This window comes from Salipaludibacillus neizhouensis (assembly GCF_002886185.1).
Lineage (GTDB): Bacteria > Bacillota > Bacilli > Bacillales > Salisediminibacteriaceae > Salipaludibacillus > Salipaludibacillus neizhouensis.
This window is the reverse complement of record NZ_KZ614147.1, coordinates 580,201-637,871: the sequence shown is the minus strand read 5'-3', so window position 1 is coordinate 637,871 and position 57,671 is coordinate 580,201. Positions and strand designations below refer to the sequence as shown.

The window sequence follows — 57,671 nt, the reverse complement described above, 5'->3', positions numbered from 1 at the left end:
TTGTTTTATAATGAGGATTATAATTCTAAGAAAGTTGTGCATATTTACGAGGCGTAAAACAGATAATTATGATGTAACCTCTTCGGAGAGTCCTCTCAAAACAGTTTGCTCTTCGTAATTTTACATTTATTGAGATGCCCATTTGTTCGGTAATAATAATTTGGAGGGACTTTTTATGATTGGCTTAATTATTAAGATATTTGTTTGCCCGATAACTGTAATGATAGCTTGGTTAATATTCCCCAATGTCGAATACTCTACGATATATCAACCAATTATTGTAGGTCTGATTTTAGCGTTTTCCGCTCATGTGATGGAAGTATTTATTCTTAAAAAAGGTACCTTTTGGTTAAGTGCAATCCTCGATTTCATTGCAGCAACGGTTATTGTTTATGTAGTGTCGTTTTTCCAAGTTGCCCAAGTAACATTTTTCGGGGCAATATTAACAGCAGTTTTGCTTTCTGTGACTGAACTCGTTCAACACAATTGGTTAATCAAATCCGGTAGAACCGAAAAATCCCCTAATCCAACATAGGAAAAACGCAAATCATATCTTATAAATTTTGTTGCTTTATTAGTATGGAGCGTTGTTTGGAAAAATTACTGCTCCCTTGGATCATTCTTGAGGGCCGTGAAAAAGTCGATTTACACTTTTTCACGGCCCTCGTATTCTTCCACAATGAAATACAAAAAGTTATGAAATATTGCCTTTGTTAAACATAGGGAAATGATGTTACAAACTTCGATCTATTTTTACATAAAATGGAACAATAAAAACAAAAGTGAAGGAGAAGAAGCGCAATCGTATTTTAACCCGGTGAGTGCATCACCCTAAATGTGAAAAGAAGGTGTTCCAAAAGATCTTTTTGACCTTTTGAAACACCTTCTGTTTACTTTTTCTTTGCAATGACCTCAACTTCAACCAAGGCATTTTTAGGCATACGAGCAACTTCCACAGCACTTCTAGCTGGATATGGCTCCTCTAAATAAGAGGCGTAAATTTCATTCACCTTCGCAAAGTCGTCCATATTTTGCATGAAGATCATCACTTTCACAATATCAGTCATATCGCAATCTGCTGCAGCTAAAACTGCTTTGACGTTATCCATTACTCGATGAGCCTGTGTTTCCAATCCTTCTACCATTTCTCCTGTTTTAGGGTCTAAACCAATTTGTCCGGAAGTGTAAATGAAGTCTCCAATTTGAATTGCTTGTGAATATGGGCCGATTGCTCCCGGTGCTTCGTTTGTTTGAATTGGTTGTTTATTCATAGTTATCCTCGCCTTTCGAATATTATTAATTTGTGCTTTGTTCATTTAAAAATTGTTTTTAAAATACGGATTTAAAGCTACTTGTTTCCTCGTTTAGTTTCCGCTAAATACTTCTGATAATACCTGTTTGATACTAAGCTGTTACCTTTGTTTTATCGCCATTTCAAGGACCTTGCATACATTTGCTTCTGCTTCTAGACAACGATGCGCTTCTTCCAACGTAGTTTTTTCGAAAGTAATGGTTTGACCAGGGAGAAGTTGCGCAACTCTCCATAAATCGTGCGAGATAATTGTACCGATTTTTGGATAGCCACCCGTGGTTTGGCGATCTGCCATGAGAATAATTGGCGCTCCTCCCCGCGGCACTTGGATCGAGCCAAAAGCAACCGCATCTGAGAGAATTTCGCCATCTTTTTTACGTTCCAGACCCTTCCCCTCTAAACGATACCCCATCCGATCAGATTGGGCAGTAATCTTGAAGGTCTCGTTGTAGAAGTCTTCTTGAGAATCTTGCGTAAAAAACGCCGCTTGCTCATCAGGAATGACTCGAACAATTTGATGAGGTCTGTAGTAAGCACGAAGAGAATGACTTAAGTGTTTTCCGCCTCTTTTTTTCAGGATCGAATCTTTTAAAACTATCCCTGGTACTTCATCTCTGCTATTTAGCGCTTCCCCATCAACGCCGCCTAAAACTGCCCGAACATTAGTTGCACGGCTTCCTAGTATTTTATCTGTTTGAATACCGCCTGCTATCGCTAAATAAGACCTCGCACCATGTTTCGGCTTCCCAAAACGCAGCTCTTGTCCTTTTTTTACATAGATACTTTGCCACATCATAACTTTCTTACCGTCGATTGTCGGTGATAAATTTGCACCGGCCAGTGAAATAACCGTGTTTTCCATAAATAAAACGGTTGGCCCTACCATCGTTATTTCCAGGACTGCTTCTTTTTGGTTATTTCCTGCCAGCAGGTTAGCTAGCTTAAATGCCCATGGGTCCATTGGGCCGGATGGGCCGATCCCAAACTCCTGATAACCATGCCTGCCTAAATCTTGAATGGTCGTATGTAATCCCGGATCAATGACTTTCATAAGCGCAGTCATCGGCTCACCGATTCTATTTTTATCTCAGCCTCTTGAAACATTTCTGTTAAATGCTGCACAAAATTCAGTGCGTGTATCCCATCTCCATGAACACAAACCGTATCTCCATGAATAGGAATTTCCGTTCCATCCACTGTTGTCACAAGATTATCTTCAATCATTCTTTTTATTTGTGCACTTGCAATGTTTTTGTCATGAATAACGGCATCAGGAAAAGTCCTTGGAGACAAAGTACCATCTGATTGATACGTCCGATCTGCAAAAATCTCTTCCGCTACGTGTAAACCATATTTTTTTCCTGCATGAATTAATTCGCTATTTGCCAGTCCATACAAAATCAAAGCAGCATCAGTGTCATAAACAGCTTTCGCGATTGCCTCAGCTATCACAGTATTCGTTGCTGCCATATTATAAAGGGCACCATGAGGTTTCACGTGGTGAAGAGAGCCGCCATGGATATGAATGAATCCTTTTAGAGCATTAATTTGATAAATGATCATATTATAAACTTCGTCAGCCGAGACTGCCATTTCACGTCGACCAAAACCAGTGAGATCTTGCATACCAGGGTGGGCTCCAATCGCGACACCTCTGTCTATCGCCATTTTAACAGTTTTATTCATCACATTGTAATCTCCTGCATGAAATCCGCAGGCAATATTAGCCGAACTGATGTAAGGAAGGATTTCCTCATCTTGACCAATTTTATAGACTCCAAAGCTTTCTCCAATGTCACTGTTTAAATCAATTTTTCTTTTCTCCATCTTGGTCATCTTTCCTCCCTTCATCATTCTTCCATTCGATACGCGGCTCAAAAATCCCTTTTTTATCTTGATGTATTATTTTATCAAACTCGGCCTGTGAGATAGATTGAAAGGTTAAACGATCACCTGATCTCAGCAGACTTGGAACTTCCTCATCTTTGTTAAATAACGAAACTGGCGTCCTGCCGATAATTTGCCAACCGCCGGGAGAGGTTAGTGAGTATACTCCTGTTTGTTTCCCTGCAATCCCAACAGATCCTTGTTCTACTTTTCTCCGTGGATTTTTCAATCTCGGCGTCGCAATACCTTCATCCATTCCCCCTAAGTAAGGAAATCCGGGGGCAAACCCCATCATATAGACAAGGTATTCCCGTGATGTATGCCGATGGATTACCTCTTCTTCATTAAGGTTGTGGTAATCAGCTACAGATGAAAGATCCGGTCCTTTGTCGCCGCCATATAAAACTGGCAGAGTGATTTTTCGATAAGTCAAAAATTCTTCTTTATGAGTTTTTTGAGCTTTCATTAACTCGGTCTTCATTTGATTAATTCCCTGAACAATCAACGGGTCATAAAAAACAGTTAAAGTAGTATATCCTGGAATCATTTCCTCTATATAAGGGTACTGTTCCTTGTTTTTAAGCTCATGAAAAGTTCTTCGAATATCTGCATTTATTTGTTCGGACATTTCTCTTGCAAAGGTCATCCTTATTGCCCGGTCACCTACCAGAGAAAAGCTGGGATACATCCTGAGCCCCCCATTCTTTATAAAACTTCAGCTTAAAGCTTTCCTTAACATTATCATTCACAACTGTGAAACTGCAAACCGGTTTTACTCTATCCTATGAAAAGACCATCATGTACCATAACGCCGGTGCTGAAAAAGAGTGATAGTTACTTGCAATCGCCTGTGCTCAATACAACTAAAAGGGCACTAAAAAGTAATCTCAACTTTTTTAGTGCCCCGCTTCTGGTTTGGTGGTAATACGAGTATGTTGCTATAACTTCCGCATTTTTATTTCAGTAACTAAGTGGTGGACACCTTTTTTAAGAATTAAATCCGCACGATGGCGCGTAGGCAAGATGTTTTCATGAAGATTTTTACGGTTTATTCTTTCCCATATATCTTTTGCCATATGGTAAGCCTCTTCATCATTTAAGTCCGCATACTTTTTAAAATAGGACAAAGGGTCTCTGAACGCCGTTTCTCTTAATGTCTTAAATCGTTCTACATACCAGTGAAGAATATTCACTTCCTCTGCATCGACAAAAATAGAGAAATCAAAGTAGTCGGAAACATAGACTTGGTCATCATATTCACCCTCCGCACGTTTTGGCGGCTGAAGAACATTAATCCCTTCGATAATCACAATATCAGCCTCTGTAACTACTTGTTTCTCATCATGAATAACGTCGTATGTAAGATGAGAGTAAACAGGTGCTTCAACATGAGATTTTCCGGACTTCAATTCTTCTAAAAACTTGAGTAAGGAATGGACATCATAACTTTCAGGAAAACCCTTTTTATTCATGATCCCCCGATTTTCAAGCTCTGCATTCGGGTATAAGAAACCGTCCGTTGTGACGAGATCCACCTTGACGTCCGTATCCCAGCGTGAGAGTAGTGTTTGAAGTACACGGGCGATAGTACTTTTTCCTACTGCTACACTTCCTGCAATACCAATAATATAAGGAACCTTCTTCTCCTGTTTCTGCAGAAAGATGTTCCGACTTCGATAAAGCTCTTGAGAAGCTATGGCGTGCAGGTTAATTAGCCTCGTCATCGGTAAATAAATATCCGCTACCTCGTCTATATTCAGAACATCATTAACACCTTTTAGTCGTTCAATTTCTTCCGGAGTTACTTCCATTGGATAGGATTGGCGTAGCTTTGCCCACTCTTGGCGATTAAAGGTCATAAATGGCGTCATATTTTCAATTACTCCCATTGTCATAGCGCACCTCATTAAATATATAGCTTACATCATAAACATAGTTATGATTCTCTCTCTGTGTTTGTATCCATTATTTTAACATGATTCATTTAGTACGTCAGTCTATTTTGCTCACACGCTGAAATCGCTTTCTATATTATACCTGTTTCATCTGGAAAGTTCTATAAGAAGCTTTGGAGGATTTCAACCTTTGTCGTTTAGATTCTCCCAATGTCATTTAGAGGTGCTACACCAGTAGCAATGTTTTTCTGCGACGAGTAACCGCAGGAGTGCCTACCGACATTTCCTCTTCCCAATCTCTTTTATTCTCGCTCATACTCTCCTTTTCTACCTGCTACTTTTGTAGGTGCTACACCGGTAGCAATGTTTTCTCCGACGAGTAACCGTAGGAGCACCTACCGATTCCCCTTCCCAACCTACACACCAAAAACTACAAAAAACCTGGAGCACTTTCTCCTCCAGGTTTACGAAACTTATAACCTAAGTACATTCTGCTCCAGAAATTGCAAGCTTACTTTCACGTCAAGTATATGTTAATCCTTTGGCAGTCTTAAAGCACCATCTAACCGGATCGTCTCCCCATTTAACATCGAGTTCGAGATGATTGCTTTGACAAGAAGAGCATATTCATCAGGATTTCCCGTTCGATCCGGAAACTTTAACTCCTCTTTTAAAGCATCTTGCGTTTGCTTGTAAAGTGACTCGAACATCGGGGTTTGAAAGATCCCTGGAGCTATTGTCATCACTCGAATACCACATTCGGCCAGTTCTCTGGCAAGAGGAAGAGTCATACTAACAATTCCACCATTTGAGGCACTGTAAGCCGCTTGACCTGATTGACCCTCAAAAGCAGAGATAGAGGCTGTATTAATAATTACACCCCTTTCGCCATCTTCATTAGGTTCATTGTCCTTCATCACATCCGCAGCAAGTCTAGTCAGATTAAATGCGCCGATGAGGTTCCCGCGGATAATCTCTGAAAAGACATCAAGACTATGAACCCCTTGTTTTTTCAACACCTTTTCAGAGTGCGATATACCTGTTGTATTAATCATCCCTTGAATCGCACCATATCGTTCCATTCCCCGTTCCAAACTTTTTCTGACTTGGTATTCTGACGTAACATCTGTTTTTTCAAAGTGTACGCGTGAACCAATGTCCTCCTGAACAGCTCTCCCGGATAGCTCGTTGTAGTCTAAAATTAAAACTAAAGCACCGAAATGAGTAAGCATTCGTACTGTTGCCTCACCTAGACCAGATGCACCGCCAGCCACAACAAATGTCGAACCCTTCATATCCATTTTCTCATCCTCCTTGAGTAGTCAGAACAGTTACCTTATAGTCAGTATTTTTTATAACATCTCTAAAATCCTTCTTTTAGTGGAAATTTGTTGAAATTTTTTTCTTTTCTGTCGCATAGAAGCCCGCTTCAATACAAACACTAGTTAAATACTAGGTTTCTAAGAAAGGCAGGGAAATAATCATTATGTCCGTTCAAAAACATGACTCATACTGGCTTGATTCAACAAACTTATCCCCTCACGAACCTTTAACCGAGAATATTAAAACGGAGGTAGCCGTGGTTGGTGGAGGAATAACAGGTATTACCGCTGCTTATTTACTGGCGAAAGAAGGTAAAAAAGTCATTTTACTTGAGGCAGATCGCCTGTTTCATGGGACAACAGGATTTACGACTGCAAAAATCACTTCCCAACACGGTTTATTTTATGATGAACTTATTCAACATGTCGGAGAAGAAAAAGCTCGAATTTACTATCAAACGAATGAAAAAGCGAAAAAGTTTATCGAGGCTATCGTCAACGAAAACAACATTGACTGTGATTTCGAGAAAAAAGATGCGGTTCTATACGCCGTTTCAAAGAAATCGAATGAAAAACTCGAAAAAGAAATTAAGGCCTATGAAGAACTTGGTATTCCACATGAAGTAGTCCACGAGCTTCCTTACAATGTAAAAATAGAGCGCGCTCTTCACATGAAAGATCAAGCCCAGTTCCATCCCCTTCACTACTTAAGCTTTTTAGTAGACGAGTTTCTTAAATTAGGTGGAAAATTGTTTGAACATACGGTGGTTGTCGATGTTTTAACGAATACAACGGGAGATCAGCCGAAAACATTAGAAACCCGTGATGGTCACACGATTACTTGCGAGCATCTTTTATCCTGCTCTCACTTTCCGTTCTATGACAGAGAGAACCTCTTCTTTTCACGTCTTCATGCAGAACGTTCTTATATTGTAGCTGCTAAAGGCAAAGACGTCCCTGGAATGTACATAAACGTTGACAGTCCGTCACGATCGGTCCGCTCCGTTAAAATTAAAGGAGAAACCCATCTTTTACTTGGGGGAGAAGGTCATAAAACGGGGCAAGGTAAATCGACAACTGAGCACTTTCAGGCTTTAGAAGCCTTCGGTCGTGATGTTTTCGGATCTGAAGAGTTTCCCTTCGAATGGTCCACACAGGATTTGTACACGCTAGATAAGATCCCTTATATCGGAGTTCTCACTGGAAATATCACGAATAGCTATGTTGCAACAGGTTACCGCAAATGGGGCATGACGAGCGGAACTGCTGCTGGCTTGATATTACGGGATTATGTTTTAGGTCATGAAACAGAAGAAATGGATCTTTATCAGCCAGATCGTTTTATTGCAGATCCTAGCGTCAAGCAACTACTGAAACATAATTCTGATGTAGCCGGTCATTTTCTCGCCGGTAAAATAACACCTTCCGAGAAAAAACTGGAGGATGTACAAGTTGGTGAAGGCATCCATGTAGTCTATGACGGCCTGAAGTCAGGCGCCTATCGAGACGACGATGGAAAACTACATATAGTAGATACAACTTGTAAACACATGGGCTGTGAAGTTGCCTGGAACTCCGGGGAACTTACTTGGGATTGTCCATGCCACGGTTCTCGCTATAATTTCGACGGTACAGTCATCGAAGGACCTGCGAAAGAGCCTTTAGACAAATTATATTAAACGAAAGAAGGAAGAGCGTACTACGATAAAATGTGCCGCTCTTTCTTCTATTTCTAATAAATAAGAAAAACGGTGCTTCTTAAAATGAGGAGAGGCCTCCCTTAATACGTTCGGCGTAAGGAGGGCTCTCAACGTTTAGTTTTTCCTTTAATAAGAGATAAATATTTATTAAACCACCGCTATACTAATTTTTAAGTTGCAGTTGTTTAGAATTTTAGGCACACTGAAGCTATGAAAGTTTGAAAAAACATATTTGAAAGAAGGCTTCTACACAATGAAGGATTCCATTATTCACTCTATCGATAACAACCGGGACTCATTTTATAAGATTAGCCAGTCTATTGGTCATAACCCAGAGCTTGGCAATGAAGAATATCATGCTAGTAACCTACTCATAACGGAGTTAAAAGCACATGGTTTTTCCGTAACTGAAGGTATAGTAAACCAACCTACTGCGTTTGAAGCAGTCTATGATTCGGGTTTACCCGGTGCAAACATCGGCTTTATGTGCGAATATGATGCTCTTCCGGAAATCGGTCATGCTTGCGGTCACAACTTGATCGGAACGCAAGGCATTGCTGCAGCAATAGGGCTAGCCTCTGCATTGTCCGAAACGGGAGGGAAAATTTTTGTTTACGGCACCCCTGCCGAGGAATCAAACGGTGCCAAGGTGACGATGGCAAACGAAGGAAGATTTAGTCATTTAGATGCAGCTTTAATGGCACATCCATCTGGAGATTACGTAACAAGCGGTACTTCCCTGGCAATGGATGCGATCCAATTTTCCTTTTACGGAAAAAGTGCCCATGCCGCCGCTGCCCCTCATGAAGGAATCAATGCACTGGATGCCGTTATTCAAACTTTTACAAGTATAAATGCCTTGAGACAGCATGTAACGCCCGATGTTAGGATACACGGGATCATTCCCGAAGGAGGCAAAGCTGCAAACGTCGTTCCTGATTATGCCGTTGCTCAGTTTTATATCCGTGCAAACGAGCGTCGAACCCTAAGCCCTGTGACAGAAAAGGTTATTCAGTGTGCACGGGCCTCTGCTTTAGCAACAGGCGCTAAACTGGAAGTTTCCAATTACGAATATTCCTATGATAATTTAATAACAAACGAGCCTTTATCTTCTCTTTTTACAAAACAGTTAACGTTTTTAGGTATCCCAGCCGATGAAATTCACTCGAACCAAACCGGTAATGGCTCTTTGGATATGGGGAATGTTAGCCATCAATGCCCGTCTATTCATCCATATGTTCGAATCAGTCCTTTGCCGATTAGCCCTCATACACATGGCTTCCGTGAAGCTGCCTTGAGTGATGAAGGTTTTGAAGGAATGCTGATTAGCGCTAAAGCTCTGGCATTAACCGGATATGAAGTATTATCCAATGACGGAAACCGTCACAAAATAGCGGGGTTTTTTCAAGAAATTAAGGATTAAGCAGCAGAGAATTAATGTGTGATCCTAAAGGAGATGATCCATTTGAAACGTTATAAACGCAAGGAATCTTTGCGATTTGAATTTGCACAGCCATTAGATACGAGCTTCTATATTAGTCGTTTGAAAGGAAAAGAGCTTAAATCGCCAAATGGAAAAGGGGTAATTCTCAATGTGAGCCCTAGTGGCTTAAAACTGGAAACAAACTTGGAACTTCCCGAAGAAATAGAATTAAGCTTGATTTTTGACATTGCGAACCACTCATTTCATCCGACTGGTTTGATCTCTTGGCGAAAGAAAGAATGGAATGGCTATCATTATGGGATAGACTTTTTAGAGGGGCACGATCAACCTGATTTAATCGAAGCAATTAAAGAATATCAAAGGCAAAACAGAGCTTAGAGAGGATGTGCAAAAGGTAAAAAACTACCTTTTTGCACATCCTTTTTTGAAAAAATTCTTAAAGTGAGCGATGAAAAAGTATAAGGAATTATTCAATTATCTTTTGACTTCTGACTCTGTAGGAAGCATGACGTAGAATTTATGGGATAGTTCTTATAAAAACAATTTAAGATGACACTCAGGTGCTTAATGTCAGGTTGAGTAGAGCTAAGTCATGTGTTTAGTGACACTCGATACCGATTTACTATGCCAGTGTCAGAAATACCTCCTCTAGATCATCAAATTCGAGGGCTATCGTCCCGTCCCATTAAAAATTTCAATGTTTATGAATAAATAGTTAGAGGGAATATACACATAGAATGAAGAGTTTTTTTGAGGAGGAATATTGGCATGAGAAAAAAAGTATTAATTATCGTGACAAGTCACTCAGTCATAAAAGACAATCAGGCAACTGGTCTTTGGCTAGAAGAATATACAGCTCCATATGTCACTTTCGTAAAAAATGGGTTTGATGTAGACGTCGTAAGTATGACTGGCGGACAGGTGCCATTGGATCCTAATAGTTTACCAGAAGAAGAGAAATTTGAATGGCAAGAAGCACAATCCAAATTAGTGAACACGGAAAAGTTAGCAGATGTCAGTACTTCTGAATATGACGCTATCTTCTTACCGGGTGGACACGGCACGATGTTTGATTTCCCATACAACCCGACTCTTCGCAGTGTTCTTGAAAAACACGCTGATGCAGATAAAGTAATCGGTTCTGTCTGTCACGGCCCTAGTGCTCTTGTGAATATTACTTACAAAGATGGTACCCCGATTGTGAAAGGTAAAAAAATCAGTGCCTTTACTGATGACGAAGAGCGGGAAATGCAGTTAGATCTTCATGTACCCTTTTTATTAGAAACAGAATTAAGAGCTAAAGGCGGGGAATTCAGAAGAGGCGATAATTGGAGCGACTTTTCCGTTCGTGATGGAAACTTAGTTACTGGACAAAATCCTCAATCGAGTCAAAGTACGGCTGATAAAGTTGTCGAAGCGTTAAATGATAAATAGATTATAAAAAACCCGTGCGAGAGTCATCGCACGGGTTTTTTCATAAAACTTTATAATTTAAAGGAACTTTTTAACTCAACGATTCGGTTGAAGACAAGCATGTCCTCTGTCGTATGTTTTGAATCTACGTTAAAGTAGCCATGACGGAAAAACTGGAACTTATCCTGTGGTTTTGCGTCATCCATATTTGCCTCTACATAGCCATGAGTAATCTCAAGTGAATCCGGATTCACAAAGTCAAGGAATGAATCGCCTTCTCTTTCATCCTCAATCAACGAATGATACAAACGATACTCGGCTTTTTTCGCTTGCGTTGCTTCAACAAAATGAAGGGTCCCTTTCACTTTACGGCCCGTAAATCCTGAACCACTTTTCGTTTCAGGGTCATACGTGCAATGAATCTCAACTACATTTCCATCTTCATCCTTAATGACTTCGTTGCATTTGATGAAATAGGCATGCTTTAACCGGACTTCATTTCCAGGAAATAAACGAAAATACTTCTTTGGAGGATCCTCCATAAAGTCGCTCTTTTCAATATAGATCTCTCGCGAAAATGGGATTTTCCGCGTCCCCATTTCTTCATTTTCCGGATTATTATCCGCATCCAGCCACTCGACTTCTCCTTCAGGGTAATTTGTAATAACTACCTTTAGAGGGTCTAGAACAGCCATCGTACGAGGTGCTTTTAGTTTTAAATCTTCACGTAGGAAGTGTTCAAGCATACGAACATCCACCAGGTTATCTGACTTCGCGACACCAATCTCTCGTGCAAATGTCCGAATGGATTCTGCCGTGAAACCTCGACGTCTTAAACCTGATATAGTGGGCATCCTTGGATCGTCCCAACCATCCACATAGTTTTCATCTACAAGTTGCTTAAGCTTTCGTTTGCTCAGCACAGTATTTGTTAAATTCAGGCGCGCAAATTCATATTGTCTTGGGGTGGCATGAATCTCACTATGTTCCACCACCCAGTCGTACAATGGACGTTGATCTTCAAACTCCAGCGTACAAAGGGAGTGTGTCACCCCTTCAATAGCGTCCTCTAATGGATGCGCAAAGGAATACATCGGATAGATGCACCATGTGTTGCCTGTGTTATGATGTTCCGTATGTGAAATACGGTAAATAACGGGATCTCGTAAGTTAATATTTGGAGAAGCCATGTCAATCTTCGCGCGGAGAACTTTTTCTCCATTAGCAAAGTCGCCATTTTTCATTTTCTCAAAAAGTTCAAGATTCTCTTCCACACTTCGGCTTCGGGAGTCACTTTCTTTTCCAGCTTCATGCAACGATCCCCGGTACTCGCGAATTTCCTCTTGTGAGAGGTCTTCCACGTAAGCCATCCTTTTTTTAATTAATAAGATTGCCCGACTATACATTTCCTCAAAATAATTCGAGGCAAAGTGTAAGTTATCCCACTCATAACCAAGCCAAGAAATATCTTCTTTAATGGCATCAACGTATTCTTGGTCTTCCTTTAAAGGATTTGTGTCATCAAAACGCAGATTGATCTTTCCGTTGAATTCTGCTGCAAGTTCAAAATTCAGTACGATAGATTTTGCGTGTCCGATATGCAAATAACCATTTGGTTCCGGTGGGAATCGAGTAATAATTTCCTTGTGTGTCCCGTTTGCTAAGTCTTCTTTGACAATATGTTTAATAAAATTTGAGGTATTACTTGTATTTTCACTCATTCAATTCACCTTTCTGGTACCAAATTTCTATTGTTGCGTGTTCCCGATTTTATCAAAATAACTTCTATTTACCGTTATATCACACTTAACGTTGGATATCTATGGAACATTCAATCATAGGCTTATTTTAATGCTTTAAGTGGTTAGGAATGTCCTGATAATATTAAAAAGTAGCGTCTGCGGTTACTCATCGCAGGTGACGGGAAGTCCTCGTAAGGCAGGTTGGACAATGGCTTCGTTAGCTGCGCGAATGCTATGAGAAGTTCATTCATAGCATTCTTAAACCATAGCAGCAACTACACGCATTGTTTCAAGCAGTTTAAAAGGTTCCACCTTTTAAACCAGCTTTATAAACAAAACCTTCAAGTAATCTCCGTCTGGGTACGTCGAGGTTACTCGATAATCATCTGGTAAAGAGAACTCCTCGACAATATTGTAGCCGAGCCCTGTCTCTTTAAACGCCTTATCTATAAAAGTGCGGAACTTCTTTCTTGAAACGCCAGCATGATTCGTGGAAGCGATGATCAGACCATTGCTTTCGGTAATCGCTATGGCTTCCTTCAAAAGATTTGTGTAATCTTTGGCGGCACTGAATGTCATTTTTTTTGATCGCGCAAAACTTGGTGGATCTAAAATAACCATCTCATATTTGTGCTGTTTTCTCCCAGCAAATTTAAAGAATTTAAACACATCATCAACAATAATATCCTGTGCCTCATAATCCAATCCATTAATGCTGAATTGCTCAATTGTTTTCGGTAAGCTGCGATTTGCCAGATCGACATTTGTGGTTTTCGTCGCTCCACCCATTGCTGCAAATACAGAAAAAGCACCCGTATAGGAAAATGTGTTTAATACCGTGCGTCCTTCTGCATAACGGTCACGAATAGCCTGCCTTACCTCCCGTTGATCCATGAAGACCCCAACCATCGCACCTTCGTTTAAGTAGACTGCGACATTGACTCCATTTTCCTTCACTATTAATGGGAATTCTCCACGTTCTCCAGTAATAAAGTCATCATCATCAAGATATTTCCCATTGGTGGCAAATCGTTTCTTCTCATAAATTCCTCGATAATCTGTTTGTGTTTTCAGTGTCTGTACAACTTCATCCTTAAACTGATAAATTCCTTCGCTGTACCAGTGAATCACGTAAAAACCAGCAAAGTAATCAATCGTTACTCCACCGATGCCGTCACCTTCCCCATTAAAAACGCGAAAAGCTGTTGTATTCGGGTCATCAAAATACTTTCGTCGAAGTCCTAATGCTTTAACAATTTTCCGATCAAAAAGAGATTGGTCAATATTTTCACCTTGTTTATTCGTTAAAACCCAACCGACTCCTTTATTTTGTAACCCATAATAACCCTTGCCTATGTAAGTCCCTTGCTCATCAACCACATTTAAATGCTGTCCCTCTTTGGTCAACACCTCAGCATTTACCAACGCATCCTTCATGATTAACGGAAACCCCGACTGATATTTATCAGCTAACTTCATCTTTACTTTCACAGTTGTCTCCATCACTTGGTGCCTCCAATCCACTAGTATGCCCTAACCTATCATAACGAAAATTATATAAAAAAGAAATAAACCAACACCTATGAAGCCTAGGTGGACGACTTTACTAAAAACTTCCTACTTACTTTTAGGTGTAAAATGTGCTAAAGTAGACGATTGAGCGGAGTTCGCAACCATCCTCCGCTATAAAAACAAAAACTAGGAGCTGAATAAGATGGAAAATAATATTGTCGTTTTAAACGAGAGTCAGGATGACACTGCTTATCTTTTTTGCACGCCATTTACTCTAGGTAACTCTGTCTTTAATAAAAGAGGTGTTTGCCTTGAATAAACAAGATAAGCTCATTTTACTCGTTGGGATTTTCTTTACGGCGTTGTTCGTGTCAAATGTGGTATCGGTGAAACTATTTACCGTTGGATCTGTCGTATTAACTGCAGGACTGTTAACTTATCCATTAACGTTTTTAATTACAGACTCCATTTCAGAAGTTTTCGGTAAAAGTACTGCGAAGAAAGTTGTCCTGATTGGGTTATTCACAAACCTTATGATGCTAGTGTTCTTCTTTGGTGCTGTCCAACTACCCCCAGCTGAGTTTTGGGGAATGCAGTCGGAATTTGAAATGATTATAGGCGCTGTTCCAAGAGTGGTTGCGGCTTCTCTTATTGCTTATTTCTTATCTCAACTATTCGATGTGCATTTATTTCATAAACTCAAACAAGCAACGAATGGAAAACACTTATGGCTTCGTAATAACGCCAGCACCTCTGCCAGTCAGTTATTAGATTCCACAATCTTCGTTACAATCGCTTTTGCGGGAACGATGCCCTTAGGAGCCTTGGTATTTATGATTGTGACACAATACCTTGTAAAATTAGTGATTGCTTTAGCAGATACACCATTTGTTTATATGACAGTGAAGTGGCTTGAGAATAAAGACAAAGACACTGATACGGAGGAATCAACCTATGTCTCATAACCGAGAAAACGAAGTTAACTTATTAGGCAATATAAATGTAGAATATAAAATGGACTATGACCCGACGATTCTTGAAGCATTTGAAAACCGACATTCATACCGTGATTATTTCGTGAAGTTTAATTGTCCAGAGTTTACGAGCCTTTGTCCAATAACAGGTCAGCCTGATTTCGCAACGATTTATATTAGCTATATACCAAATGAAAAAATGGTTGAAAGTAAATCGTTGAAGCTTTATTTATTCAGTTTTCGAAATCATGGAGATTTCCACGAGGACTGTATGAATAAGATGGTAAATGATTTGGTTGAGTTGATGGATCCACGATATATTGAAATATGGGGGAAATTCACTCCTCGTGGCGGTATCTCTATTGACCCTTACGTAAACTACGGGAAAAAAGAAACGAAATGGGAAGCATTTGCAGAACAACGTTTATTACAGCACGATTTATATCCCGAGACTATCAATCATCGCTAAGAAAACTACAAAGCAGTCTTTTTTAAATACAGCGTGATCTTCCAACGCCATCCGAACCTGTAGCACCTGCGCCAATAGAACCTATGAATTGCTTGCAGGTGCTACCATAGATAAAGAAGAGTTAAAAAAGAGTTCTACTTTTCGTATCGTTCTCGACTTATCTTAGACGAGGTAAGGGAAGTTACTCTAGTCGATAGGCGCTGGAGCTAGACGGTACACTTCACTCTAAAACCTATCCACAACTCATGAATCTATAATTTCCTGGTGTATATAAAAAGTGGCGTCACAAGGTTTTGACCTTTAGACTAACCACCTTTTAAATTCTCGTCTAGATATATGGAACTACCGAATACTAGTCATACATAAGAAATGCGAGAAGTTAAGAGCGGATCACTCCCTCCCACTCCATTTATTAAAACCTATACATTAATCTTTAGTTACATTAATTCGTGCAATATTGATAATTTCCTGTATTTTTTCTACTAAGTTTAGTAAGAGAAACCCATTACCTTCAGAGCTTTTGCGGAAGCCCAATGGTAAAGTTCGTCTTACCAGTTGCGCATAAATTTCTGCTTCAATTAAGGATCTTCCAAACCTTTTTTCACTTAAGTTAATAATTAAAGCTAACGCACCTGCTACGTGTGGAGCCGCCATGGAAGTCCCTGATAGTGACGCATATTTATTGTCCAGATATGTCGATACTACTTCTACACCAGGAGCCACAAGGTCTATTTCTGTATTTGAATTCGTAAAAGTAGCAAGCTTTAAGTCATTACTCACTGCACCTACTTGAATGACCTCGTTATAGCTTCCAGGATAAGAATACTCAAACGTATCTTCTCTGCCGTCACCTTCGTTTCCTGCTGCAACTACTACTGATACGTCATTATTAATTGCATTCTGAATTGCTTTATGCAATTCAGGTACGTCGTGAGGACCTCCGAGTGACATTGAAATAACTCGAACTCGTTCGTTTTGAGAACCACGCCAATCAACCGCATAGTTTATAGCATTTATAATCCATTCATAATCACCAGAGCCTTCTCCCGATAAAACTTTTAAACTTAAAATTTTAGCCTTCGGAGCAACGCCCACAACACCATCGTTATTTAAGCTAGCGGCAACGGTACCAGTTACGTGTGTTCCATGCCCATTATTATCTTCATATATGTCTGGGTCTCCATTATGATCAGTTGTAAAATTTCGTCCACCAATAATTTGATCTTTAAGGTCCGGATGATCTGTTTCAACACCAGTATCAATAACTGCAATTACAATTCCTTCACCTTGGTCGCTTTCTTCCCATGTCACAGGTGCCTGTATTAAACTAACACCCTCTGGAGTTTCATTTGTGTTATCAACAATTGAATCAATAGTATAAGGAACCAACTTGACTTGTAACGGTGCTTGATCCATGTTTATCCTCCTTATAGTGAAATTTAAAAATGACCTATCTTATTTATACCAAATTATGGGTGATATTCCAATAAAAATATTAATTTTTGATTAAATAGACTCATAAGAATTATTACCCCACGTTGCATATACGGGTTGCTGTACTAATCGGATACAAGAAAAATTAGGCTACCCTTCCACCAAAAGAATATGGTGAAAAATCAGCCTAATGAAGGTGTTTTATAGGTGTCTTATATTGCAAGGTTAATCTAGCTTCGACACCAATTTCTTTATTTATTACCCAACGCTGTGTTTAACGCAAGCTGTTTTTCACGATACATCCATTTGAACAAAGCCGTTTGGAAGATCAAGAACAGACCACCAATTGTCCAGTACAAAGGCATTGCTGCAGCGACAGAAAAAGAGAAAACTCCCATCAAAACAGGTGTAATATATCCAAGCATAGCCATTTGTTTTTGCTGTTTCGGATCCATTCCAATTTGAGAAACTCTAAATTGGATGAAATACACGATCCCTGCCAGAAACGGCAAGATCCTATCCGGTTCTCCCAGATTGAACCATAAAAAGCTATGTTGAGCGATCTCAGGTGTCCTCATAATCGCATAGTAAAAGCCGATTAATACCGGAAACTGAATTAGCATCGGCAAGCATCCCATAGAAGTAATAGGATTAAAACTGTGCTTTTGATAAAGGGCCATCATTTCTTTTTGCATTTTTTGCTGGTCTTCTGATGACTTTTTCTCTTTGTATTTTTCTTTTATTTCATTCATCTCAGGCTGGATCACGGCCATCTTTGCCCTAGAAGCAAGCTGTGTTTTCTGCTGTCTCATCATAAGTGGCATGAGAACCATACGAAGCAGGAGTGTCATAAACACTATCGATAAACCATAGTTCCCACTGAAAGCATCTGCCAGGAACTTGATAGAAAACGAAAAAGGGAAAATAATATAGTGATTAAATACCCCTGATGTGTCAGCACTAATTGGGTCCATATTTACCTGGCAACCTGTCGCTACCATTAAAACCATCAAAGTTATTATAATGAGTTTGCTATATTTTGAAAAACGGGTGAATACAGATCTTTCTTCCACAATAATATACCTCCTCGAATTTGTTGTTTGCTTGGATTCGAGAAGGACAAATAATCGGAATCATCCTCAGGACCTTCTTTTCGTTTCATGATTCTGGTTATCCACGTACGCCGTTGCACATTGTGATCAGCCATTAGGTTTTCCGAACCGCTTAATTGTTCACATACACTTAGTTTCTTTTGTGACATATGACGATTGGCTGCACCGGACTCTTGAACCATAAAATGTAAAAGATGCGCACCCGCAAATGTCATATATAAACTTATCGTTATGAGAGCTGGCACTAAATCATGGGATATTTCGAACATCATCTGTATTCACCTCCTTATATGCAAAATGGGAATTCGCTCGTACTGAAAATTAGATAAGTAAGCCTATTATCAACTATAGATCAGTAAAAGTCAAAGTCCTATATATTAACTCCTGAGTTGCTCTACTCTTCTTCCGGAAATAAGATTTCACCATCTTTGCCTTCTTTTGATTGAATAAAATTTAACAGCGTTTTAGAAAGATCCTTAGGTGGATATGGCTTTGTCAGATACTCATTCACTTGGAACCTTTCCACCTTTTCAACTGACTTGTCCAAGGCAGAGGAAATAATGATTGGTAATTGCACCGTATCTTCGTTTTCCTTTAGTTGTTTGATAAGTTCCCAGCCATCCATATCGTCTCCTAACATTAGGTCGACTACAACCGCTGCCAGGGGTTGCTTCAATATATCAGTATAGGCATTTTTCGGATCATAATGATGAAGCACTCGAAATCCACTAGCTTTTAACTCCTCCGATAGCAAAAGGGCTAGACTCGTATCATCTTCAATAATCATCACTGTTTCCCCGTTTTTCAAAGGAACTTCTGGTGAACCTTTAATGACTGTACCCTTATCTATCGTATTATCCGAATCGAGTGGAATGCTAAAGTAGAATGTCGAGCCTTCTCCTTCTTTGGATTCTACCCACATTTCTCCCTCATGCCTCTCGACAATTTCTCTTGAGATAGCAAGTCCCAATCCGGTTCCACCGATTTTTTTACGATCACTTTGATCAATTCTCTGAAACTTATTAAATAGTTTCTCCAATGCTTCATCAGGAATTCCTAATCCGTAATCCCTGACACTCACAATCAAATGGTTCTGCTCATTTTTCAATGTGAGGGTTATCTCCCCACCGTTTGGTGAGAATTTAATCGCGTTACTCACTAAATTAGTAAGTACTTGCTGAATTCTTGCTTGATCAGCTTTTATTTCCACTTCTGAACCTTCATCCACAAAAGAAAGACGGTGACTCTTTACATGTTTAAAATTATTTAACACATCCATCATGATTGTATCCATCGAACATAAGACCATATCATACGTTTGATTACCTGACTCCATCCGCTGAAGATCAAGAAAATCATTAATCAGGTTCGTTAGTCTCTTCGCTTCTTTATAAATCGTATTTAAATACTTCTTTTGTCTTTCCGGTTTCAATTCTTTATTTAACAGCAACTCAGTAAATCCTAATACACTCGAGAGAGGAGTTCTTAACTCGTGACTAACGGTACTAACAAGTTCAGATTTCATCGAATCTAACTCATGTTCTCTTGTTATATTCCGATGAACAAAGAGTGTCCCCACACGTTCCTGGTTATTGTAAACACTCGTCCCATAAACAGCGATCACACGCGTTTCTTCATCAACAACTGCTGAATACTGGTGGTGCATCATTCCGTGGTAATCAACATGGATGAACTGGTTATAAAATTTCTTTAATGATTCTGGTTGTTCCACGTTTTTTGTAAACTCGTTTAACCAAACTTTTTTATTAAGCACTGTTTCCTTATCTAAATCATTAGTACCGACCATACGGCTAACTGTTTCATTAAATTGTAAAACAGCTCCATCTGTTGAGACAAACAGGATTCCTTCGTTTACATTATCTAATATATCTTGATTGAGTTTTCGCGAACTTTCCATTTCCTCATAGATTACTGTTCTCTCCAACGCCAAAGAAACTCGGTTCATCAGACCATCTATTTCATCCATTTCTTGGTCTGAAAATTCCCTGCCAATTCGTGTTGCTCCAAAGATAGCTAGAACATTTCTCTCCGCATCCAATACAGCAGAATAAAAATCATATACGGTAAAAGGCTCTTCGGCAATTCCTTGCTCCTCCGAAGTTGACTTTCTCTTTATAAGAACGTGGTTTCTCTCTTGTAATCTAGCTATTAATTCTTCTTTATCCGATAAAACAAATTGCTCCATTGCTTTGTCGGAAAGTCCATTCGCGCGATAAATTGGATCATGAGTGAGGATTATTACACTTTTATCAAACGAAAACAATTCATTTAGAAAGCTGAAAATAGAGGTGATAAATTCATCTTTATTTAAACTCAATGACATCGCATGATTTAATTGATTATACTTTGCTAACTTATTGTTCGACTCCTCTGTTAATTTCACAGTGTTCACCATTTGCACTTGTTGATCTTCGAGATCTTCCTGTTGTGATTGAAGTTCCTCATTTTGAGCAGTTAACTCTTCTTCTTTATCCTGTAGAATGTTTGCCATTGTGTAAAAAGAATTGAACAATGAACCTATTTCATCCTCTCGTTTATTCGGTTGGAATTGAATCGCTCTTCCTTCCGCCAAGTCATTCGAGGCCACTGTTAATTCTTCTATCGGTCGGATGACATTCTTTAACACTCGCAACACTAGAAAAATAAAAATCATCAATAGCAATCCACCAATCACAATGGAGAAAAGCGTATTTCTATTAGCATCTTCTAAACTTTCATTATATAAAAATTCTGTTTCTTCCATTGTTTGAGCTTGCAAATCTCGCGCACGTTCGATTAACCTATTTATTGTCTCATTAGTACCATTAGTTCTAGCATATTCCTGTAGCCCCACAAAATCTTCTGACTCCACGAATTCCAACACGGTTCGTAAAGTTTCCGTTTCGTATCTCTCTACAAAACCTCTTAAATTCACCAGAAAAGCTTCTTCTTCAAATGTGAGTTCTAACAGATCCATATAATTCAAGGTACTTTTAAGTTCTTCTAAATTTTCTTGTAATTTATCTAAATCCTCTTCTTCTTTATATACATAGTACGCCCTGCTTCGGAAAAAAACGTCATTTAATGATCTTTCCATGGTGCTTTTTAATTCGGACTTTTCTAAAAGAGCCACTCGTTCCTCGGCTTGGTTTGCTTGTGATTCCATTACGTAAAATAAATACAGACTCGACATAATAATTGCGACCGCCACCAAACCGGCTGCTGTCCATATAAATTTGGATCGAATCCCTTTTTTCCATTGTCTCTTTATACTCATGCTAGAATCTCTTCAACCACAGCAGAAAGCTCGGTTGGGCTAAAAGGTTTTGCAATAAAATAATCTGCTCCTGCATTTAAAGCTATTTGACGATCTTGTTCTTGCGCTTTTGCTGTTAACATGACAAGTTGGATGTTATTTTTCGTTTCCTTACTCAATGACTGAATAACTTCTAACCCAGTCTTCTCAGGCATCATGTAATCAAGAATTGCTAAATCAAAATTCCCTTCTTCTAACTTCTCTAGTGCTTCCTGTCCATCCTCTGCTTCTTCAATCTCAAAACCCAAATCCTCCAATGTATCAACAATAAGCATTCTTAAAATATCTTCATCATCTGCAACCAGTATTTTCTTCAAACGAGTTTCTCCCCTTTTCTTTTCTATTACGGCGACCCACTCGCCCGTTTACTAAGCCTCTTGAGCTTTATACGTTAATCTTCGGAAATTCCTTTTCGATCCATATTTCCCCAATCCGCTTTTTTCTTGAATGTGGCCAAAAGCCCTTCGACACGCCAAACGACCATAATGGGCCGATACCAAAAGGTTTCCGTTAATGCCCAGAAAAAAAGGATACACACACTTTTTAACTCCGGATATTTATGATACGTCCATTCTTCCAGCAGAACTGCGAGTGAGGATATTAATGAACCGTACATTACCGTTACTGCCAACATGATCAATGCAACCTGTGTATCTATAAATCCAAAAAAGATTCCAAATACTATGACAAAATAGCCGATAAGTTCAAATACGGCACTTAATAGTTCCACAACTAAATAGTACGGCATGGAAAACAACCCAATTCCCCGGTATTTTGGGTTAAACATCATTTTACGGTGTGTCCATAATGTCTCCGCCAATCCTCTTTGCCAGCGCACTCTTTGCGATTTGAGAGAAGCTAACGTACTAGGTGCCTCAGTCCAACAAACCGGATCTTGAATATATTCAATCCGTTGCTTTGATTTCTCGTCTTTTAATGATCGATGGATTCTAACAATAAGTTCCATGTCTTCGCCGATCGTCTTTTCTCTATACCCGCCAACTTTTATTACTCTGGACTTTTCAAAAACGCCGAAAGCACCGGAAATAATCAGCAGAATATTCATTCGGCTCAAACCCAGCCTTCCGATAAGAAACGCACGCATATACTCGATAATTTGCATGATCGCTACGGGTTGTTTTGGTAATGCCAATTTTTCAATCACACTTTTAGAAATGGTCGAACCATTTGCTATTCTGACACTGCCTCCAGTTGCAGTAACCATGCCACCTGAATCTATGATTGGTTTCATCGTTTTCAGAAGTGCATCTCTCTCCAAGATGGAATCCCCATCAATAGCAGCAAAATAAGGATACTTGGAAAAGTTTACACCTGCATTTAATGCATCTGCTTTCCCCCCGTTTTCCTTTTTCAACAGAAAAACATTGGGAAAGAGATTAGACTGATAGACATCTAATACTTCCTTCGTTGGAAAATGGGCTCTCATAGCTATATCAATCTTTTTCATCCCAAATTGAGTGATCATCTTACTGCTTGTTTGGTCTGTGGAACCATCGTCCACTACTATGACTTCAAATTGGGGATATTGCAGCGATAAAAGTGATCTCACAGTACTAATAACTCCCATTTCCTCATTATAGGCAGGCACTAAAATGGAGATAGGATACGTATCGTGATTGATTATCATTTCTTCTATGGTGGCTTCTCTATTTAAATATTTTTCTCTTTTAATCTTAGGTCCTGAAATGAGAAATAACACAAGATAAATGATGCCTACAGCAACCATATAGAAAATCACAACAAATGCGATAACATTCGCAGCACTTGAAAAGAACTCCTCATTCATGATCTCACCCCCTCAACCCTGTGGCCTTGGTTGTAAGCATTTGATTGGCCATATCTCGTGCAAAAGCATCTTCATTTTGAGACGCGACATACTCTAATAAGATTTCACCATCCGGTAATTTACTGATAGCCTCTCCCGAGGAAAAGCGGACCCACCATACTGGATCTGCTAACGTGTCTACTAGATGGTCTCTATATTTCGTTAATTCCATAACTCCTGCAATTTTAGCAGCATACATTCGTTCTTCCCAATGCTCTGACTCGAAAAATTCTTTTAATTGTTCTGTTTTCGAGAAGTACTGGTAAGAACAAATACTCTTCATTGCCTTTAGTCGAATCTCTTTTTGTTCATCAAAGAGACACCTCTCCACAAAGGGTAAATGTTGGTTAAGTTTCATTTCTCCACAGAGAACGATAAACGCCAACTTAAATGCTATCGGAGTTTTTCCGCTCGTTCTTTTCTCCATTTCCATTAAACTGCCTTCATCTAAGCGGCGAAAAAGTTCTTTCGCTAAGCTCTCAGAGATAGTATCTTTTTCTAATATAAATGTGAGAAATTTTTCCGGATATATCGTTGCCAGTACACGCAATGTCTGACGGTATTCTTCATTCTCATCATCCGATTCGACTCTTCCAAGGTGTTGCCAGACATGATCCTTTATAGAAATCATCCCAAAGTCCTCTATATAAAACAATGTATTCACTCGTTCTGCCCAAGATCCCTTTTCAAGGATTTTGATATAAGCATCTAACAATGTCGTTTCGGCCAATTTTCTAATGCGAGCTTTTTCTCCTTCACCCGCTGTCACCTCAGATAATCTCACTAATAATTTTTCAACCACATCTTTGCGGTACTTCTTATTCTCAGGAAGTCTCGGCTCTAATTGAGATGTGTCTTGAACAATTTCAATATAGGAAGGTAATAGGTTCTGATACAACGTTTCCACTTTTTCATCGTAATTTAATGTGATTTTTTTAGAAATAAGAATATATATGAAAAGGGCGACTTGGATAACTAGTAACACAACTAAAGATGCAATCACCCATTGCATCAAGGGTGAAGCACCCTTGATGCTATCCGATCTATTCTTGCGGATACCTCTTTCACATTAAACGGTTTGACCATGTAGTCGTCTGCCCCTAAATTTAATGCCCGGGCTACTTCCAATTCCCCTTTTCTAGCAGTTAACATGGAAACAATAATGTCCTTCTTTGGATAATGATCCCGCAATTGCTTTAGCACTTCCACACCATCCATTTTAGGCATCATGCCATCTAACAGGACGATATATTGCTGGTTACGCTTGTACCATTTATCGTTAAGAAAGGAAATCCCGTTATCGTAGTCCCGAATTTCTATCGGGCGACCTGATATCTCTCCTTTTTTACGGTAATGATGAGTAAGCATACCTCGAACTACTTCATCATCATCTACAATAATAATCGTTAAGCTATCACTGGTTTCAACTTTTTCTAACTCCCGGTCAAAGATAATCGTTTTGTTTCGCCCACTATCCTTTGCCATGTAAAGAGCCTTGTCGGCATGTTCCATAATCATTTTCGGATGAAATGATCCATTATCCACCTCTTTAATTCCGGCTGAAAAAGTAACAGTAAATGTATCTGATTCACTTTGAAACTTCTGCTCTGAAAGTAATTCACGAAACGTTGAGACACGCGCTTCCGCCTGGTGACGAGTAGTATCCGGTAAAATAAACGTAAATTCTTCTCCCCCATATCGACAAATAGAGTCTTCCGGCCGAGCCACTCGTTTAAACAGCTCCACAAACTTTTTAAGCACCTCATCACCAACTAAATGCCCGTAATTATCATTTACTTGTTTAAAGTGATCAAGATCAACCATGACGTATGAAAATGCGGGGGTTGTTTTTTCAGCAAGTTTTTTTATTTGTTTCGTTAGTTCAATCGTTAAGTATTTCCGATTATAGGCACCCGTTAATTCATCCTGCAAAACAAAGTTATTTACTCTATCACGAAATTTTAATCTATTATTAATAAAAGGAATAAATAGATTTTTATCAATTGGTTTCCCGATAAAATCAAAAGCCCCCATCTCATACGCTCTCGCCCTGTTCTCCGAGGAAGAGTGTGCGCTCATCATGACGATTGGTGTGAATTCCTTTTGTGCTTTTTCCAACAGTTGTTTTAACACAGCAATACCATCAATATCCGGAAGAATATAATCCAGAATAATTAAACTAGGTTTCATATCGTAAAACAGTTCCAACCCTTTTTCTCCAGTCAAGGCAATGATTGTTTGAAAACCATTACTTTCTAAGTAATCTTTAATAAACGTCACAAACTCTACATCATCGTCTATGATCAAGATAAAAGGACGCTCTTCTTGCTCAGTGAGATCCCCCGTCCATATATTCTCGGTGACGGGCATCTCTTTTTCACTTTTATAAACTGGTAACTCTTTTAACAAGACTCGCCATTCACTTTCAGTCCAAAGTTTCCCTGATTTTTCTTCGAGAAATTCCAAATGATGGCTGGCAATATCTTTGAGTTCCGACATGCCGATGGTTCCAGAAGTTCCTTTGACATTATGAAAAAAACGATATAATTCGTCCTCTGAGACAGTTTCGCGTTTTTCCCAACGATTTACCGTTTTCTCAATACGCTCATTCATCATTTGCTGGTACTTCTTAATCTCCACCGTTGCCCACACCCTCTTTAAATCTACTTCAATTATTATTTATAATGTATATGCTTCCGTCCTATTTCCTATCAGCAATTATACATCGTTTGTCGCTAAAAAACGACATAAATACCCAAATAAACCGGTCCATTTTATTAAAATGATTTCTTCATTTTAATTTAACTATAACAGGTATTATAAGGAAGGAGAAAAATCCATAGCTATAATTACTCCTTATTAACGGAGGACATTTGTCTAAATCGACTAATATTGACACTTCTGTTTTTCTAGAAGGATTGAATCAAAAGCATTTCTACTATTATTTTCGGAAAAACGGTTGTATTCTCGGCATTTCCCCTCTATAATGTCCTTTATACAAACACATATGTACTTTAAATAGAGACAGCACAGGAGCTGATAGATCATGGCACAGGAAATGAATATAGGCTTGTTAGGATTTGGAACAGTTGGTACAGGTGTCCTTCAAATTATTCGAGATCACCAGGATAAATTGCAGCACCAGTTAGGTTGCAGTATAAAGGTTAAGAAAGTGCTCGTTAGCAATCTCCATAAAGAAAGAGAGATTAAGATAGATGACGATCAATTGACCCTAAATGCAGATGATATTTTGAATGATCCATCTATCGTTGCTGTCATTGAAGTGATGGGCGGAATTGAAGATGCAAGAAGGTACATCCGTCAGGCACTGGAGAATAATAAGAATGTTATCACAGCTAATAAAGACCTCATGGCTATTCATGGCTCTGAGCTACTCGAGCTTGCAAATAAACAAGGATGCGATCTATTCTATGAAGCTAGTGTTGCTGGAGGGATCCCTATTCTTCGTGCATTAGTGGAAGGACTTGCCTCTGATAGAATCAGCAAAATGATCGGAATTGTTAATGGCACAACGAATTATATTCTTACAAAAATGTCGAAAGAGGGCCGAGGATACGAAGAAGCTCTTCAGGAAGCTCAAGCGTTAGGCTATGCAGAAGCAGATCCAACTGCAGACGTTGAAGGAATCGATGCTGCTAGGAAAATCAGTATTTTAGGTACGTTGGGCTTTTCAATGAACCTGGACCTCGATGATGTTTCTATCCGTGGTATTACAGAAGTCACAAGAGAAGACCTTGCATTTTGTGAACAACTTGGCTATACAATGAAGCTCGTTGGCATTGCCAATCGCTTTAATGATAAAGTAGAAGTAAGTGTTCAACCAACACTCGTTCCTCATGAGCACCCTCTTGCATCTGTTGACGATGAATACAATGCTGTATATGTATATGGAGATGCAGTCGGAGAAACGATGTTTTACGGACCAGGGGCCGGTAAATTACCAACAGCCACTGCCGTAGTATCAGATTTAGTTGCTGTTTTGAAAAATAACCGTCTCGGAGTGAATGGAAACAGTGTGATCCTTCCTCAATTTGAAAAGAAGCTGAAAGACCCGGATGACATTCATGCAAAATACTTTTTACGTATTCATGCAAAAGATATTTCAGGTACATTCGCTTCACTTACACACTTGTTCCATGAGAACGAAGTAAGTTTAGAGAAAATCCTGCAGCTTCCATTAAATCAAGGTAAACTTGCAGAGATTATTGTTGTTACTCACGCTGTTTCAAAGAAAAACTATGATTTAGTATTAGAAAAATTAGCCGATGCGGATGTTGTTGTGGAAGTGAAAAGCAGCTACCGTGTGGAAGGGGACCGAAAATAATGTGGCGAGGTTTGTTAGAAGAATACAAAGCTTATTTACCCGTTAACGAAAATACACCCATGCTTTCCTTGCAAGAAGGGAATACTCCCCTTCTTCCATTGAAACATCTTTCTGAAAAATGGGGGATTGAGCTTCACGTGAAATATGATGGGGCTAATCCAACTGGTTCCTTTAAGGACCGTGGAATGGTAATGGCCGTAGCAAAAGCTAAAGAAGCTGGCAGTGAAGCAATTATGTGCGCTTCAACCGGGAATACTTCCGCTGCTGCCGCCGCTTACGCTGCACAAGCGAAGATGAGATGCCTCGTTGTTATACCTGAGGGCAAAATTGCCATGGGGAAACTTGCCCAGGCTGTTGTTTACGGTGCTGAGATCTACAGTATCGCCGGTAACTTCGATAATGCTCTGCAAATGGTTCGTAACCTTGAGAAGCAGTCGCCTATTGCACTAGTAAATTCCGTGAATCCTTATCGCATTGAAGGACAAAAAACAGCAGCTTTTGAAATCTGTGATGGATTAGGCGCTGCACCTGATGTGCTAGCGATTCCTGTGGGAAATGCCGGTAACATCACCGCTTATTGGAAGGGATTCAACGAATATCACAAAGCAAAAGGAACTGGCCTACCACAAATGAGAGGTTTCGAAGCTGAAGGCTCTGCAGCGATTGTGCAGAATAGAATCATTGATAACCCTGAGACTGCTGCAACTGCCATCCGCATTGGTAATCCTGCCAGTTGGACACAAGCTGTACGTGCCTCAGAGGAATCATCAGGTAAAATTGATTTCGTAACAGACGATGAAATTCTTGAAGCCTATAAACTACTTGCCCGTGAAGAAGGTGTTTTTGCAGAACCCGCTTCTTGCGCCTCTATTGCCGGAATTAAAAAGCAATTAGATTCAGGAGAAATCAAGAAAGGATCACGTATTGTTGCTGTTCTAACAGGAAATGGACTGAAAGATCCGAATTACGCTATTGACTCTTCCCTCGTTCAGCCTACCGCTTTACCTAATGAAGAATCTGTCGTAATTGACCATATGTTAGGACGTGTAAAACGATGACAGCCGACTTTAACGAGCTGTTTTCCATCAAAGTCCCAGCCAGTACAGCAAATCTAGGCCCTGGTTTTGACTCGGTGGGAATGGCGTTGAATCGATATTTAACTCTACGTGTAAAAAAAAGTGACGAGTGGTTTTTTCACACCGTTTCCGAAAACCTTGAAGGTATTCCTTCTGGTGAAGATAATCTGGTCTATAAAATCGCTGCCAAAATTGCCAGCGAATACGATAAAGAATTACCGGCCGTTCAAGTAGAAATGGAGAGTGACATTCCGCTAGCACGAGGATTTGGAAGCAGTGCCACCGCGATTGTTGCTGGAATTGAGCTTGCAAACCAATTGTTGGATTTAGAACTCACATCCGATGAAAAGGCACGCTTCGCAAGTCTTGAAGAAGGACACCCTGATAATGTTGGTCCGTCCATATACGGAGGAATGATTATTGGTAGCCATCGAGAAGACGAAACTAATATTGTCTTAGCTGGCGTACCTGACATCGATCTTGTTGCCGTGATACCTGAATATGAATTAAGTACGAAAGAATCTCGTGGCTCTCTGCCAGAGGATTTCTCTTATAAAAAGGCCGTTGAAGCAAGCGGCGTCAGTAATGTGCTTGTCGCAGCCATATTACAAGGTAATTGGGCACTGGCAGGCAAAATGATGGGAAAAGATCTTTTCCACCTTCCTTACCGTATGCCTTCCATTCCTGAATGGGAAAAAGCAAATCAGCTAGCTGAAGAACTTCCTGTATACGGTGCTACACTTAGCGGAGCAGGTCCTATCGTACTCTTTTTCATACCAAAGGGTAATGGCCGCGAAATTAAACTCCAATTACGTAGCCACTATCAGCAGCATCGCATCGAATTACTTGAGGTTGATGCGCATGGCGTGAAAGTAGAAAAAGCAACAGCTACAAATCAAGTACAAAAATAATAAATTTTAAGCTAAAAAAGAAGCATTGAATCATTACCGCGATTCCAATGCTTCTTTTTAGTATGGAAAAAATAAAAGTAATTCTAAAGCTGAAAAACCTTATGAAAACTTTTCTTATTTCCTATTTTGAGGTAAACTTGCAAACATTACTTATTAAAACCGCAGCTTCAAATTCCTCTTTCGGTAAAGGTTTATTAAAGTAGTATCCTTGTCCAATAACGCAATTAAGTTCTTTTAGTAATTTTACTTGATCCTCATTTTCTATCCCTTCAACGATTACATGCAGCGCCAAATTATTTCCTAAATCAATGATACTTTTAACAATCGCTTTTTCTTTAGGGTCCTTCAATATATCTTGGAGAAAAGATTTATCTATCTTTAGTTCATCGATCGGTAGATCCTTCAAATAGTTCAGTGAAGAGAAACCTGTCCCAAAATCATCTATGGAGATGAAAACACCTAATTCTTTTATCTGTTTCAAAATGGGGAGTGTCTCACTTTTATTTTGCATCACACTCTCTGTCATTTCTACACATAAAAGTTTCGGATCAATATTATTCGCTTGTAGTACTTGTTGTATTTTTTCCGGTAGTTTGCTTCCAACTAATTGTACGGATGATATATTAACAGCAATTCTGATAGGAGGAAGACCAACGTCCAACCATTTTCTAAGTTGACTGCATGATTCTTGAAGTACCCAGTCACCAAGAGGAACTATTAACCCTGTTTCTTCTGCTATTGGAATAAATTCGTCCGGAGGAATAAAACCAAGTTTCGGGTGTTCCCATCGTAACAATACTTCTGCACCAATTATTTCAGACGTGTTTAAATCATTCTGTGGTTGAAAATAAAGCTCAAATTCGTTATTTACAAGTCCGCTTCTTAAGCTCGTCTCAATTTTTAATTTACGTTCAACCAACTTATTCATATCTTGTGTGAAAACCTGATAATTATTTCGACCTCGTTGTTTTGCAGCATACATCGCTAAGTCAGCATTTTCAAGAAGGCTCTTGACGTCCTCTTCTCCTATGCTTGAACTAATTCCAATACTGCAAGTCGAGTAAACTTCTTGTTGATCAATCATAAATGGTTCATTAAAGGATTGAAGAAGACTCTCTGCGGTTTGATTGGCATCATCTTCATCCGGGTTATCTAATAAGATAACATACTCGTCGCCACTCAATCTCGCAACGATGTCCTTGCCACGAACAATAGCTTTAATTCGTTTAGCAACTTGAATTAATAGTTGGTCACCAATTCCATGCCCTAATGTATCATTGATAAATTTAAACCGGTCTAGATCTAAAAAAATAACAGCTAAGTTTTGCTCCGATTCCGGGTTTATTACTGTATTTTTTAGCTTTTCATTTAGAAAATTTCGATTTGGCAACCCAGTTAAATCATCATGAAAAGCCATATGTTCAATCTTTTCTTGCATGCTTTTTTGTACTGTAATGTCTTTACATATCCCATATATTCCTTGTATTACTCCTTTAACAATGATTGGGATATTGGTTACCACTAAATTAACCTGTTCGCCCTGTTTTTTTACAATTGAACATTCATAGGTTTGAGGAGCCCCTTGCAAGGTTTTATTAAAATGGTATAAAACCTTTTCAATATGTGCTTTTTTTAGTAATGGTATAAATGATTGTTGAATAAGCTCTTCATATTTATATCCTGATAGTTTTTCAGAAGCAGGATTTACATTATAGAAATTGCCATCTAAATCCAAAGTAATTATGGCCTCAGAATGATTCATAAACAAAGAACGATATCGTTCTTCACTTTCCTCTAGGTTTTCCGTTATTAATTTCTCCTGAGTGATATCTTTGCCCATTGATAAAAGAGCCGATTGTCCCCTAAATTGGATCTCTTTTAATGTAACCTCTAAATCTACTGTATTACCTTTTAACGTCGTTACTTTATATTGAGTTGCTTTCTCTGTCTTTCCATCTAAGAGAATATTTGTTCTTTTAAGAGCCGTCTCATGATGATGAGGAATAAGATAATCAAAAATTGATTTACCGAGAAGATCCTTTTGGTTATTAGCTCCTATTATTTTTATTGCAGCATCATTAACAAAAAGTATTTCATTATTTCGGTGAATAACAATCGCTTCTGAGGACATCTTTACAATGTCTTGATAATTTGATTCACTCTCTTTTAATTTTAGTTCAGACCGTTTTCTTTCTGTAATGTCATAAGCTATGAGAACTGCTCCAATGACTGCGTTATCCTCTGATAAAATTTGATTCCCATTCATGATGTAATTTCTTTTTTCATCGTTTTTCGTTTTGACTGTAATTTCAAGATCATTTACTCGATCTCCATTGATAATCCGAAATAATGGGGTTTCTTCTAATGGAATCGGTTTAATGCTATCATCATAATATATATCAAAATAGCTCGACCATTGCTCAGGAGAAAGATCTTGATCATTAGGAATACCAAAACATTTATGATGGGTAGAATTAGTGTGAATGATAGTTCCAAAAGCATCCGCAATAACAATTGCATCTTTTGAATTCTCAAAAGCTAACTCATATGTAGAGACTTGATTTAATATCCTTTGTTTAGAAGACACGTCTTTACCCCCAAGTTTTTAATAACTTATCAAACTTTCTTTCTATAAGGACTCTCTTCCATAAAACAGAAATAGCTATTCTCAATGGAGAATAGCCAATAATTTTATCAAATACTTCGTTATATTGGTAACCAGGCGATCGTAGTTTATTAAACCTTAGACCCTAAGCTTTGCGTCCTATTCTTTAGAATAGTTTGCCTTTTCCTATTATTATTCTATTCCCTATTGAAGTTATTCAAAACCTCTAATAATTTCAAATATAATCGTAAGAATATAGCCTAAATAGGTAAACTTGACTAAAACTGTAATACCATTTTAAAAGAAAAACCCCTACGTTAGAGAGGGTTAAATATATGTAGTGGTGACCCTGAGAGGATTTGAACCTCCGACCTGCCGCTTAGGAGGCGGCTGCTCTATCCTGCTGAGCTACAGAGTCAATTAAGAAAAACGGCAAAGCCGTCTTTTATTAAATACAGCGTTAGCTTCCACCGCCCCGAGTAGCACCTACGTAGTGCGTGTAGGTGCTACTCGAAAGGAGGGTGGGTTTCCCTTGATACGTGCGGTGTGAAGGTAGCTGTCTTCGATACTTATTAAGAAAAACGCATAGCGTCTTTTGTTAAATTTATAAAAGCTCACTTTCCTATTATAAAGCAAAAGTGAACTTTTTCAAAGTTACAATGCGCATTTCTAACGTAAACACGCTCATTTTGTAGATCAACTTGCTCATTTCTCTGTGCTTCTCGCTTATATATTCAGCTATACCGCTCATAACCTCTAACAATAAACATAACGCGTTACTTAGGTACCGATAAAGCTACTTCTTTTATTCTATAACAATCCAAAATGTTTTAATCCGTGTAATATACCATCGTCATCAACGTCTTTCGTTACATACGAAGCCTGTTTCTTCAACGCGTCACCGGCGTTACCCATCGCAACACTATTTACAACGTAGTCAAGCATTTCAATATCATTTGGACCGTCTCCAAATGCATACACATCCTCTTTAGCAAATCCAAGGTGATTCATCACAGCTTCAATCCCCTTTGCCTTAGAGCCGCCCTTAGGCACGACATCTGTAGAAAATTCATGCCAGCGCACAAAGTCAAACTTCTGAAAGCTTTCTTTATATGGACGCATTTCTTCCGCTGTGTTAAATAACAACGCCTGGTAAATATCTCGGCCATTTAAATAACTGGGATCGTAAGCCGGATGTTTAAATTTCAATGAAAGACTGATACTCTCTTCAATTCTAGCATGATATGGTATATTAGCTTTCATATCAAGATGGTCCATATATACTAGAGGGTGATCATTATTCACTGCTGCTTCAGTTAAACGAATAAGTTCCGTATCATTTAATGGATTCGTTAAAATCTCTTCATCTCCTACTTTCACATATTGACCGTTGAAGCTAATAAAAGTATGTATGCCCAGTTTTTCGCGCAACTCCGGAAACATAAAAGGTGCCCTACCCGTTGCAATAGCTATGTAATGTCCTGCAGCATGAAGATCATTGATCGCTTTCTCTGTAGAAGCAGGTAACTCTTTGTTATGATCTAATAACGTCCCGTCAATATCAAAAAAAATCATTTTTTTTGCGTCACCCATGGTTATGACCTCGTTTCCCTTATTCATTCAAAAATAAAATCAATGTCTTCATTATACGTGAACTTACTCACACTAATCAATGACCATTAGCATTCTATTGATCATTAGAAAAAAAGGCTAATTCTTCCATTACTATTTGTTCGCGAAATTAATAAATTATATGTAAAAACTTTGTAGATTTCCTTGCACCTGTTATAATATTGATTATTGAAAATTCTTTCGTATGCTAATTGTAAGTATATTTTAAATACGAGTAGCTGATAGACAGAAATAGAGATTACATACCAATCTAACCAGGAGGTGGATTCCCTTGCCGATTAAAATACCAGCACGCCTGCCAGCAAGAGAAATACTAGAAAAAGAGAATATTTTCATGATGGATAATGAACAGGCGAGCTTGCAAGAGATTCGTCCTCTTAATATCGTTATATTAAATCTCATGCCAGAAAAACAAAAAACAGAAGGTCACTTACTTAGACTTCTAGGAAATTCGCCGTTGCAAGTAGATATTACATTTCTCAAGACAGTCACATATGAACCGAAAAATGAGAGTAAATCCCATATGGAGGATTTTTATACGTCGTTTTCTGAAATAAAACACCGCAAATTTGATGGAATGATTATTACAGGTGCCCCTATTGAACACTTCCAATTTGAAAAAGTTCAATATTGGAAAGAAATGACCGAAATTATGGATTGGGCAAAAGATCATGTGACATCCAGCCTGCACATTTGCTGGGGTGCACAGGCAGCCCTTTACCACCACTACGGTATTGATAAGTTCCCGCTGGAAGAAAAATGCTCTGGAATTTTCGAACATCAAATTTTTAACGGTCATGGAGATATTAAATTATTGCGTGGTTTTGATGATGAATTTATCGCTCCGCACTCCAGACATACAAATGTTTCGATAGATGAGATAAAGGCTGCTCCTGATCTTGAACTTTTAGCTACTTCCAAGGAAGCCGGTCCTTTCCTGATGATGTCCAAGGATGGGAAACACATCATGGCTACAGGACACTTGGAATATGATACGGTAACTCTAAAGGAAGAGTATGAGCGTGATTTAGAACGAGGATTGAGTGTAAAATTACCAGTTCATTATTTTCCCAATAATAACCCTCATGAGAAACCGCTGAACCGCTGGCGCTCTCACGCCCATTTGTTGTTTTCTAATTGGCTTAACTATTATGTGTATCAGGAAACACCTTACGAGTGGAAATGAGATTCTAATAAGTTGGAGAATTTATCAGTTTAAAGGATCAATCAAGCACGATCATGGCCTTATGCGGAGAACCTTACATTCTCTTCATAAGGCCTTTAATATGTTTTTATTGGCGCCCCAAATAGGATCAAAGCCTTCAGAGATCAAACGAATCACGCCTCTCATTAACACCAAAAAAGTAAGCGCTTTAAATTTTTGTCATTATTTCTCAAATATAATAGACAGATTTCTTTGTTTTTGCTAAGATAAAAAGGACTATATACTCATAACTATCGTCATTAGTTAATTTGTTAACGTTAACAGTTGGAAATCCATGAGATGAAAGGACTATTTTTAGCTCTATTGAGATGGGGGGGCATGGAACGATCAATAGTATTTTTACATGGGACTGAAAGTAAAACTCTATTTAAAGGGAGAGAGCCGATTGGATTTTAAAAAATTTAAACCCAGAGTACCAAAAGTAAGGATCCCTAAAAAAAAGAATGAAAAGGCATTTAAAAGATCCAAGAAGGTTAGACCCAAAAAACAAATATCACTGAAGTATAAGCTGTTGCTCTCATTTATTTTACTTAGTATTATTCCTAGTATTGTTATAGCTACTTTGGTTTTTAGTGTTTCGAAAAATACATTAGAAGACAAAGTTTCAGCAATGAGTGGTGATATAGGGTTTCAAATTTCAGAAAACGTTAATGATACGATAGAACAAATGGAGGAATTAACAACAAGACCGATTACCGATCCAGATATTTATTCCCAATTAGCTATAAACTTTAATGACCTTGATGATAGAGAAGCATTCTCTCTGAGAAGAGATATGTCCGATTACTTTTCTAACATTCTCAACAATACCTCTCATCTTTCTGAATTCTTTTTCGTTAGAAATGATGGTGAACTCCTTGGGAAACCAACTCAATTAGAAATTGATGAATTTATTCAACAAGATGCTAACGGACAGTTTGATGGTGAAAATGTTGCATGGTTACCTTTAGAAAACGCTGAAAATACTATCAGTGATTTGGTGGTTCTAAGAAGTTCGAGAGATGGTATTATTGTTTCAAGCTTTGCTCCCAACATTTTTGATGACGTATTTAGTTCTGAAGGTGAAGATGCTGAAAACGCCGAAAACGAAAAACAGCTGTTAATTATCGATGATGAAAACCGCATTATAACAAATAGTCAGCCGGATGATGTCAGTAGTCATTATGTGGTAGACGAAGGTAATGAAGATGCAATATTATCGACCCATCCCTTATCTAATGGATGGCAAGTGGTTGTATCAACTCCCAGGGCCGCATTAATGCAAGAAATGAATGATGTGATTCAATATGTTATTATCTTTGTTATTATTTTTGCTCTCATTGCCAGCCTGATTGGTGTTTTTCTTACTTTTTCTATCACAAAACCTATAGACCGAATCGTCCGCTTAATGAAAGAATCAGAACAAGGTGATCTAACTGTTCGCACAGATGAAGTTGGAAAGCATGAAATAGGCCAGTTAGGTGCCAGCTTTAATCACATGGTAGCAAATATAAAACACATTATATTAGAAAATAAAAAAATGTCTACTTACGCTGTAGAAAGTGCAGAAAAACTAAAAATAATTTCAAATCAGTCATCTAATACAGCTGATCAAATCGCGTCATCCATCGTAGAAGTGGCAAATGGAGCAATGGAGCAAGTAGATTACTCTGAAAAAACAAACCAAGAAATGAAAGGGTTGTCGGAAGAAGTTCAAGGTGTCTCCAAAAATGTTCATGAAGTATCACAAGCAGCTACAAACACAAAAAAATCAAGTCAAGATTCGATTAATCATATGAATGATCTTACGAAAAAAAATCAAAGTGTAGGAACTAATATTACAGAAATAAAAGATACGATTGAAAAACTAAATATTGAAGTTAACGGAATTCAAGATGTAGTATCTATGATTAATGGCATCAGTGATCAGACCAACCTACTTGCTTTAAACGCAAGTATCGAGGCGGCACGCGCCGGAGAATCCGGAAAAGGGTTTGCTGTGGTTGCGGATGAAGTAAGAAAGTTAGCTGAACAATCGAAACAATCCACGAAAAAGATTGAGGAGATTATTCAAAGTATATTAGGACAAACGAATAACTCCGTTAGATTAGTTCAAACTTCAGTTGCCTTATTTGATGAGCAAACAGTGTCGGTTGAAGGAACGAAACATTCATTTGACCAAATACTACGTGATACTGATGAAATATTCTTAGCAACACAATCGATGGAAACCTCGATCAGTAAAATGGATATCACTAAGGCAAGAGTAGAAAAGGCGATTGCTGATATGGTTGGAATTACTGAAGTTACATCGGCAGCTACAGAGGAAGTCAGTGCAACTACGGAAGAACAATTTGCTGCAGCTGAGGAACTTGGAAGCCTTTCAGAAAACCTGGAGACGACAATGAAAGATTTAGAAAAAGTTATTAATCGTTTTAAAGTGGAATAATACAGACCGATAATTTAATAAAAAATGGCCCTGAAGAATTAAATTTCTTCAGGGCTCTCTATTTATCACATTCTCATTATGCTTTTGTTGGCTCTTCTACCGCAGTAAAATATGCATGATACAAACTTTTAACCGCCAAATCTACGTCCTTTTCATCAACACCAAACATCATGCTGACTTCCGATGAGCCTTGGTTGATCATTTTAATGTTCACACCAGCTTCAGATAATGCTACGGTAGCTTTTGAGGCAACACCTAGTGTTTTGAACATACCCTCTCCCACAACCATTACCATCGCTAAATTCCGTTCAACTTGCACATCCTCTACCGATAGTTCTGTTTTGATTCTGTGAAGAACGCGTTCTTCTTTGCCATTCTCAAAGTGGTGGGACTTGATAATTACTGACATATTGTCAATACCAGATGGTGTATGCTCGAATGATATCCCTTCATCTTCCAAGATTTCGAGCAAATGTCGTCCAAAGCCAACTTCCGTATTCATCAAGTATTTCGTTATGTTAATGCTACAAAAATCCTTATCACTTGCGATCCCCACAACTGGTTGCCCGTTTGGTGATCGTCTAGAAACAATTCTTGTTCCTGGGGCTTCAGGATGATTCGTATTTTTTACTGTGACTGGAATTTTCTTAATAACGACCGGTTGAAGAGCTTCGTCATGAAAAACAGAGAAACCAGAATACGCCAACTCTCTCATTTCCTGATAAGAGATTTCCTTCATTTCATGAGGATTTTCAACCAAGTTAGGATTAACACTGTACACAGAATCGACATCTGTGAAGTTTTCATATTCTTCAGCTTCTACCCCTGCTGCTATAATAGAACCCGAAATATCCGATCCTCCTCTTGGGAAAGTGACGATATTGCCAAGTTTTGAATATCCGAAAAAACCTGGAATAACAAGGATACCGGATCGATTACGTAATTTCTGTATTTCACCATAAGCCTCAGGGAGAATCCTTGCGTTTCCTGGTTGATCGGTCACGATCATTCCAGCCTCTTTCGGAGAAACATAATGAGCTTCCTCTCCTAGGTTAGACAAAAATGCTGCCATAATCTTCGCATTTTGATTCTCACCGCTTGCTTTCAGTGCATCTAATAAACGAGCTTCATCATTACGATAGAAGTCAATTAATTCGTTTAAGTGATTTTCTATGGATGTTAGCAAGTTATCATTTAACTCTAATTCACGGATGATTACAGCGAATCTCTCTAAAACGCCGTTTAAAGCTAGTGATTCATTACCACCATTGGTAATTGAGTCCGCCAAATTAATGAGAAGATCGGTTGTTTTAATGTCATTCTCGTGCCGTTTACCCGGCGCAGAAACAACTACAATCCGCCTCTCCTTATCGGCTAAAATAATATTTGCAACTTTTCTAAATTGAGTTCCGTTTGCTAAGGAACTTCCTCCGAACTTTACAACTTTCATTCCGACAAAACTCCTTTTTTTCTTTTGTCTCTTCTATAAACACAAATGTATCCCTGATAAAGAAAATGTTATCGTTATTATACTAGAGTAGAGCATCTTCGGCAATAGAAGAAATTGGAGATAACATAGAAAAACCCCCGCTTGGCTATGTACAACTAAGCAAGGGTTGCTATTTTTCCTTATGTTATACCCACCACATATCAGAAGGTTGTTCTTCGATTAAAATAGATTGAAGATTTTTCACAGCTCGGTTAAAACCTTCATCAATGGACATAATTGGATCCTCATGCTCGATGCTAATCACATAATCATACCCGTAAGTGCGTAAAGCGCTCATCATATTAGAACATTCTTGCATATTGTGACCACAGCCAACTGAGCGAAACGTCCATGCTCTTGACTGAACTTCCCCATATGGTTGCATATCAATGAGCCCATACTTGTTCACGTTCTCTTGGTCTATATACGTATCTTTCGCATGGAAGTGATGGATAGCATTCTCTTTCCCAAGAATTTTAATAGCGGCTACAGGATCGATTCCCTGCCACCACAAATGACTTGGATCAAGATTAGCACCGATGGCATCACAAGTTGCTTCTCGTAATTTGAGCATCGTGTGTGGTGTATGAACGAGAAATCCGCCGTGAAGTTCTAGACCTATTTTAACATGATGCTTTTCAGCAAATTCTCCCACTCGTTTCCAATATGGAATCAGTTTTTCTTCCCATTGCCACCTATAGATGTCTGAGTATTCATTAGGCCATGGTGTTACCGGCCAATTTGGCTTTTTAGCTCCTTCGTGATCACCAGCAGTACCGGAGAAACAATTGACGACAGTTACTCCCATCTTGCTTGCCAACTCTATCGTCTTCATTAACGCCTCATCTGATTCCTTTGCAAAATTCTCTTCAGGAGAAATCGGATTTCCATGGCAACTAAATGCACTGATTTCTAACCCTCTTGAAGAAACTTTTTCTAAATATTCCGCTCGAAGCTCTTCACTCTTCAACAAACGATCTATATCACAATGAGCATTTCCCGGGTACCCTCCTGTTCCAATTTCGACTGCTTTAAGACCGGAGTCTCTGACATGATCTAGCATTTCTTCAAGGTTTTTTTCTGCAATCAAGACGGTAAATACGCCTAATTTCATCCAATCGCCTCCGTTTTTATGATAATGTCACACTTTGACCTGTTTCACTGCTTTTATAGATGGCATCTATGATCTTGGTAACTTGCAAGGCTTCTTCTGGTTTGACAATTAGTTCTTCATTACCAAGACACGCTCCGACAAAGTTTTTCAACAGAAAGAGTCCAGGGTTTTCTTCCCCAGGCATCCACTGGGCTTCGCTGTTCATTAACATCCCATGCTTGGCCTGGTTCAATTGAAAAGGAAAGACATCTAATCCCCCTCGTTGGCCTGATATACTAACATTTTCATGATCTTCTTTGATATTTGCTGACCAAGAAGTTTCAAAGAGCAGTGATGCACCGCCTTCAAATGTAATATAAGCTGTAACATGATCATCCACATCAAACGTGACAGCATCAAAATTTCCCCATTCATTAACCTGTTCGGTCATTTTACTTAAATGGTTATACGTTCTTCCACTCACTTCGATGGGTTTTGGATGATCTAGTAACCACAGTGATAGATCTAGAAAGTGACAACCATAATCAATCAGGCTGCCCCCTCCTTGTAAATCCTTATTTGTAAAAACACCCCAACCCGGTACTTTCCGTCTTCGTAATGCCTGAGATCGTGCAACAATCGGTAAACCGATTTCATTCTCACTTACCATTTTTTTAGCCGCTTGTGAATTCTTCATGAAACGATAATGATAGCCTATAGATAACAAAGTACCCGACTCTTCTGCTGCAAGAATCATAGCTTCACATTCCTTTGTATTTAAGGCCATTGGCTTTTCACACAACACGTGTAGCCCTGCATTCAATGCATCAATTGTGATCTGTGCATGAAATTTATTCGGCGTGCAGATTGTAACAGCATCTATCTCTGAGAACATCTCTTTGTAATCAGTATATACGAGCGGAATTTCAAACTGCTCAGCCACTTGCCTCGCTGTTTCATAGTTGATATCACACACTGCCTCTACTTGAACTTTATCTGTCAACTGTTTGTACGCAGGGAGATGACGACCTTGGGCAATCCCCCCGACACCTATGAGCCCCATTTTCAATTTTTTCATAGTGAACTCCTTTAAATAGCTGTAAACTGCTTCGTATTACTTGATTCTAAAGCTGCAAGAACAACTTGAAGAGACTTCAACCCTTCAGCTCCTGAAACGGCTGGCGTCCTCTTTTCTAGTATCGAAGTAATAAACTCATCAATGACATGAGTAGTCGTTTGACCATCCCCATCATTCGATTGAATGCCACCTAATTCATATTTTACAATTTCTCCATTTTTATATTGAATAATCAACGAGTTAACTGGGTCGTCTTCTAATCGAAGAATAGCATTTTCCCCATAAATGATTGTCGAGTTATCTTCTCTAGACACATATGACCAACTAGCTGCAAGTGTCCCAATCACACCACTTTCTGTTTTCAATACACAAACAGCAGTATCATCTACAGATGCTTTTTCTTTCGCACTGGTTTCGACAAATGCACCTACTTCTTTAAATTCTTCGCCTAAAATAAATCGTAGTAAGTCTGTTTTGTGAACTCCCAAATCACCCATCGCTCCAATGAATGCTTCTTCCTTTTTAAAGAACCAGCTATCTTCTCCATCTGCACTCCACTGTTCTGGTCCACCGTGTCCAAATGCAGAACGGAAACTGTAAATCTTGCCGATCTCTCCACTTTCAATCAGTAATCTCGCCTTTTGATGAGAAGGTACAAACCGTTGATTATGACCAATCATCAAGTTTTTCCCGGCAGATGCTGCCGCTTCATTCATGGCCTCTGCTTCTTCTGTTGAGATTGCCATCGGCTTTTCACATAAAACATGCTTGCCAGCGTTTAATGCTGCAATAGAGATTGGTGCATGTAAATAGTTTGGTGTACATACACTGACCGCGTCGATGTCGCTTTGTGCTAGCAGTTCCTCGTAACGTGTATACGCTTGTGCATCATAATCATTTGCAATTTCATTAACCCGGTCTTCGACAATGTCACATACAGCAACAATATCTACAAGTTGATTCCCTAAGTATTCTGGTAAATGACGGTATTTAGCGATGCTTCCGCACCCGATGACTCCTACACGAATTTTATTCATTCCTCTTCCCCTCCAACACTATTAGTCTTTTGGTTTGATGTCTTCTAAAGGCTTGGCGTTACCACGGATTGGTATGTTGCGAGTGGTAGGTTGCGCCCACTTCACTGCATTTGAAATAACTCGTTGTATCTGTTTGTTGTGATACGTAGGATAAGTCTCATGTCCCGGTCTGAAATAAAAGATCTTCCCTGATCCTCGTTTGAATGTACATCCGCTTCGGAAGACTTCTCCTCCTTCAAACCAGCTCATCAAAACAACTTCATCTGGGGCAGGAATATCAAAGTGTTCTCCGTACATTTCTTCTTTTTCAAGCTCAATACTTTCGCCAATACCTTCGACAATTGGATGACTCGGTTCGACAACCCACAAGCGTTCTTTCTCATCAGCCTCACGCCATTTCAAATCACATCCAGTACCCATTAACGTTTGGAAAATCTTTGAGAAGTGACCGGAGTGAAGGACGATTAATCCCATTCCATCTAGTACTCGTTGATGTATTTTTTTAACAACCGTATCGCTTACTTCATCATGTGCAAGGTGCCCCCACCATAAAAGGACATCCGTCTCATTTAATACATCATCTGTTAATCCGTGTTCTGGCTCGTCTAATGTCGCTGTTTTTGCTTCAAACGATTCTTCTTTTAAAAAAGAAGCAATCGCTCCATGAATTCCTTCTGGATATATCTCTCTCACTTTAGGATTTTTTTGTTCATGCCTGTTCTCATTCCATACAGTAACTCGTTGCATTGTAATTCCTCCCAATTATTTAGAAGATGCCCTCAAACACAAGAACCTCTTAGTATTTATTTCATTATGTTTAAATATCGTAGACAACACTCTCATAAGGACGTAGTTGCAACTCTTTAAGGTCCATAGAAGCATTATCATAGTTTCCAATAATCATTAGTTTCACTTTTTCTTCTAAAACTATATCGATTTCTTCGTTTGTAAAGTTAGCAATTACAAGACTTGTTTGTTCTCGTAATTGCCTTGTACGTCATGTAACGTATTCTCTAACTTTACAGAAGTAATTTTGGTTGACCTTTAGCCACTGTTTTCCGTTGGTGAATCCACTTTTTTCCCCTTCACTCCATTGCATCGGAGTTCTTGCGTTATCTCTACTACGATTGTGAATGAATGATAACGCCTCATCTTCTGAATAGCCGTCAGTGATAGCAGAATGATATTGGTCAATCGAAGCTATATCATCATAATCAGTAATAGATGGGTAAAGGACGTTAGCCATACCTATTTCTTGCCCCTGATAAATATATGGCATCCCCTTTAGAAGGAAATACACCGTTGCAAGCATTTTTCCCGAAATGTCGCTAATATCCTCAATAGGAATAAATTTGTTAAGTGAAACAGGTTGATTGTGATTATCAGGAGGTTATTTGGCGCAGAGCCATCTTTTTTCCGTCAGGGCATATACACTAATCTCTTTTCGTGTGACTCTTGTCAATACCGGATTGGATGAACCATTGATGCTCTTCTGATGTGTGGTTAATACCAAGTCCATGATGATTTTATATTTCTTTCCGCCGCTTTAACAATTAACAAATCTATTTAAATACTTGATTCCATCTCCTTTCTACATTGGTATCGGTACCATAAATTATAATAGCTAGTTATTAATAATACTTGATTTTATCAATAACTGTAACTAAATATTCGTTTGGTATCGGTTTCAAAAAAGTAAAAATAATTCCCATGTACTATCCTCTTGAACTTTGTTCAAAAAATCGACTCATTATACTCTGTGATTGAAATTATCCCTTCTTACAAATCCATTATAGACCGTGTTGATATCGGTTACAATAATAAATTATAAGAATAAACTTTCAAAAGTAACTAAAACCTTATATACCAATGATTCAGCTCAAAAAACTTTTTTGTTAAATGGTAACGGTTTCACTTTTAGTCCAAAAAGGCCTCATGTAGACCCTCTTTGAATAAATGGAGCAGTTAGTTCCACGTATGCTTCTTTTGGTTCACGACCTTCTAATATACTTATAATCAGCTCAAGTGCTTTTTCCCCCATTTCATTTACTGGCTGCCTAATTGTAGTGAGTTTAGGTTCCAATAGTTCAGCTAATGGCTGGTCGTCAAACCCTATAATTGCAATGTCTTCTGGAACTCGAAGACCCTGATCCTTTGTTTCTATTAAAATCCCAGCTGCTACTTCATCCCCTCCTGCAAAAATTGCTGTTGGACGGTCTGCCATGGAAATTACTTCTTTCGCCACATTTTTACCATCATTTATAGAAAGTTGATTTACAAAGATCCAGCGAGGATTGACAGGTATTTTGGCTTCTTTTAACGCTTTCTGAAAACCTATACTGCGATCATTATTTTTTCCATCAGACTCAAATAGACTACCGCCTGTACAGTAGCCGATCTTTTTATGACCTTTTTCAATTAAATGCTTAATTCCATTGTAGACACCATTAATTTGATCGATTCTTACGATGGGAAGCGTTGAGTTTGAGAGGTACTCATTACAGAAAACCATCGGTCCAAAATTCGTGTACTCTTTTAAAGTCTCCCAATCATTAGCCACAGAGGTCATAATTATTCCATCGACTTGTTTTGTTTTAAGCAGATTTAAATAGGAGAGCTCCTTCTCAGGGTCTCCATTACTTTGAAAAATCAAGACTTGATATCCTTTTTTATAGGCTAGCTGCTCGATAGCATTTACAAGGTAAGAGAAAAAGGGATTTACAATTCGAGTAACGATTACTCCAATTGAAGTCGTTAACTGTCCTCTCATTCTGCGAGCAGTAGGACTCGGTGTATATGAAAGTTCTTCCATTGCTTTTTTAACTAGCTCACGTTTCTCTTTCGTAACATACGGATAGTTATTTATTACTCTAGACACTGTTGTTTTAGATAAACCAGATAGTTTTGCGACATCTGATATCGTTGACATTTGGCACCACCCTTTTTATTGAAACCGATTTCATAAATATTTTACTGTATTACCTATAGAAACTCAAGTAAAATACATTATCGGAAATCTACTGTTTATCTAAGGCAAAATCAGATACCACTCGTTTCGCCCGTTCCTTCGCTGCTTCAAGACGTTCTCCAACTTCATCCGGATAAGTGCTTGTCCCTTCAATAAAAAGATGAGTGTAGTCTTTCATACCAATCAAACCAAAGATAGTTCTTAAATAACGGTCTGAGTTTTCTAATTCCTGGAGTTTTCCTTTTGAATACTCTCCTCCTCTTGATTGGATGTGCATGATCTTTTTCGTTTGCATGAGTCCTTTAATTCCCGCGTCTGTGAATTCGAAAGTTTTTCCAGGTATAATAAGATGATCAACGTACGCTTTTACTTGAGGTGGAAAACTCATGTTCCATAATGGCGTGACGATCACGATTCGATCGGATTCAAGGAATTGCTCGACAAATGGATTCGTTACTTCTTTTTGTTCCACATTGCCATGACGTTCCCACATATTAATAGCGTCTGTGTCTAATGGAGGTAATGTCACTTTAAATAAATCCAGCCTATCTATTTTCTCTTCTGGTTTTTCTTGTTGGTAGGCCTTTAAAAAAGCTTCTCCAAGCTGCAAACCAAAAGAGTCTTCTATCTTCTTAGGATTTGCCGTTACATATAATAAAGTCATCGCTGGTGCGCCCCCTTCTGTCTTGATTTACATCTTAGCATAGAAAAAAGATCAAGTACCGGAAGCTACTTGATCTTTCTCATACTTATAACGGATTTTCCAGAAGTTCCTTGATATCTTCTTCAGAAAAGGCACTTGCTCTCGATAAAAAGCGTTTGCCCTCTTTTCCTTCCAACGAAAACATCCCCCCTCGGCCATCCACAACGTCTATAATAATCTGAGTATGTTTCCAGTAGTCATACTGCTTTTTATTCATATAAAAACCGACTCCGCCAATTTCACCAAGCTTTACATCCTGGCTTCCTAACATTAGTTCTCCATCCGGATAACACATTGGAGAACTTCCATCGCAGCAACCGCCGGATTGATGGAACATGAGGGGACCATGCTCTTCTTTTAAGCGTGCAATCAAAGTCAGTGCTTTCTCTGTCGCTTTAACACGTTCCACCATGTTTAAAAGAATCCTAATTTTTGAGGACTATAGCTCACAAGCATATTTTTCGTTTGCTGGTAGTGGTCAAGCATCATTTTGTGATTTTCTCTTCCGATTCCTGACATTTTATATCCTCCAAATGCTGAGTGTGCTGGGTACTGGTGATAGCAATTTGTCCAAACACGCCCCGCTTGAATACCTCGTCCGAATCGGTAAGCTGTATTCACATTCCGAGTCCATATTCCTGAACCTAAGCCGTATAATGTATCGTTAGCAATTGCGAGAGCTTCTTCATCCGTTTTAAACGTAGTCACAGACAGTACTGGGCCAAAAATTTCTTCTTGGAATATTCGCATTTTGTTATGACCTTTGAAAATCGTTGGCTGAATATAGTAACCATCCGCGTTTTCACCTTTTTGTTTATTTATATCTCCTCCAATGAGCAACTCGGCCCCTTCTTCTATTCCAATTTTTAAGTAGGATTCAATTTTTTCCATTTGTTCCGTGGATGCTTGCGCACCCATCATTGAATTAGGATCAAGTGGATTCCCTGTTTTGATGGCTTTCACCCGCTCAATTACTCTTTCCATGAAAGGCTCAAAAATATCTTCATGGATAATTGCTCGCGATGGACATGTACATACTTCCCCTTGGTTAAGTGCGAACATAAGTAGACCTTCTACTGCTTTGTCAAGAAAGTCATCATCTTCATCCATTATGTCTTTAAAGAAAATATTTGGAGACTTACCGCCAAGTTCCAAGGTTACAGGGATCAAGTTTTGCGATGCGTATTGCATGATCAGACGTCCTGTCGTTGTTTCTCCTGTGAAGGCGATCTTAGCGATACGTTCACTAGATGCCAACGGTTTTCCAGCCTCCAGCCCAAAGCCATTCACGATATTTAAAACACCAGGCGGCAACAAGTCTCCCACCAAATCAGCCAATAACAATATAGATGCTGGCGTTTGTTCGGCTGGCTTAAGTACGACGCAGTTTCCCGCTGCTAATGCAGGTGCTAGTTTCCAAACAGCCATAAGGATTGGAAAATTCCAAGGAATAATTTGTCCGACTACACCTAAAGGTTCATGGAAATGGTACGCTACCGTGTCTTGATCAATTTCTCCCAGTGATCCTTCTTGGGCACGAATAACCCCGGCAAAATATCGAAAATGATCGATCGCCAAAGGAATATCTGCATTTAAAGTTTCACGCACAGCCTTCCCGTTTTCCCACGTTTCCGCGATAGCTAACATTTCTAGGTTTTCTTCCATGCGGTTTGCAATTTTATTTAGGATAATCGAGCGTTCCGTGACGGATGTTTTACCCCATGCCTCTTTAGCATTATGTGCAGCGTCAAGGGCAAGTTCAATATCTACTTCCGTTGACCTGGCTACTTGGCAAAAAGGCTTTCCATTCACTGGTGATGGATTAGCAAAGTATTCACCATTTACTGGCGCTATCCATTCTCCACCTATATAGTTATCATATTTTTCTTTGAATTGTACAACAGAATCTTTCGTATTCGGATTAGCATATGTCATAAACTATTCCCCCAATTACTAGAATTCATTTGTTCACCTTACGTGTTGAAGACTTCCTATTAAACGTCACCTCCCACCACTTTGTAAACGCTTTCAGTTTGTGTCATAAAAATGGGCCACGCAGGCTATTTAAAGTTTATACAACATTCTATTTTTTGTCAATTATCAGATTTATTATTTGTGTATATTTCTTACTGTTTATATTTTTTCTTCAAACGGAATTGCTCGAATACCCTACTTGCAGATGTTATCACTTCTTCGATCGTTTTATTAATAACATTGACTATGAGCATACTTAGTAAATTTAAGAATCATTCTATAGTAGAAAGATACTCTAATCTCTATTTTCCGCCAATCTATTTTCTATAAATATCCATTGACCTATGATAATTATTTTATTATGATAGACAATGATAATGAGAATCTTTATCAACTACATAATAGGAGGTCTATATTATATGAAACATTTATTGTTATCCTTAACGCTCCTTTCAGTGATGCTTTTATCCGCTTGCGGCGCTACGAATGAAGAAAATAACTCTGAAGCAGAAAATGAAGGTCAGGTAAACGATCCTACTGAAAATACTGACTCAAATGCTGAAAGTGAGAATTCAGAAAATGAAGCCACAGAGACTGATACTTCAGACTCCGAGGCGGCTTATCCAGTTACGATTGAACACGCACTAGGTGAGACAACTTTAGAGGAAAAGCCGGAACGGATCGTTGTCCTTGAATGGGTATACGGAGAGAATCTGTTAGCTTTAGGTTTGGAGCCTGTTGGAATGGCTGATATCGAAGGCTACAATGCATGGGTGAATGTTGAACCAGAGCTATCTGCTGATGTAGTCGATGTCGGCACTCGTCAAGAACCGAGTCTTGAAGAAATCGCTCGATTAGAACCTGATTTAATTATTTCGGCTTCTTTCCGACATGAGGCAATTCAGAGTGAGTTGGAAAACATCGCACCTACTGTTATGTTCAACCCTTATCCTGAAGAAGGAGAACAAGATCAGTACGAAGAAATGGTTACAACTTTTGAAACAATGGCAACTGCATTAGGAGAAGAAGAAAAAGCAGCAGAAGTACTTGGTAACTTAGAATCCACGTATGAAGAAGTTGCTGCTGGAATAGAAGAAAGTGAAAACGCAGGTAATGGTTTTGTTCTCTCGCAAGCATTCAGCGCTAATGAAACAGCAACTCTACGCTTATTTACCGACAATGCGATGGCTGTACAAATACTGGAAAATGTAGGGATGTCCAATGCATTTGACGGCAGTGATTTTGAATTATATGGCTATAGTGAAACATCCGTGGAAAGCTTACAGCCTTATCAGGATGCCAACTTTATTTACATTGTACAGGATGAAGACAATGTTTTTGAAAATCAGCTAGCTGGTAATTCTGTTTGGGAAGGGTTATCATTTGTAGAAGAGGAAAGAACATATGCTTTACCAGGGGATACTTGGGTATTTGGTGGTCCTCTAGCTGCAGAAGTTTTTGCTGAAGAAATTCTTCAACTATTTAGTGAGGAGTAATCCCATTGCATTTATTTTATAAAGCTGTTCTCATATTCGGAGGGGGAACAGCTCTCTTATTTTTATTTTCTTTTATACATATTCAACAAGGATCCGTCGACATTACCCTTTCGATTATTATGGAAGCTATTTTCGGCAATGGAGAAGAACTTGAACATGAAATCATACGGACGCTGCGTTTACCTAGAATTGTCGTTGGCATCATGGCTGGTGCGGCTTTAGCTTCTGCGGGCGTATTATTTCAGACTTTGACGAAGAATCCATTAGCATCCCCTGCTACGTTAGGTGTTAACGCAGGGGCTTATTTACTTGTTATTCTAGGTGCCGTTTTTCTACCGGCTAGTCTTCCGGTAAATGGATTCGTACTCGCTTTTGCCGGAGGCGCTATTGCGGCTGTTCTTGTATTTCTCATATCTGGCGGCAGCCAAGCTACCCCAGTCCGAATGGCACTTGCTGGTATGGTTTTAACGTTAACCTTCTCCGCCTTTACTTCTGCGATCCAAATTTTCTTTGAATATGAGACTGCAGGGTTATTTTTATGGGGTAACGGAACTCTTGTTCAAAATGATTGGTCCGGGGCTCAATTCATGGTTCCTGCTACTTTAACTCTTTTAGCAATCCTACTGCTCTTTTCGAAAAAATTCGATGTGCTTTTTATCGGCGAAGAACATGCAAAAGGTCTTGGCGAAAACGTAACGTTTATCCGGGTAAGTATGTTTCTTGGTGCGGTCACTTTAACCGCAATTAGCGTAAGTGTTGTTGGTCCAATAGGATTTATTGGCCTCATTGCTCCGCATATTATTCGACTGATGGGATTGTACTTGCACGGTTGGTTGTTAAGTGCATCCATGTTATGGGGAGCTGTTATCGTGATTGGGGCCGATGTGGCCGGCAGATGGCTCGATCCGTCGTTAAATGAACTGCCAGTCGGTTCTGTAACCGCTCTTATTGGAGCGCCCTGGCTTATTTGGCTTATCTGGAAGCATCGCGGCACCTTCTTTCGTCTTTCTCGAAAAGAAGGCTTAAGTGGCAGTGGTTCCGGAAAGAAAGTCTCTTATTCCATTGTTATGATCGGTGCTATTATTTTTACCGTGACTGCTGTAGTCTTTGGTATTTCCGTTGGTAGTCAAGGTCTAGAGCTGCAAAACACTTGGCTCGCTTTAATTAACTCCGAAGAGACAGCTCTGCGGTCTTTCATTATCAATTTACGGTTAAGCAGAGTTCTGGTTGCTTTGGTTACTGGAATGCTCCTTGCTATCAGTGGACTCTTGTTCCAAGGTGTACTTCGTAATCCCCTGGCAGATCCTTCGGTTATTGGGGTCACTTCGGGTGCTGGAGTAGGCGCTATGCTGATTCTTTATGTTTTCCCTGCTTTATCTGCTGCTTGGATACCATTAGGTGCAATCATTGGTTCCTTCATTGCCGTAGCAATCGTATTATTATTATCAAAGAAAATGCACTTCCAACCCGCTGTCATGGCTTTAATGGGCATCGGTATCTCCGCAGTAGGTTCTGCTATTATCCAAATTTTGATCGTACGTTTTAACCTTAATGCTGCATCGGCCTTAACGTGGCTCTCCGGCAGTACTTACGCTCGAGGATTCGATGAACTGCAATGGTTTTTAATTGGCCCATTGCTCGTCATTGTGCCGATTGCATTTTACTTCATGAAGCAGATAGACTTGTTAGCCTTGGGAGAAGAAACATCTATCGGTGTAGGACTGAATGTTACTCTCTTGCGCTGGTCCATGTCCATTTTAGCTACAGTTATCGCCGCATGCTCCGTAGCAGCCGCAGGAACAATCGGATTCGTTGGACTCGTAGCTCCGCACATAGCTAGAATGATCGTCGGCCATGACAATCGGAAGATCTTTCCCTTAAGTATGCTTATTGGTGGCGGCTTCCTTGTTTGGGCGGATGCATTGGGACGTTTAGTGTTAGCACCCAAAGAGATCCCTTCAGGTATCGTGGTAGCAATGATTGGTGCGCCTTTCCTGTTATGGTTAATGCGTAAAAGGAAGGTCTAGTTTGCCTGAATGACCAAATAAAAGTTAAAGAGAGTGACCCCAGAGTCACTCTCTTTTCTATCACGAAAGTTGTTTGGAAGAATTACCACTCGCTTTCCGTGGATGATCCGCGAAAAACGTCCGCCTAGAGCGGATTCGAGCACCTTTATTCGATAGAAAATAAGAATCTTTTAAGAAAAACGGCATAGCCGTCTTTTATTAAATACAGCGTGATCTTTTAGCCACCATCATTTAAGTGTCAAGGATGGGTTTCCCTTGACACGCGTGTCGTAAAGATAGCTCTAATTTTATAAATCCTCATCTGTAAAAAAATGGTGTATCAAAAAGTATTTCACCTTTTTGACACACCATTTCTATCATTTATTTTTCAGTTTTAATTTCTCATACCTCTCCTGCCGTTCTGCAGGTTTCATTCGTGGACAACTGTAGCAATAGTTACCACTTAGTTTAAAGTACAAGCAACAAGATGATTTTGTATGCATTGGTTCATTTTTATTTTTAGGGTTGGGTATTTCCAAGCTGCGGTATGGAAAGGGATTCTTTCTCTCTGCAAACACCTCTGCAGGAGCATTATTCTTCATATGATCCCAATCCGTCATAAGATTTGCTGCGAACTCATCACTCTCATGCCCGGAAATTTGCTTTAAAAAGAACGGAATCGTGTGTACAAGTTGCCCCCACAGCATCGAAGAACGCAGTTCACACGCATTAGCAACTTCATGAACCATCGGACTTAGATAATACTGATAAAAGTCATGTAACTGAGCTACTTTGTCCCCATCGTGAACAACTTCCATCATTGAATCTCCAACCATATAATGTATGGAAGGTTCCTTCCCGTTTTCATTATTCACGTAAGAGATGTCAATGTCCCAATCATGCTCAAACTTCACTCCTCGTGCAATACACCAGTGAATAAAGGTAACATATCTTCCCATGCGGCTTGCCCAAAAAGTGCCTACGACATCATACGAAGGAGCATTCACTTCTTGGGCATACCACTTTAAATAAGAAGAGACACCTTCACGCGTCCGAAATAATGCTGTATTTATGCTAAAAAGTAATCCTTCCTTTATTTCTCCCGAATGAACCCCTAATAGTTTCTGTTGTTCCGCTTCTGCTACTTCATCTAAAAATATCATCTACTAAACTTCCTGCAATAAACCTGCGTCTTTTTTAATAGACACATCTTCAGGCAATAAGTTATAAGTGATGCAGACCGGCTTCCCCGTACGAGGATCTTTACCAATATAGGCATCGATATGAAAGATTTCCTTTAGCACAGGCGGACAGATAATATGATAGGGATCACCATTAAAAAGAAGTTTTCCGTCTTTTAAAGCAATCAAATGGTCAGAAAATCGAGCCGCATGATTAATATCATGAATAACCATCACGATTGTACGGCCCTCTTCACGGTTGAGACGCTCAAGAAGTTCGAGGACTTCCATTTGATGCGCCATATCTAAATAAGTCGTCGGTTCATCCAGAAACAGTAACTCTGTTTCCTGTGCAAGGGCCATAGCAATCCAGGCACGTTGGCGCTGACCACCAGACAATGCATCCACCGGACGATCACGAAATTCCATTAAATTTGTATTTTTCAGAGCTGCAACAATAGCTTCTTTATCTTTCGAGCTCAGACGCTGTAATCCGTTCTGATGCGGAAACCGTCCATAAGAGACAAGTTGTTCAACAGTAAGTCCTCCTGGTAATTCAGGTGCCTGAGATAAGATTGCCAGTTTTTTAGCAACATCTTTTGTTTTCATTTTATGAATATCTTCCCCTTGAAGATAAGCAATACCGTTATGCGGCTTCTTAATTCTTGAAATAGCTTTGAGAAGTGTTGATTTACCACATCCATTTGGTCCGATAATAGATGTTATTTTCCCCTCAGGAATCTCAACATTCATTTCTTTTACAATCACATGATTATCGTAAGCAACGGACAACCCCTGCGCTGATACATAGGACATGGAAAATACCCCTTCCACTTTTCTACTAGACTAATAATGATAATCGTTATCAGTTAAATTATAACGGTCTCTCTCTTAAATTGCAATGAGAATTCCGAACCGATTCTTATACTCTGTTAACTTCACACAACTGCAACGAATCCTATAGGCATTACTCCATTTTTGCACAGAAAAAAGTCGCAATTAAATACCCGAAAACCAAATGGGGACAGTCCCCCCATTTATTTCCTTTTATCTACCGAAAAATAAAGGTGATGATGTCGCTCGCAACCAGGATTAAACGCAGCCTGACAGGTCGGACAGCTCGCCCCTCCATCGAAATAATCATGAATGGTTAATTCCGTCCCGCACGCACCGCACAGCACTGCCTTTTCATCAAACTCCTCTAACGGCCACCTCGACACCGGGTGATCTGTTGATTCTATATGACAGTGAATACAAGAATAATACGTATTACAGCAATAGAATTTCATCGCCACCCTATCCAATTCAGAATGGTAATGCACACACCTCGTCTCCTTATCTTTCACTTTCCCCATCACTTCTACGCCATGAATCCACATTCAAACTCCTCCTAATATCTGGGGGGACAGACCCGCAAAAATTTTCCAGTTCTCTTCGCTTTTTTGTTAGTTTTACGATTAAGCATTTTACCAGCTGGTTTCTTAGAACAAACTCATATATAATTACAAACCATAGAAACAATTGAATTTAAGGAGCGTGCAGCGAACAATGACTAAGACATGTAAACAATCGAGGGTTGTTAAAACAGGAAGAGTTTTCCCTCAAGATACGAACAATCACAATACACTTTTTGGCGGGAAATTAATCCGGGACATCGATGACCTAGCATCTATCTCCGCCGCTCGTCACTGCCGGAAAGAATGCGTCACGGCTTCGATCGATTCCGTCGACTTTCTTCATCCCATTCGTCAAACAGATTCCGTCTGTCTCGAATCACACGTCTCGTGGACCGGCAGGAGTTCCATGGAAATATTCGTCAAAGTCGTTGCAGAAGATCTACTTACCGCAGATCGCCGAGTAGCTGCAACAAGCTTCCTCACCTTTGTTGCTTTAGACGAAGAAGGTAAGCCTACAGATGTTCCTCCCATCAAACCGGAATCAGAAGAGGAAATCTATTTGCACGATACAGCACCAGAACGAGCCCGTCTTCGTAAAGTAGGCCGTCAACAAAGTAAAAAGCTCGCCAGCATTCTTACCGACCTAGGACCGGGCCAAGAAGAAGAATAGTCGGAGCTTCCTCACGTGTTATCAACTACCTTCCATAAATGCAATAACCCGCTCCCGATTCGGCATGCCGCCCTGCGCTCCAAATGATTGGACAGACAGGGCCGCAGCTGCATTCGCAAAACGTACGGCTTCCTGGATCGACCGTCCCTCCGCAACAGCTACAGCCAACGCCCCATTGAACGTATCCCCCGCACCCGTTGTATCCACAGGATTGACTTGGTAACCTGAGACAAGTACTTCCAAACGATTAGCATAAAAGGAAGCACCTCGTGCCCCCCGAGTAACAATTACTTTCTCTTTCCAACTTTGCTCTTGCAGGCTCACCTCTCCAAAAGCCTCCCATTCCGACTCATTAGGGGTTAAGAAGGTTACCTTTTTTAATTTATCGACAGCAATATTTTGAACCGGGGCAGGATTTAAAATGACTTGGACACCATGGTCAAAACATAGATCCAGAACATAGTTCACTGTTTCAAGAGGAATCTCCAGCTGAAGTAACACCACGTCACTGCTTACTATCTCTTGATTAAATTGCTCGACATATTCCTTCGTCACATGTTCATTTGCTCCCGGTGTTACAATGATCCGGTTGTCTCGGTCCGACAAGATAATCGTTGCAACGCCAGAACTGCAATTCTCAACAACGTTAACACTGTCAGTAGTAACTCCATTCTCCGTCAAGCCTTGTTTAAGCATAGAACCAAATGGATCCGAACCTACTCTGCCAATTATCCGTACATCGGCACCCAATCTCGCTGCTGCAACTGCCTGGTTCGCCCCTTTTCCACCATAAGCAGTAGTAAAACTTTCTCCCAGAACCGTTTCTCCTTTTGAAGGAACAACCTCCGTAGTTGTTACCATGTCCATGTTAATACTTCCAACAACTGTTAATGATCTTCGCTTCATTTCCCTTCCTCCATCCACCTGATTTTTACAAGTTGATATGTAATCACTTACACAAATACTATTACGATTTCCCCCTCCTGTAAACTCGGTACCTTTTGGGGGGCAGACCCCTAAGAAGACCCCTAAGAAAATGGATTTATCGGTCGAATGCTAGAATCCTACTGATAATAACTAAAAAGGAGTGCAGTCCCATGGACCGCACTCCTTTTTATATTCTAGAGTAAAATTGACTAGCCACTAATAGGCTTATCGACATCACTACTAATCGACGTATCAAGCGCATTATACATCATCGTGCCACTGCCTTCACCGCCAGGAATCATTGGAAGGAGATAATTAGCAATAAAGAATAACACTATAAGGAGAATGACAGTTATAAAAGCGTATTTAATGAATGTCGCTCCGACTAGCCCGGGCTTTTTCTCTACTTTTTCTTCTTTTCTATATTCATCGCTCACGTTACCACTCCTAAACAGTTTTATATTAAACGCTTTTCCCCTCTAGTAATATCTTAAACTTTGTTCGTTTAGGTAGCTTAATGCAGTGAATTCAAATACCTCCCGTTTGGAAATGAAGAAACACTTATAGAAAACAGCCTAATCCTTAATCCCGTATCCACTTAGTACATGATCCCCTCGCGACGATGGGTTTTATCTAAGAACGCTTGATCCGGATCAAAATAATCTTCATTATATTGAAAAACAAATTTTCTGTTTTGAACATAACCCGCTCCCCAAGTAGGATCCATCTCCATCCATTCCCCATCAACCTTGACTTCCACCCAAGCGTGACGTTCTCCAGTATAACCTTCAACATAATGAGATTCGATTCCAATTGCCCGTAACAGAGCCGTCGCAAGAAAGGCATAATCCTGACAAACACCACTCCCGGAATCCAGCGTCGACAACGCACTGTCATCAAGGTTAAACAAATCCTGTTCGGCTTTTTCAACGTCGTATGCCACGTGCTTTGCTACAAACTGATAGACCGCTTTCGCTTTCTCTCGATCGCTTTCTAAACCAGCCGTAACCTCTTTCGCTTTATCAATGATCTTCGGGTGATCCGATTCTATTCCTCGTGATGGGAGTAAATCCCGTTTATCTTCAATATTCATTACTTCATGTTCTGTCCTCATAACCCCTTGATAATAAAATACGGATTGATTTCGTTGATCTAAATCAGGGACATTAATTACTACCTCATACCTTCCTGGTCCAAAACGAAAATATACATCGTCATCAAATATATAGTCCTCTACTGGAACAAAATAATTCGCTACGCTTTTGTCTTCGTCGAGCTTATTCACTGTCACGATCATGTGTGAAATGTCATCTGCTCCAGCTACTTCCGAATCAATTTTCCCCCTCACCCTGTATTTCAGTTTCTCTTGCAAGGCCGGTTCGCTCCAAGACGGTTCGTAAACTGTTACTCCTCGATTTATATATTGATTAAACTTCTCCATTTTTGCCATTTCCGTTGTAGACTGATTATCCGCATAAAACGTTGCAGAGTCATAGTAATACTCTTCACCATCAGCAATGGTTTGTACCCGTATTTGGTGAATACCCTTCCCGAAATAAAGCGGGACATCGCCTGCAAACCTATCTCCATGTATCGCAAAAACCAGTTGGCGCTTCTCTTCATCTTTTTCCACCTGAACTAGTACCATCTTTCCATGATGATCCTCTGGTACAGTGCCTTCTATATATACACTCTCTTCCCTGTCCTTTAGTCCTAACTTCGGACTAATCAGGGATATCCCATGTTGCTTCCCAAATTGTGTGTATTCGATTTCTCTTTGAATCTTATCATCTCGATTAACAACATCAAAGACTGCTACGTCATAATATCGATCTTCTTCACCTGACTTATTACTAGGTGCTCTCACTCGCACTTCGTATTCACCTTTTCCGTGAAAGAGAGAAAGTGTTTGCTTAAACTTTCCTCCTTCTAATGGTAAATAATAATTAAAGTCATCTGTTTCAAGATCACGCACACCATTATTTCGTGTCAGGGTGATCCAAATATCATCACTTACTAACTTCTTTATTTCCTCAATACTCCCTTGAACTT

Annotated in this window: 49 protein-coding genes, 1 tRNA gene, 1 pseudogene and 1 riboswitch (1 of these 52 running past the window's edge); of the genes and pseudogenes, 15 read left to right on the top strand and 36 right to left on the bottom strand. The window is 39.4% G+C overall.

The annotated features are described in order from the left end of the window. Positions 1–175: 175 nt before the first annotated feature. Positions 176–535, top strand: coding sequence for a DUF2512 family protein (locus CEF18_RS19985; RefSeq protein WP_110938268.1), 360 nt, complete (start codon positions 176–178; stop codon positions 533–535). A gap of 355 nt (positions 536–890) precedes the next feature. Here CEF18_RS19985 and CEF18_RS19980 read toward each other — a convergent pair whose 3' ends face one another. The 6 genes from CEF18_RS19980 to CEF18_RS19955 all read right to left on the bottom strand — a co-directional run bounded on the left by CEF18_RS19980 (position 891) and on the right by CEF18_RS19955 (position 6,395). Continuing rightward, a complete protein-coding gene (locus CEF18_RS19980) occupies positions 891–1,271 on the bottom strand; it encodes a RidA family protein (protein WP_110938267.1) in 381 nt (126 codons plus the stop codon). A 141-nt stretch (positions 1,272–1,412) separates the two neighbouring features. Continuing rightward, positions 1,413–2,375 (bottom strand): 5-oxoprolinase subunit C family protein, encoded by a 963-nt coding sequence (locus tag CEF18_RS19975; RefSeq protein ID WP_110938266.1) that lies wholly within the window; start codon positions 2,373–2,375, stop codon positions 1,413–1,415. Next, positions 2,372–3,139 (bottom strand): LamB/YcsF family protein, encoded by a 768-nt coding sequence (locus CEF18_RS19970; RefSeq protein WP_110938265.1) that lies wholly within the window; start codon positions 3,137–3,139, stop codon positions 2,372–2,374. The genes CEF18_RS19975 and CEF18_RS19970 overlap by 4 nt, the downstream gene beginning before the upstream one ends. After that, positions 3,120–3,887 carry a 5-oxoprolinase subunit PxpB gene (gene pxpB / locus CEF18_RS19965; protein WP_110938264.1) on the bottom strand — a complete coding sequence of 256 codons (768 nt, stop codon included), beginning with the start codon at positions 3,885–3,887 and terminating at the stop codon, positions 3,120–3,122. Before pxpB ends, CEF18_RS19970 begins: the two co-directional genes overlap by 20 nt. 250 nt (positions 3,888–4,137) lie before the next feature. Then, a complete protein-coding gene (coaA, locus tag CEF18_RS19960; protein ID WP_407690428.1) occupies positions 4,138–5,094 on the bottom strand; it encodes a type I pantothenate kinase in 957 nt (318 codons plus the stop codon). 533 nt (positions 5,095–5,627) lie between these two features. Further along, positions 5,628–6,395 (bottom strand): SDR family NAD(P)-dependent oxidoreductase, encoded by a 768-nt coding sequence (locus tag CEF18_RS19955; protein ID WP_110938263.1) that lies wholly within the window; start codon positions 6,393–6,395, stop codon positions 5,628–5,630. A 185-nt stretch (positions 6,396–6,580) separates the two neighbouring features. Here CEF18_RS19955 and CEF18_RS19950 point away from each other — a divergent pair, with 185 nt between their 5' ends. The 4 genes from CEF18_RS19950 to CEF18_RS19935 all read left to right on the top strand — a co-directional run bounded on the left by CEF18_RS19950 (position 6,581) and on the right by CEF18_RS19935 (position 10,994). Beyond that, a complete protein-coding gene (locus CEF18_RS19950; protein WP_110938262.1) occupies positions 6,581–8,095 on the top strand; it encodes an FAD-dependent oxidoreductase in 1,515 nt (504 codons plus the stop codon). A 274-nt stretch (positions 8,096–8,369) separates the two neighbouring features. After that, positions 8,370–9,539: a M20 family metallopeptidase gene (locus CEF18_RS19945; protein WP_110938261.1), complete on the top strand. Its 1,170-nt coding sequence runs from the start codon at positions 8,370–8,372 to the stop codon at positions 9,537–9,539. A 42-nt stretch (positions 9,540–9,581) separates the two neighbouring features. Then, entirely contained in the window at positions 9,582–9,938 is a 357-nt protein-coding gene (locus CEF18_RS19940; RefSeq protein ID WP_183040946.1) for a PilZ domain-containing protein, read from the top strand. A 390-nt stretch (positions 9,939–10,328) separates the two neighbouring features. Then, positions 10,329–10,994 (top strand): type 1 glutamine amidotransferase domain-containing protein, encoded by a 666-nt coding sequence (locus CEF18_RS19935; protein WP_110938259.1) that lies wholly within the window; start codon positions 10,329–10,331, stop codon positions 10,992–10,994. 50 nt (positions 10,995–11,044) lie between these two features. On the opposite strand, the gene CEF18_RS19930 is transcribed toward CEF18_RS19935, so the two are convergent. Then, positions 11,045–12,694, bottom strand: a complete 1,650-nt coding sequence (locus CEF18_RS19930) for a glutamine--tRNA ligase/YqeY domain fusion protein (protein ID WP_110938258.1) — start codon at positions 12,692–12,694, stop codon at positions 11,045–11,047. 336 nt (positions 12,695–13,030) lie between these two features. Then, entirely contained in the window at positions 13,031–14,218 is a 1,188-nt protein-coding gene (locus CEF18_RS19925; protein WP_110938257.1) for a class I SAM-dependent rRNA methyltransferase, read from the bottom strand. 320 nt (positions 14,219–14,538) lie between these two features. Between CEF18_RS19925 and CEF18_RS19920 the strand changes: the two genes are divergently transcribed. Beyond that, positions 14,539–15,192, top strand: a complete 654-nt coding sequence (locus CEF18_RS19920; protein ID WP_183040945.1) for a queuosine precursor transporter — start codon at positions 14,539–14,541, stop codon at positions 15,190–15,192. Beyond that, positions 15,182–15,670, top strand: coding sequence for a preQ(1) synthase (queF, locus tag CEF18_RS19915; RefSeq protein ID WP_110938255.1), 489 nt, complete (start codon positions 15,182–15,184; stop codon positions 15,668–15,670). The genes CEF18_RS19920 and queF overlap by 11 nt, the downstream gene beginning before the upstream one ends. 426 nt (positions 15,671–16,096) lie before the next feature. Here queF and CEF18_RS19910 read toward each other — a convergent pair whose 3' ends face one another. From CEF18_RS19910 to CEF18_RS19880, 8 genes are all read right to left on the bottom strand, one after another. After that, complete coding sequence (locus CEF18_RS19910; protein WP_407690436.1) at positions 16,097–17,092, bottom strand: S8 family peptidase; 996 nt, start codon at positions 17,090–17,092, stop codon at positions 16,097–16,099. A 263-nt stretch (positions 17,093–17,355) separates the two neighbouring features. Then, entirely contained in the window at positions 17,356–18,177 is an 822-nt protein-coding gene (gene yidC, locus CEF18_RS19905) for a membrane protein insertase YidC (RefSeq protein WP_110938253.1), read from the bottom strand. Further along, complete coding sequence (locus CEF18_RS26110; RefSeq protein WP_147421968.1) at positions 18,123–18,488, bottom strand: hypothetical protein; 366 nt, start codon at positions 18,486–18,488, stop codon at positions 18,123–18,125. The genes yidC and CEF18_RS26110 overlap by 55 nt, the downstream gene beginning before the upstream one ends. 122 nt (positions 18,489–18,610) lie before the next feature. Then, complete coding sequence (locus CEF18_RS19900; RefSeq protein WP_110938252.1) at positions 18,611–21,493, bottom strand: ATP-binding protein; 2,883 nt, start codon at positions 21,491–21,493, stop codon at positions 18,611–18,613. Then, positions 21,490–21,849, bottom strand: coding sequence for a response regulator transcription factor (locus CEF18_RS19895; protein ID WP_110938251.1), 360 nt, complete (start codon positions 21,847–21,849; stop codon positions 21,490–21,492). The genes CEF18_RS19900 and CEF18_RS19895 overlap by 4 nt, the downstream gene beginning before the upstream one ends. A gap of 74 nt (positions 21,850–21,923) precedes the next feature. After that, entirely contained in the window at positions 21,924–23,339 is a 1,416-nt protein-coding gene (locus tag CEF18_RS19890; protein ID WP_110938250.1) for a glycosyltransferase family 2 protein, read from the bottom strand. Between the two features lie 4 nt (positions 23,340–23,343). Further along, a complete protein-coding gene (locus tag CEF18_RS19885; RefSeq protein ID WP_190238708.1) occupies positions 23,344–24,393 on the bottom strand; it encodes a HEAT repeat domain-containing protein in 1,050 nt (349 codons plus the stop codon). Continuing rightward, on the bottom strand, positions 24,390–26,018 hold the full coding sequence (locus tag CEF18_RS19880; protein ID WP_110938248.1) for a GGDEF domain-containing response regulator: 1,629 nt from the start codon (positions 26,016–26,018) through the stop codon (positions 24,390–24,392). Before CEF18_RS19880 ends, CEF18_RS19885 begins: the two co-directional genes overlap by 4 nt. A 406-nt stretch (positions 26,019–26,424) precedes the next feature. Between CEF18_RS19880 and CEF18_RS19875 the strand changes: the two genes are divergently transcribed. The 3 genes from CEF18_RS19875 to thrB are packed head-to-tail and all read left to right on the top strand — an operon-like array spanning position 26,425 to position 29,710. Beyond that, a complete protein-coding gene (locus tag CEF18_RS19875; RefSeq protein ID WP_110938247.1) occupies positions 26,425–27,723 on the top strand; it encodes a homoserine dehydrogenase in 1,299 nt (432 codons plus the stop codon). Beyond that, complete coding sequence (gene thrC / locus CEF18_RS19870; RefSeq protein WP_110938246.1) at positions 27,723–28,781, top strand: threonine synthase; 1,059 nt, start codon at positions 27,723–27,725, stop codon at positions 28,779–28,781. The genes CEF18_RS19875 and thrC overlap by 1 nt, the downstream gene beginning before the upstream one ends. Further along, positions 28,778–29,710, top strand: a complete 933-nt coding sequence (gene thrB / locus CEF18_RS19865) for a homoserine kinase (RefSeq protein WP_110938245.1) — start codon at positions 28,778–28,780, stop codon at positions 29,708–29,710. The genes thrC and thrB overlap by 4 nt, the downstream gene beginning before the upstream one ends. Positions 29,711–29,831: 121 nt before the next feature. Here thrB and CEF18_RS19860 read toward each other — a convergent pair whose 3' ends face one another. From CEF18_RS19860 to CEF18_RS19850, 3 genes are all read right to left on the bottom strand, one after another. After that, positions 29,832–32,297 carry a bifunctional diguanylate cyclase/phosphodiesterase gene (locus CEF18_RS19860; RefSeq protein WP_110938244.1) on the bottom strand — a complete coding sequence of 822 codons (2,466 nt, stop codon included), beginning with the start codon at positions 32,295–32,297 and terminating at the stop codon, positions 29,832–29,834. 123 nt (positions 32,298–32,420) lie between these two features. Then, a riboswitch (cyclic di-GMP riboswitch) is annotated at positions 32,421–32,506 on the bottom strand. Positions 32,507–32,656: 150 nt separating this feature from the next. Further along, positions 32,657–32,733 (bottom strand) — tRNA-Arg (locus CEF18_RS19855). A gap of 392 nt (positions 32,734–33,125) precedes the next feature. Further along, entirely contained in the window at positions 33,126–33,908 is a 783-nt protein-coding gene (locus tag CEF18_RS19850) for a Cof-type HAD-IIB family hydrolase (RefSeq protein WP_110938243.1), read from the bottom strand. A 310-nt stretch (positions 33,909–34,218) separates the two neighbouring features. Between CEF18_RS19850 and metA the strand changes: the two genes are divergently transcribed. Next, positions 34,219–35,133, top strand: coding sequence for a homoserine O-acetyltransferase MetA (gene metA / locus CEF18_RS19845; protein WP_110938242.1), 915 nt, complete (start codon positions 34,219–34,221; stop codon positions 35,131–35,133). Positions 35,134–35,557: 424 nt separating this feature from the next. Beyond that, positions 35,558–37,600: a methyl-accepting chemotaxis protein gene (locus tag CEF18_RS19840; protein WP_183040944.1), complete on the top strand. Its 2,043-nt coding sequence runs from the start codon at positions 35,558–35,560 to the stop codon at positions 37,598–37,600. 76 nt (positions 37,601–37,676) lie between these two features. Here CEF18_RS19840 and CEF18_RS19835 read toward each other — a convergent pair whose 3' ends face one another. The 11 genes and pseudogenes from CEF18_RS19835 to adh all read right to left on the bottom strand — a co-directional run bounded on the left by CEF18_RS19835 (position 37,677) and on the right by adh (position 47,903). Further along, the gene (locus tag CEF18_RS19835) at positions 37,677–39,050 is read right to left on the bottom strand and encodes an aspartate kinase (RefSeq protein WP_110938240.1); all 1,374 of its coding nucleotides are present in this window, start codon (positions 39,048–39,050) and stop codon (positions 37,677–37,679) included. 184 nt (positions 39,051–39,234) lie between these two features. Further along, positions 39,235–40,203 carry a sugar phosphate isomerase/epimerase family protein gene (locus CEF18_RS19830; RefSeq protein WP_110938239.1) on the bottom strand — a complete coding sequence of 323 codons (969 nt, stop codon included), beginning with the start codon at positions 40,201–40,203 and terminating at the stop codon, positions 39,235–39,237. 16 nt (positions 40,204–40,219) lie between these two features. After that, positions 40,220–41,260: a Gfo/Idh/MocA family protein gene (locus tag CEF18_RS19825; RefSeq protein ID WP_110938238.1), complete on the bottom strand. Its 1,041-nt coding sequence runs from the start codon at positions 41,258–41,260 to the stop codon at positions 40,220–40,222. An 11-nt stretch (positions 41,261–41,271) separates the two neighbouring features. Then, positions 41,272–42,297, bottom strand: a complete 1,026-nt coding sequence (locus CEF18_RS19820; RefSeq protein ID WP_110938237.1) for a Gfo/Idh/MocA family protein — start codon at positions 42,295–42,297, stop codon at positions 41,272–41,274. A 21-nt stretch (positions 42,298–42,318) separates the two neighbouring features. Further along, positions 42,319–43,044 (bottom strand): ThuA domain-containing protein, encoded by a 726-nt coding sequence (locus CEF18_RS19815; protein WP_110938236.1) that lies wholly within the window; start codon positions 43,042–43,044, stop codon positions 42,319–42,321. A 70-nt stretch (positions 43,045–43,114) separates the two neighbouring features. Next, positions 43,115–43,276 (bottom strand): annotated as a pseudogene (locus CEF18_RS27345) (hypothetical protein); the annotation flags it as partial. A gap of 18 nt (positions 43,277–43,294) precedes the next feature. Continuing rightward, on the bottom strand, positions 43,295–43,621 hold the full coding sequence (locus CEF18_RS19810) for an alpha-amylase family glycosyl hydrolase (RefSeq protein ID WP_456114871.1): 327 nt from the start codon (positions 43,619–43,621) through the stop codon (positions 43,295–43,297). 609 nt (positions 43,622–44,230) lie between these two features. Beyond that, entirely contained in the window at positions 44,231–45,226 is a 996-nt protein-coding gene (locus CEF18_RS19805) for a LacI family DNA-binding transcriptional regulator (protein ID WP_110938234.1), read from the bottom strand. An 88-nt stretch (positions 45,227–45,314) separates the two neighbouring features. Continuing rightward, positions 45,315–45,929, bottom strand: coding sequence for an FMN-dependent NADH-azoreductase (locus CEF18_RS19800; protein ID WP_110938233.1), 615 nt, complete (start codon positions 45,927–45,929; stop codon positions 45,315–45,317). Between the two features lie 85 nt (positions 45,930–46,014). Beyond that, positions 46,015–46,380 carry a DUF779 domain-containing protein gene (locus CEF18_RS19795; RefSeq protein WP_110938232.1) on the bottom strand — a complete coding sequence of 122 codons (366 nt, stop codon included), beginning with the start codon at positions 46,378–46,380 and terminating at the stop codon, positions 46,015–46,017. A gap of 2 nt (positions 46,381–46,382) precedes the next feature. After that, positions 46,383–47,903, bottom strand: coding sequence for an aldehyde dehydrogenase (gene adh / locus CEF18_RS19790; protein WP_110938231.1), 1,521 nt, complete (start codon positions 47,901–47,903; stop codon positions 46,383–46,385). A gap of 458 nt (positions 47,904–48,361) precedes the next feature. Between adh and CEF18_RS19785 the strand changes: the two genes are divergently transcribed. Beyond that, positions 48,362–49,438, top strand: a complete 1,077-nt coding sequence (locus CEF18_RS19785) for an ABC transporter substrate-binding protein (protein WP_110938230.1) — start codon at positions 48,362–48,364, stop codon at positions 49,436–49,438. Between the two features lie 5 nt (positions 49,439–49,443). Further along, positions 49,444–51,465 carry an iron ABC transporter permease gene (locus tag CEF18_RS19780; protein WP_223292409.1) on the top strand — a complete coding sequence of 674 codons (2,022 nt, stop codon included), beginning with the start codon at positions 49,444–49,446 and terminating at the stop codon, positions 51,463–51,465. A 356-nt stretch (positions 51,466–51,821) separates the two neighbouring features. Here CEF18_RS19780 and CEF18_RS19775 read toward each other — a convergent pair whose 3' ends face one another. From CEF18_RS19775 to CEF18_RS19765, 3 genes are all read right to left on the bottom strand, one after another. After that, on the bottom strand, positions 51,822–52,607 hold the full coding sequence (locus CEF18_RS19775; RefSeq protein ID WP_110938228.1) for a (2Fe-2S)-binding protein: 786 nt from the start codon (positions 52,605–52,607) through the stop codon (positions 51,822–51,824). A 3-nt stretch (positions 52,608–52,610) separates the two neighbouring features. Next, positions 52,611–53,441, bottom strand: a complete 831-nt coding sequence (locus CEF18_RS19770; protein WP_110938227.1) for an ABC transporter ATP-binding protein — start codon at positions 53,439–53,441, stop codon at positions 52,611–52,613. A gap of 221 nt (positions 53,442–53,662) precedes the next feature. After that, the gene (locus tag CEF18_RS19765) at positions 53,663–54,004 is read right to left on the bottom strand and encodes a CHY zinc finger protein (RefSeq protein ID WP_110938226.1); all 342 of its coding nucleotides are present in this window, start codon (positions 54,002–54,004) and stop codon (positions 53,663–53,665) included. 169 nt (positions 54,005–54,173) lie between these two features. Here CEF18_RS19765 and CEF18_RS19760 point away from each other — a divergent pair, with 169 nt between their 5' ends. Further along, on the top strand, positions 54,174–54,692 hold the full coding sequence (locus CEF18_RS19760) for an acyl-CoA thioesterase (protein ID WP_110938225.1): 519 nt from the start codon (positions 54,174–54,176) through the stop codon (positions 54,690–54,692). 21 nt (positions 54,693–54,713) lie between these two features. On the opposite strand, the gene rbsK is transcribed toward CEF18_RS19760, so the two are convergent. From rbsK to CEF18_RS19745, 3 genes are all read right to left on the bottom strand, one after another. Beyond that, positions 54,714–55,598: a ribokinase gene (rbsK, locus tag CEF18_RS19755; RefSeq protein ID WP_110938224.1), complete on the bottom strand. Its 885-nt coding sequence runs from the start codon at positions 55,596–55,598 to the stop codon at positions 54,714–54,716. A gap of 230 nt (positions 55,599–55,828) precedes the next feature. Next, positions 55,829–56,056: a hypothetical protein gene (locus tag CEF18_RS19750; protein ID WP_110938223.1), complete on the bottom strand. Its 228-nt coding sequence runs from the start codon at positions 56,054–56,056 to the stop codon at positions 55,829–55,831. 161 nt (positions 56,057–56,217) lie between these two features. Beyond that, a protein-coding gene (locus tag CEF18_RS19745) for a transglutaminase domain-containing protein (protein ID WP_110938222.1) crosses the window boundary here: on the bottom strand, positions 56,218–57,671 show its 3' portion. It continues 265 nt past the right edge of the window; only the last 1,454 of its 1,719 coding nucleotides appear in the window; its start codon lies beyond the right edge, outside the window; its stop codon occupies positions 56,218–56,220.

Bases quoted from the DNA above. Each gene is read 5' to 3' on its own strand.
- CEF18_RS19985 (WP_110938268.1), top strand. From the start codon at position 176: ATGATTGGCTTAATTATTAAGATATTTGTTTGCCCGATAACTGTAATG.
- CEF18_RS19980 (WP_110938267.1), bottom strand. From the start codon at position 1,271: ATGAATAAACAACCAATTCAAACAAACGAAGCACCGGGAGCAATCGGC.
- CEF18_RS19975 (WP_110938266.1), bottom strand. From the start codon at position 2,375: ATGACTGCGCTTATGAAAGTCATTGATCCGGGATTACATACGACCATT.
- CEF18_RS19970 (WP_110938265.1), bottom strand. From the start codon at position 3,139: ATGGAGAAAAGAAAAATTGATTTAAACAGTGACATTGGAGAAAGCTTT.
- pxpB (WP_110938264.1), bottom strand. From the start codon at position 3,887: ATGTATCCCAGCTTTTCTCTGGTAGGTGACCGGGCAATAAGGATGACC.
- coaA (WP_407690428.1), bottom strand. From the start codon at position 5,094: ATGACAATGGGAGTAATTGAAAATATGACGCCATTTATGACCTTTAAT.
- CEF18_RS19955 (WP_110938263.1), bottom strand. From the start codon at position 6,395: ATGGATATGAAGGGTTCGACATTTGTTGTGGCTGGCGGTGCATCTGGT.
- CEF18_RS19950 (WP_110938262.1), top strand. From the start codon at position 6,581: ATGTCCGTTCAAAAACATGACTCATACTGGCTTGATTCAACAAACTTA.
- CEF18_RS19945 (WP_110938261.1), top strand. From the start codon at position 8,370: ATGAAGGATTCCATTATTCACTCTATCGATAACAACCGGGACTCATTT.
- CEF18_RS19935 (WP_110938259.1), top strand. From the start codon at position 10,329: ATGAGAAAAAAAGTATTAATTATCGTGACAAGTCACTCAGTCATAAAA.
- CEF18_RS19930 (WP_110938258.1), bottom strand. From the start codon at position 12,694: ATGAGTGAAAATACAAGTAATACCTCAAATTTTATTAAACATATTGTC.
- CEF18_RS19925 (WP_110938257.1), bottom strand. From the start codon at position 14,218: ATGGAGACAACTGTGAAAGTAAAGATGAAGTTAGCTGATAAATATCAG.
- queF (WP_110938255.1), top strand. From the start codon at position 15,182: ATGTCTCATAACCGAGAAAACGAAGTTAACTTATTAGGCAATATAAAT.
- CEF18_RS26110 (WP_147421968.1), bottom strand. From the start codon at position 18,488: ATGATGTTCGAAATATCCCATGATTTAGTGCCAGCTCTCATAACGATA.
- CEF18_RS19900 (WP_110938252.1), bottom strand. From the start codon at position 21,493: ATGAGTATAAAGAGACAATGGAAAAAAGGGATTCGATCCAAATTTATA.
- CEF18_RS19890 (WP_110938250.1), bottom strand. From the start codon at position 23,339: ATGAATGAGGAGTTCTTTTCAAGTGCTGCGAATGTTATCGCATTTGTT.
- CEF18_RS19875 (WP_110938247.1), top strand. From the start codon at position 26,425: ATGGCACAGGAAATGAATATAGGCTTGTTAGGATTTGGAACAGTTGGT.
- thrC (WP_110938246.1), top strand. From the start codon at position 27,723: ATGTGGCGAGGTTTGTTAGAAGAATACAAAGCTTATTTACCCGTTAAC.
- thrB (WP_110938245.1), top strand. From the start codon at position 28,778: ATGACAGCCGACTTTAACGAGCTGTTTTCCATCAAAGTCCCAGCCAGT.
- CEF18_RS19850 (WP_110938243.1), bottom strand. From the start codon at position 33,908: ATGGGTGACGCAAAAAAAATGATTTTTTTTGATATTGACGGGACGTTA.
- CEF18_RS19835 (WP_110938240.1), bottom strand. From the start codon at position 39,050: ATGAAAGTTGTAAAGTTCGGAGGAAGTTCCTTAGCAAACGGAACTCAA.
- CEF18_RS19830 (WP_110938239.1), bottom strand. From the start codon at position 40,203: ATGAAATTAGGCGTATTTACCGTCTTGATTGCAGAAAAAAACCTTGAA.
- CEF18_RS19825 (WP_110938238.1), bottom strand. From the start codon at position 41,260: ATGAAAAAATTGAAAATGGGGCTCATAGGTGTCGGGGGGATTGCCCAA.
- CEF18_RS19820 (WP_110938237.1), bottom strand. From the start codon at position 42,297: ATGAATAAAATTCGTGTAGGAGTCATCGGGTGCGGAAGCATCGCTAAA.
- CEF18_RS19815 (WP_110938236.1), bottom strand. From the start codon at position 43,044: ATGCAACGAGTTACTGTATGGAATGAGAACAGGCATGAACAAAAAAAT.
- CEF18_RS19805 (WP_110938234.1), bottom strand. From the start codon at position 45,226: ATGTCAACGATATCAGATGTCGCAAAACTATCTGGTTTATCTAAAACA.
- CEF18_RS19800 (WP_110938233.1), bottom strand. From the start codon at position 45,929: ATGACTTTATTATATGTAACGGCAAATCCTAAGAAGATAGAAGACTCT.
- CEF18_RS19795 (WP_110938232.1), bottom strand. From the start codon at position 46,380: ATGGTGGAACGTGTTAAAGCGACAGAGAAAGCACTGACTTTGATTGCA.
- adh (WP_110938231.1), bottom strand. From the start codon at position 47,903: ATGACATATGCTAATCCGAATACGAAAGATTCTGTTGTACAATTCAAA.
- CEF18_RS19785 (WP_110938230.1), top strand. From the start codon at position 48,362: ATGAAACATTTATTGTTATCCTTAACGCTCCTTTCAGTGATGCTTTTA.
- CEF18_RS19775 (WP_110938228.1), bottom strand. From the start codon at position 52,607: ATGATATTTTTAGATGAAGTAGCAGAAGCGGAACAACAGAAACTATTA.
- CEF18_RS19770 (WP_110938227.1), bottom strand. From the start codon at position 53,441: ATGTCCTATGTATCAGCGCAGGGGTTGTCCGTTGCTTACGATAATCAT.
- CEF18_RS19765 (WP_110938226.1), bottom strand. From the start codon at position 54,004: ATGTGGATTCATGGCGTAGAAGTGATGGGGAAAGTGAAAGATAAGGAG.
- CEF18_RS19760 (WP_110938225.1), top strand. From the start codon at position 54,174: ATGACTAAGACATGTAAACAATCGAGGGTTGTTAAAACAGGAAGAGTT.
- rbsK (WP_110938224.1), bottom strand. From the start codon at position 55,598: ATGAAGCGAAGATCATTAACAGTTGTTGGAAGTATTAACATGGACATG.